This window comes from Saccharomonospora iraqiensis subsp. paurometabolica YIM 90007 (assembly GCF_000231035.2).
Taxonomy (GTDB): domain Bacteria; phylum Actinomycetota; class Actinomycetes; order Mycobacteriales; family Pseudonocardiaceae; genus Saccharomonospora; species Saccharomonospora paurometabolica.
The window spans coordinates 75,295-125,487 of record NZ_KI912196.1 but is presented as its reverse complement, the minus strand read 5'-3'; the positions used below and the strand labels follow the sequence as shown (position 1 = coordinate 125,487).

The window sequence follows — 50,193 nt, the reverse complement described above, 5'->3', positions numbered from 1 at the left end:
CCAGGCGCGGCCGGAGGCTCGCTCCCGCCGCGAGTAACAGTGCGGCGGTGCCGAAGGCGATCGAGAGCCTGCCCGCGACACCCAGTTCGGACCAGTAGCGGCCGGCGACGAGCCCGACGGCGACGAGGACGAGCACGCCGCCGACATAGCCCAGCGCCTCGGCGACCGGCGACGGTGTCCGGCCCGTCTCCTCGCCGCTCCCGGTGGGCCCCGCCCGCTCTGCTGCGAGGATGCGGTCCGCCTGCTCGCGGGTGAGCAACCCGTGCGCGACCCACCGGTCCAGCCGGGCGGTCAGGTCGTCACCACGGCGCCGGGGAGGCACACGTCGCATCATCGGATGAGGCCGGCCGCGCCGGGCCGGTCGGGCGTCGGGAACACGAGGTCCTCCTTCGGCCGACGACGTGATCCGTTCGGATCCGCGTGCGAACCGAGCGTACCGGGAACTCGTCGTGGCGTGCCCCCGCGGTCGCCGGGTACCCCGTCTCGCAGCCGGGGTGGTCCGGACGAATTCGGAACGCGTGTTCCGGTCGTGGATGGCCGTGTTCACGGCCGGACGTTCCGCGCCCTGATCCGGGCCGTCTGATCTACTTTGGGGGCGGGTACCCCGTACTGGAACCGAAAAGGAGAACACTCTTGAGCATTCATCTGGGTGACGAAGCGCCCGACTTCACCGCCGAGACCACCGAGGGTTCGATCGACTTCCACCGGTGGAAGGCCGGCAAGTGGGCGGTGCTGTTCAGCCACCCCGCCGACTACACCCCGGTGTGCACCACCGAGCTGGGCCGGACGGCGACGATCAACAGTGAGTTCGAGAAGCGCGACGTCAAGACGATCGCGGTGTCGGTGGACCCGGTGGAGGACCACCGTGGTTGGGCGCCGGACATTCGCGATGTCGGTGGCACCGATCTGAACTTCCCCATCATCGCCGACCCGGACCGCCGGGTCTCCGCGCTCTACGACATGATCCACGCGGGCGAGGGGGACACCTCGACCGTGCGCTCGGTGTTCATCATCGACCCGCAGAACAAGGTGCGGCTCACGCTGACCTACCCGAAGTCCGTCGGTCGCAACTTCGACGAGATCCTGCGGGTGATCGACGCGTTGCAGCTGACCGACGCGCACCCGGTGTCCACTCCGGCGGACTGGACGCCCGGCGACCAGGTGATCGTGTCCCCCGCGATGGCGACCGACGAGGCCAGGCAGCGGTTCGAGCAGGTCGAGGAGGCCAAGCCCTACCTGCGCTGGGCGGCATACCCGCAGAGCTGAGGCCGTCCACGCCGACCGGCTACCGGGTGCGCCCGCCGGTACGGGGCGGCACCGCGGTAGTCCGGCCGGCCGGGTTCCTGGGTTGAGGGCACCTCTTCCCCCGGCCGGTCAGGCCAGGCCGCCGTTGGTGAAGATCGCCTGGCCGTTGACCCAGCGGGCCGGGCCGGCGAGGATGCGGAGCCGACACGGCCGGAAGATTCTCGGCGCGGGTCTACTCGCCCTCGGCGTGCGCAGTAGCGGCGGAGGCCTCGCGTAGGGGAGTGGTCTCGCGTTCGATACGCTCGGTCATCACGGCACGGCGGTCGAGGGCGTCCCGGCCCACGGGCAGGTGCAGGGGGAGCTTCTCGCCGGAGGCGACCTGGTAGATGAACGCGGCTCCCTTGACGGGGTCGCCGAGTTGGGTGTGGTTGGCCTTCTCCACCCAGTCGAGGGTGAGGTGTGCCGGGGTACCGTCGTAGGCGGCGATGCGATTGCCGGGCAGCTGCACCGAGGAGGCGTCGAGGAAGTCGGTGCGGAACACGCCGGGCTCGACGACCATGCTCTGGATGCCGAAGGGCTCCAGTTCGGCGGCAAGGGCCTCACTGACGCCCGCGACGGCGAACTTGGAGGCGGAGTACAAGCTCACGCCGGGTTCACCCTCGAACCCGGAGCGGGAGCCGATGTGGACGAGCTTGCCGGTGCCTGCCGCGCGCATGATCGGCAGCACGGCGCGGGTGGTGTTGACCAGGCCGAAGACGTTGACGTCGAACAGCGAGCGTGTCTCCGCGTCGGTGATCTCCTCCAGGGCGCCGAGCAGACCCCGACCGGCGTTGTTGACGAGCACCTCGATGGTGCCGAACCGATCGACCACCTGGGTGACAGCTGAGGCGATCTGTGTCTGGTCGGTCACATCCAGCCCCACCGGCAAGGCGTTCGGGTGAGTACGCACATCCTCCGGCAACCTCTCCGGGCGACGCGCGGCCACGGCGACCCGTTCACCTCCGGCCAGGGCGGCGCGGGCGGTCTCCAGGCCGAGGCCGCGGCCGGCGCCGGTGATCATCCATACAGACATGTCCGGGTTCCTTCCGGGAAGTGTTCGTCTTCGACATGCCGCTTCGCGCGACTGGACCCATCGTGTGGCGGCCCGCGACGGCCGGGAAGGCCCCGGGTTTCCGGGGAAGATTTGGGCACCCCAGCGCCCTCGCGGATGCCCCGTCGGGCAGGGAGAATCACGGACATGTCCGACCGTCTCAAGCCGCGCCTGGCCGACTTCCTGCGTGCCGCGCGTGCACGGATCACCCCGGAACAAGCAGGTATCACCGACGAGGGACCACGGCGCGTCGAGGGACTTCGCCGTGAGGAACTGGCGATGCTCGCCGGGGTGAGCGTCGACTACTACACCCGGCTGGAACAGGGGCGCAGCACGAGCGCCTCGACGCAGGTCCTGGACGTCATCGCCGACGCCCTGCGACTCGACGACGCAGAGCGCGCGCATCTGCACACCCTCGCCCGACCCGCTCCGTCTCACCGTCGCCGGGCAGCGAAGCCGCAGCGGCTGCATCCGGCGACCCGGAGCCTGCTCGATGACCTCGACACGGTCTCCCGACCGGCTTTCGTCCTGGGGCGCCGCCTGGACATCCTGGGGCAGAACCGGCTCGCGGCGCTCCTGATCGCGGATTTCGAGGCCATGCCCGCGGCCGAGCGAAACCAGGCACGCTTCGTGTTTCTCGACCCCCATGCGCGTGAGCTCTACGTGGATTGGGACCGGGTGGCCGCGGACACCGTCGCCATGCTCCGCATGGATGCCGGAAGACATCCCGAGGACCCCGGACTCGGAAGTCTCGTCGGTGACCTGTCCATCCGGTGTCCCGAGTTCCGGCACCTGTGGGCCCGCCAGCGCGTGCACCAGCGCAGCACCGGCACCAAGGCCTACCACCACCCACTCGTCGGCGACCTCACGATCACGTACCAGGCTCTGACCCCCAGCGACGACCCCGACCAGACCGTCATGATCTACGACGCCGAACCCGGGTCGCCCTCGGCTCACGCGCTGCAGCTCCTTGCCGCGGAACCGTCCCGACCGGGCGGCGGGCGGTTCCGGTTCCGTTCCGCGGCCACCGGCCGAGCGGACCGTCGGGACGAACTCTGAGTGTCGCGGCCCTCCGCGACGCTCGTCGTCACCGACGTCCTAGGTGCGCGGGTCGCGGACAGGCTCCGAGTCGGCATGCAGCGACGCCAGCAGCTGCAGCTTCTCCGCGCTGGGTGAGCCGGGGGCTGCGTGGTAGACGACGAGCTGGTGGCCCGGGGCGTCCTTGACGTCGAACGCGTGGTAAGCGAGGACCAGGTCCCCCACCTCCCGGTGGTGGAACGCCTTGTCGTCACGGGTCTTGCCGCGCACGTCGTGCCGGCCCCACAGGTGCTGGAACGATGCGCTGGCGTCCGACGTCTCGGCGACCAGCTTGCGCACGTCGTCGGCCTCGGCCCCGTAGGGCAGTGCCATCCGCAGGGTGGCCACGCACGCTTCGGCAGCGCTGTTCCAGTCCGCGTAGAAGCGCTGTCCGGCAGGGTCGAGGAACGTCATGCGCACCAGGTTGTCGACGCGTTCGAAGTCGGTGTGGAGCGCACCGGCCAACCGGTTGAAGGCGACCACGTCCAGACAGCGGTTGATGACCATGGCCGGTGTCTGCGCCCATGTGTCCAGAAGGTCCCGCAGCGGTTGTGACGGCACCGGAGCGGGTGTCGCTACGGGGGCCGGGGTCAGGCCTGCCAACCGGAAGACGTAGTCGCGCTGGTGGCCGTCGAGGCACAGCACGCCCGAGAGCGCGTCCAGGACCGACGGCGAGGGGTTGCGTTCCCTGCCCTGTTCCAGGCGTGCGTAGTAGTCCACGCTGACGCCGGCGAGCATCGAGACCTCCTCCCGTCGCAACCCGGGCACGCGGCGTGGAGTGTGTGCGGGCAGCCCGACGTCGTCGGGCCGTACCTGTCCGCGCCGTGCCTTGAGGTAGCGGCCGAGGTCGGTGTGCATGCGTCGACGGTAAGTCGTCCTGCCCGCGGCAACCAGGCCGTGCCAGGTCCTGGTTGCCGCGGGGCGCCGTTTTTCCTCGGCGGAGCATCACGAACCCGGCGTGATGCAACGGTCTCACCGACCGTCCGCCGGGGCGGCTGCGACGCGGGCGGTGATCGCCGCGACCGAGTCGTGGACCCGATCGCGCAGGGAGTCGATGTCGACGTCGACGAGCGCACCGCCCCACTTGCGGACCCGGCCGGCCACCCAGACCGAGGTGACGTTCGAGCGGTCGGCGCCGAGCACAAGGGTGCCGACCGCATCGTGCAGCGGCATGGTGTTGATCGCCTCAGCGTCCACGACGATGAGATCGGCTTGTTTGCCGGGGGTGACCGACCCGGTGCGGTCGTCCAGCCGTAGCGTGCGAGCACCGGACAGGGTGGCGAAGTCGAGGACGTCGCGGGTGGTGATCCTGGACGGCATCTCGTCGGTGCCGTGCACGGCGTTGACCGCCCGCATCCGTTGAACGGTCAGCAACGCCCGCATCTGCGTGAACATGTCCGAGGCCAGGGCGACTTCCACGTCCACCGACAAGCCCGGCCGGATGCCGTGCGCGAGTGCCTCGTCCACCGGGGGAACGGCGTCCTCCAGCCCGATCTGCGCGTCCGAGGTCGGGGCGAGCGCCACCGTCATCCCGTGCTCGCGTATCGCGGCCCACGCATCGGCGGACAGCGCCGTGGAATGGATCGACTCCAGGTGCGGGCCGAGCAGGCCCTCCTTCTCCCAGTTGAGGAGGGCCGCTGATGCCGCCTGCCCGAACATCACATCGAGACTGACCCCGATGTCCAGATCGGCCGCGATCCGGGCGAGCTCCGGGCCGTAGGCGAGGTGCTCGGCGATGGCCGGGGTGGCCAGCGCCGCCAGGCGCAGCGTGACGAGCCGGTCGTCGTCGGGAACATAGGTCGAACGCAGCCGCGCCAGGTCCCGGGGCCACTGGCCGTCCCATTCGCCGAAGTGCGGAGCCATGGACGCGTGTACCCCGCGGATCCCCGAGTCGATCAGCGCGGTGATCGCGGCGTCCGAATGCGCGGCGCTGCGGGAGTTGTGTGCGAAGTCGAGCATCGTCGTGATCCCGCTGTCCAGCGCGGTCAGCGCGGCCAGGCGCGTACCGAGGTGGACGTCGTCCGGCGTGTAGGCGGGGGCGACGGACATCAGGGTGGACCGCAGGTAGCCCGGCAGGTCATCGACGTCGGGGATCGTGCGCCGCATCTGTGTCTGCCACGCATGACGATGGGTGTCGACCATCCCGGGAGCGACGATGCTGCCCCCTACGTCGACGACGAGGGCGCCGTCTGTCGGGAGGTCCCGTCCGACGTCGACAATGCGATCTCCTCTGACCAGGACGTCTCCGCCGGCGACGGTCCCGAGCGCCGGATCCATCGTCACGACCGTCGCACCGGTCAGCAGGACGAGACGCTCGGGGTCGGTCGCCGTACGTCGCAGCTCGTCGAGAGTCCGATCGGTGTGGTCCATCAGTCGTCCTTCCTGTGCATCGTGTAGCCGGCGTGGTGCAGGGTTTCGCCGTCGAACCGACCGAATGACCAGAAACCGAGGTCGTCCAGGTAGTCGATTCGGTCGCCGTCCACCCGGTAACGGCCCTGGAAGGCATGCGCGCGACCACCGCGGGTTTCGTCGTACCGGCCATCGACGGTCAGCTCCTGGTGCAGGAAACCCTCCGTGTCGGTCCATACCCCGACCCGCTGCGCGTCCACGACCATGGCATCGGGGTCCCACGCGGGAACGGGCTCGCTGACCACGTGGCCGGCCCAGGTGACGGGCGATCCGCCACGCAGCGCGGCGAGCACGTGATCGGGTCGGGTGAGAGCGGTCCGCACCGCCGCGGCCGGTTCCGCTTCGTCCCGGTCGACGACGACGAGGTCCGCGTCGGCGCCCGGCGCGAGCGTTCCGGCCCGCTCGTCCTGCCTGGCACCGCCGAGCTCGGCGACCAGAGCGGGCCGTCCCGGAACGAGGGTCGTCCCGGTCGCGTCGACGACGAGAGCGCCGTCGTCCTCGGCCGCGTTGACGATGCCCGGGCCCACGCCCACCACCAGACCCGAGCCCACGAGGACATCGGCTCGACGCATCGTCCCGATGAGCGGATCGAACGTGTGTACGGTCGCTCCGTTGAGGAGCAAGGGACGGTCCGCTGCGGCGCGCAGCGCGGACAGCACAGAGTCTGTGAAGCCGTGAATCGTTGCCATGCCTTCAGGCTGGCTTCCCGGGGCCTGCCGTAGAAGGTCGGGAAGCACCGGGGTGCGCCGCACCCTGGCACGCCTCAGGCTCACCCGATGTCGGTAATGGTCCGCGCAACGGCGGGCGGAGGAGCTCCTGGCGGGCATCGTCCGCCGGGTGGCTCAGGCCGGACGGCTCGCCGTTCCCGAGGAACGAGCGGCTCAGCTCGTCCACGCGGCGGGGCGCGGCGCGGTGCTCTCGCTCCTCGGTTCACTCGAGCCCGAACATGACGCCCGGTTGGCGACCCTCGCCCGGGAGGTCGTGATCACGGCCATCACCACCGGCGACGCCCCGCGGGCCGACGAGACGGACCGTGGATCGCCGGTCGCGGCCGCCGTCACCCTCGGCGGGTCTGGCGGACCTCACCGAGCTGTCCGAGGGAGAACGGGTGAGCCCGCCGGTCGCGGCAGCGGTTCGGTCGACGCAACGGTGTTCTGTTCCGAAGGGTGTGCGCCGCCGGGACCTTCGGCGGCGTTCAGCCGAGTTCGGAGAGTCGGCGGACTGTCGGCGCTGTTCCCTCGATCCAGGTGGCCGGTGATCCGGTGGTGGGCATGACCATCACCGCGTGCACCCCGAGTTCGGCGTAGTTCGCCATCTCGCGCACGAACTCGTCCTGGTTGTCCGGGCTCGGGTCGTTGGCGAGGATCGTCTTACGGATCGCGTCGTAGTCGCGGCCGAGGTCGTCACAGTGGCGGCGCAGCACGTCGAGCTTGTGCTCCACCTCGGCGGGGGAGGAGGCGAACAGGTTGCACGCGTCGCCGTACGCCGCGACCAGCCGCAGCGTCTTGCGCTCCCCGCCGCCGCCGATCAGTACCCGTGGCTTGTGCAGCGGTTGCGGTGAACACAACGTCTCGGTCAGTGAGTAGTGCTTGCCCTCGAACGGTCCGTCGTTGCCCGGATCCCACATCTGTTCGCAGATGCGGAGTGTGTCCTCCAGCCGCTCGAACCGTTCGGCGACCGGCGGGAACGGCACGCCGAGTCCGTCGTGCTCACGCTCGTACCATGCCGCGCCGATCCCCAGGGCCGCCCGGCCCTCGGAGAGGATGTCGAGCGTGCTGATGATCTTCGCCAGCACCCCCGGGTTCCGGTAGGTGACCCCCGTGACCAGCAGCCCCAGCTCGATCGTGGACGTGTGCGCGGCCAGGTAGCCCAGCGTGGTGTAGCCCTCCAGCATGGGCGACTCCGCCGGGAGCCCGGTCGGCTCGATCTGGAAGAAGTGGTCCATGAACGACAACCAGGTCGCGCCCGCGGCCTCCGCCGCGGTGCCGACCCTGGCCAGTTCCCCCGCGAGTGCACCCGTACCGCCGTCGATGTCGAAGACCGGCACGTGAATGCCCAGTTCCATGCAGCTCCCTCACCCGACCAAGAGTTCTGTCGCGACACTAGCGTTCGGAGCGCACTCCCGCACGCGGGATCACTCGCCGGACGACGACCCGACGCCGGAGGGGCCGCGGGAGCACAATCAGAGGTCGGGACCCGTGCGGTGACGACGGCTCGTCGTCCGGAGGTGTTCCAAGGGCGGGTTCACTCCGCGAGGCGCGCAGGGAAGCCGCCTGTCGCCACGGGGCCCCAGCGGCGGGGAGTGACCCGGATGAGGGACTTGCCCTGTTGCAGCATCGCAGCCCGGTACTCATCCCAGTCCGGGTGCTCACCGGAAATGTTCCTGAAGTACTCCACAAGTGGTTCGACGGAGTCCGGGGTATCAATCACTTCCGCATCGCCGTCGACCTGTACCCAGGGCCCGTTCCAGTCATCCGACAGCACCACGACGCTCACCGCGGAGTCACGGCGAGCGTTCCGCGTCTTCGCACGCTCGGGATAGGTGGACATCACCAGGCGCCCCGCGTCGTCCACTCCGCACGTCAGTGGCGACGCCTGTACGGACCCGTCAGCGCGTCGGGTGATCAACAGAGCACGGTGACGTGGACGCACGAAGGCCAACAGGCCGTCCAGGTCGACCTCCGTGTTCGTGGCGATCGTACGGCTCACCTCGGCACCAGCCTTTCGAGATTGTCGGAGTGTTGTTGGACGTGACGCCGTCTCGGGGCGTGCTTCAACACCGACACGGGAAATCTCGTGGCCAGGGTAATCACACCCTGTTCCGGCCGAGGCCACCAGCATGTCGCACCCGGTGGGAGGCTCCGCCGGCTCCTCCCTCCAGCGAGGGCTACCCCCGGGCGGGGGTAGCGCACGGCGAGGGGGCGGGTGTGTGCTTCATGAAGAGGTCGCCGGGTCGCGTCGAACGACCTGACGAGCCGCCATCGACGTCAATGCGTGGAGGTCATCGTGGACTCACCCGTGCCGCCGAGTTACGCGTCCGGGCCGTCGGCGGTGCCGCTGCTCGGCGACACCATCGGCGACAACCTCGCCCGCACGGTCGCCGCGCACGGCGGGCGGGAGGCCGTGGTCGATGTGGCGACCGGACGGCGCTGGACCTACCGGGAGTTCGCCGACGAGGTCGACGTGGTCGCGCTCGGCCTCGCCGACCTCGGCGTCACCAAGGGCGACCGGGTGGGCATCTGGGCCCCCAACTGCCCGGAGTGGACGATCGTGCAGTACGCGACGGCGCGGCTCGGCGCAGTGCTGGTCACCATCAACCCCGCCTACCGGGTGCACGAGCTGGAGTACGTGCTCCGGCAGGCCGGGATCGGCACCCTGATCGCCGCCCGGAGTCACCGGACGTCCGACTACGCGGCGATGATCGAGCGGGTGCGGCCGGACTGCCCCGACCTCACCGACGTCGTGCTGCTCGGTGAGCACGGTTGGGAGGATCTCCGGCGGCGGGGACGGGCGGCCGACCGGACCCGCCTCGCCGACATCGCGGCCACCCTGTCCGCCGACGATCCGATCAACATCCAGTACACGTCGGGCACCACGGGCTTCCCGAAGGGCGCGACGCTGTCGCACCACAACATCCTCAACAACGGCTTTTCCGTCGGTGAACTGTGCGGCTACGACGAGACCGACCGGATCTGCCTCCCCGTGCCCTTCTACCACTGTTTCGGCATGGTGATGGGCAACCTGGCGGCCACCAGCCACGGCGCCGCGACGGTCATCCCGGCGCCCGCGTTCGACCCCGCGGCCACGCTGGCCGCCGTCGAGGCCGAACGGTGCACCTCGCTGTACGGGGTGCCGACGATGTTCATCGCTGAACTCGCCCTGTCCGGCTTCGACGACTACGACCTCACCAGCCTGCGCACCGGAATCATGGCCGGCTCGCCGTGCCCGGCCGAGGTGATGCGGCAGATCATCGACCGGATGCACATGGCCGAGGTGAGCATCTGCTACGGCATGACCGAGACCTCGCCGGTGTCCGTGCAGACCCGCCGGGACGACACCCTGGACCGGCGGGTGTCCACCGTCGGCCGGGTCGGGCCGCACCTCGAGATCAAGATCGTCGACCCGGCCACCGGGCTGACCGTGCCCCGCGGCCACACGGGCGAGCTGTGCACGCGGGGCTATTCGGTCATGCTCGGCTACTGGGACCAGCCCGAGCAGACCGCCGAGGTCATCGACGCCGCGCGGTGGATGCACACCGGCGACCTCGCCGTGATGGACGACGAGGGGTACGTCGCCGTCACCGGGCGCAGCAAGGACATGGTCATCCGGGGCGGCGAGAACATCTACCCCCGCGAGATCGAGGAGTTCCTGCACACCCACCCGGACATCCTCGACGCGCAGGTCATCGGCGTGCCCGACGAGCGCTACGGCGAGGAACTCATGGCGTGGGTCCAGCTCCGCGACCCGGCGCCCACCTTGACGGCGGAGGCACTGCGCGAGTTCTGCGCCGGGCGCCTCGCCCACTACAAGATCCCCCGCTACGTGCACGTGGTGGACGAGTTCCCGATGACCGTCACCGGCAAGGTGCGCAAGGTGGCGATGCGCGAACGGGCCGTCGAGCTACTCGGCCTCGCCTCCGCCGGTGACGACGGGCGGGGCTGAGCCGTATGCTCGCCGTGTCCCAGGTCACCCGTCGGCCCGGCGTCGGAGGGAGGGGGCCGTGCCCGCACCGCACCGGCAATCGATGCGCCCCGACGACGGGGACGCGTTCCGGCACTGCGTCCGCCTCGCGCGGCGCGAGACCGGGCTTCCCCTGGTCTTCGGCGGTCGGGTGGGCGCGGACGGGCTGCGGCTGACGGAGTTCGCGGGCGCCCGCACCGACGCGATCCGGGGACTGCGGGTGCAGCGGGGGCGCGGCCTCGGGGGCGTCGTCCTCGAACGCGGCCGACCGCACGCAGTGACCGACTACGTCCCCGCCACCACCATCACCCACGACTACGACGACCCGGTGCAGGGTGAGGGGATCCGTTCCATCGTGGCGACGCCGGTGGCCGTGCACGGGGGCGTGCGCGGGGTGCTCTACGCCGCCGTCCGCGACGTCCACCCGCTCGGCGACCGCGCGACCGCCGCGCTGGGGGAGGTCTCGCGGCGCCTCGCGGGCGAGCTCGCCGTCCGCGACGAGGTCGACCGCCGGATCGCTCTCCTCGACGCCGCCCACCGTCCCCGCCGGGAGGAGGCTCCGCCTCCGGTGACGCTCGACGAGCTGCGCGACCTGCACGCCGAACTCCGGGGCATCGCCCACGACGTCGACGACGCCGCGATCCGCGAACGGCTCCGGCGCGCGTGCGAGTGCTTCACCCGCGTCGAACACGACGCCCACGCGGAGGGAGCGGGCCGGGCCGCCCCGGTGCCCCGGCTGTCCTCCCGGGAGGTCGACGTGCTCTCCTACGTGGCCCTGGGGTGCACCAGCGCCGAGGCGGCGCACCGGCTCGGCCTGAGCTCCGAGACCGTCAAGGCCTACCTGCGCAGCGCCTGCCGCAAACTCGGCGTCCACACCCGCCACGACGCTGTCGCCACCGCCCGGCGGCACGGACTGTTGATCTGAACGGGCACGGACCGGGGACCGTGTCGGGCAGCGAGCGCGAGGAACACGACGGTGTAGGGGACGCTGAGGCGCCACAGCTCCGGACCGAGCGTCAGCGAGAGGGTCGCGGGCACCCACCGAGCCTTCGGTCAGGCGGCGTAGCCGGTCCCGGTCCACGCCTGCGAGTCCGGTTCGCGCGGAGTGGGACGTGCGATGAGGACGGAATTGACGACGTCGTCGCAGGGATGCATCTCGACGAGCGGGGTGAAGCCGTTCAGGTCGTCGGGCGAGACGGGCGGGTAGAGCGCGGTACGAAGCCGATGGGCCGAGCGGGCGAGCAGGAGCGCGTGCGGATGCATACCCCCGGCGAGCCCTCGGGTGATGCCGCGCTTGGCGGTGGGGTCATCGCCGGCCAGGGCCGCGAGCAGCACGATGTCGGCTTCGGCCAGGCCGGGGAGATCGCCCGCGGCGCGGGCGTCGGCGCAGACGGTACTCATCTGCTTGGCGACACCGAGCGCTTCGTTCACGGCGAAGGCGAGGTCGCAGGCGTCGGCGTCATTGTCGACGTTGGTGACTTCCACGCCGTGGCACTGGGCCAGGACGAGGCCCGTGAGCGGGAGCGGGCCCGCGCCGAGGATGACCGCTGAGCTGGGGTGGGACGCGCCGACCGCGGTGAGCCCGGCGAGCTCGAAGCGGACGAGGCGGTGGTAGTTGTCCAGGTAGGGGAACTGTTGGAGCTCGGCCCAAGGGTCGTCGGCGGCGATGATGCGGTGGGCCCAGGCGTGTTCCAGCTCCTTTTCGCCACGGGCGCTGACCGAGCGCAGCGAGGCGATGAGCGGCTTGGCGGACGGGTCGTTGAGAACCTGCCCGGTGAGTTCGTCGTCGACCACGGTACACAGCTCCACGAGACGACCGAAGGCGTCGTCGACCTCGGGGGAAGGCCGTAAGTCCGTGGCCCGGAGCCGATCGTCGAGCTCGGCGAGACGGGCGACGAGGCCGGGTTGCGGGATCGTCTTCGATGCCCTGGAGACATCGGATTGTGTGTCGGTCACGCATGAGCAGTGTATGGAAGCTGGGCTCACGACCCGCGGTGACGGGCCCGCGACTGGTCTGCACCTCGCCGGGTCGATCGGGCGGGGCGGTCTGCACGATCGATGGCGTGCCGTGGGCGAAATCCAGGACCGCCCGGTACCAGTCGGCGGAGACGTGGGCACGTCCTCGATGTTGGCCGGGTCGTTGCCCGGTGGCTCGGCGTGAGTAAGAGCCGTACGCCGCGGAACCGGCGTTCCCGGGCCCCGGGACAGGGACTTCCGGCCCCTTCACCGGGGGCTGGGTGCGGCGGATGCTGAACGTGTCCGGGCACGAGGCTCGGTGGCTTTGTGTGACCCACAGCGGACGGAGTCGACGGTGGTACAGAAGGTTTACGGCACTCCGGCGAAGAGACGTACGGCGGCTCGGAACGCCGTACAGGCACTCGAGCAGCCCAACCGGCATGTGAAGCTCCGGGTGCAGTGCGCGGAGAGCCATCACGTGGCTACTGTCTACGACACGGACGAGGGTCTGGTCTACGTCGCACGCAGCGGGCCACACGCGCACGGTTCGAGGGATTTCGTCGACGCTGCGCACCATGATGCCGCGCACGGGATGGAGGTCGTGGATCTGCTCGACCCGAAGGCGGACGTGACGGTCGACGACGCGCTGCCCGCCAGTTGTGAATGCGGCCCGCACACGATCGCCCGGTCGGAACTGCTCCGGGCGATCGGGTCGGACGAGCATCGGCTGCTGGTCTCCTGACCGCGCGCGGGTCGGCGGAGTGAGCCGCCCGCCCGACGCCAGCGGTATCGAATCCACGGGTTTTTCCGGCGCGTGCTTCCTTGGTCAGGCGGTAGGGTTGCTCTCGGCTCGGTGGAGTGTCGCGTGCAGCGACGGGGAGTCGCCCGTCAGGGCCGCCGCCACGGAGCGGTCGATCAGCGGCAGCCGCGACAGCCGGAGCACGCCCCGCCGTATCCACAGCTGCCGCTTCGTCGCGGGCACGAACCGCCCGGCACCGGACCGGCCGACACGTTGCTTTTCCTCGGCCACCGGGCGCCACAATCGCTCGTACCGCGCGAGTGCGTCCTCGACGGAGGGCGTGCGGGCGAGTTGCTCGGCCAGCAGGTAGGCACCGGCGATCGCCAGGGACGTGCCCTGGCCTGCCACCAGCGAGACGGCGTAGCAGGCATCTCCGGCGAGCACGACCCGTCCCCGGTGCCAGCGGGGCAGCACGGTCTGCGCGACCTGGTCGTAGTAGATCTCGGACGGGGGCGGGCACCGGTCGAGCGCCTCGGGCACGACCCATCCCAGGCCACCGTAGGCCTCGCGCACCGCCGCCCGTGGGTCCTCCGGCAAGTCCGGATCCGGCGTTCGGTGCACGCCGAAGGCCACGACGCGGTCCCCGCCGAGTGCGTAGAAGCCCATCTGCCGGTCGACCGTGTCGGTGAGGCAGGCCCGGCCCCGCACCTGCGCATGGATCCGCGGGGACTCGAACGCGAACGCCGCGGTGTGGAAGCCGAGAAGGCGCAGGAACCGTTCCTCGGGCCCGAACACCAGTCGCCGCACGGTCGAGTGGATCCCGTCGGCACCGACGAGCAGGTCGGCGTCGAGTGCGGTGCCGTCGTCGAGGGTGACCCGCACACCGTCGTCGTGCTCGTCCACGGCCACCGGGGTGGTGCCGAACCGCAGGTCGACCGCCGGGGGCAGGTGCTCGCGCAGCACCCGCTCCAGGTCGGGCCGCATGAGGTTCAGCAACGGCCCGCGGGCGATCTGCCCGGGCCGCACGGTCGCGCGGCGCCGGCCGCCCTCGTCGACGAGATCCGCCTTCGCCAGGGGATGGGCGATCTCTTCGACCGCCGGAAGCAGTCCCATGGCCTCGACAGCTTCGTGGCCCGGGCCGAAGAAGTCGATCATGTAGCCCTGTTCGCGCGGGGCGGGGGCGCGTTCCAGCAGCACGACCTCGCCCCCGAGGGTGGAGACGCGATTCGCCAGGGTCAGACCGGTGAGTCCGGCCCCGCAGACGACCACTTTCATGGTGTTCTCCCTCCGTGGTGGTTAACCGACCAGCCGGCGCAGGACCGCGGCGGTCGGGTCGGTGTCCATGCCTGCGCCCATCCCGCGGTGCAGGAGCAGCCCGTCGACCGTGGCCAGTACGAGCCCGGCGGTCGTCTCCGGGTCGGGCACACCGTGCTCGCCCAGCCAGCGGCCGAACCGGTGCCGGAACTCGGCGACCATCCCGCCGACCTCGTCGCGGAGTGGTTCTCCCCGTGCGGCGGCCAGGTAGGCCTCGATGGCCAGCAGCGAGGTCGGGTCGTCCCCGGTGTAGCGCTGTGCGGCGGAGACGACCGCCTCGACCGCCTCGGCCGGGGTCCGCGCGTTGTCCAGGACGGTGTCCACCTCGCCCAGCACCTGCCGCAGAATCCCGAGTACCGCTTCGTTGAGCAACGCGGGCAGGGAGGGGAAGTGGTAATGCACCACGCTCGGGTTCACCCCGGCGCGCTCGGCGAGATTCCGCGTGCTCACCGCCGACCACCCACGCTCGGGAATGAGCTCGGCCGCCGCCGTCAGCAGCCGCTGCCGCACCTCCCACCCCCGGGACGCCGCTGGAGACATCGCGCTCCCCTTCCCGTCTGCGAGCTGTGCAAACGTACTGTGCAAGTGTCCTGTGCAACTGCCCTGATGCTACGGTCCCACGTGCGTGCCCGCAACCGGTGCCGCGACGGCGAGGCGGTCGGTGTTGGCGAGACCGAAGACGCGGGCGACCGTGCATGTGCTCGCGATACCCGACGTCGAGGACTTCGCTCCGTTGGCCGCGGAACAGCTGGGTCACGTCGCCGACGCCACCGCCGCCACCGCACACGAGGTCAGCACCGGGGTCTTCCCGCGGGGTCCGGCCGATCTGACCGAGCACGAGCCTGTGCTGGAAAGGATCCTGCAGCTGCGGGCCGACCAGAATCTCGGTAACGGTGCCCTCGACCACGTCCACCGCCTCGTCCGGCGACGCATCGAATCAGGCCACGGTCACGAAGGACTCACCACCATCGTCGACTAGCCGACAAGCGGCGGGGCGGCGCGTGTGATTCGTCGGTGGATGTCTACGGATCCGCCGACGCGAGCTCGGCGCAGCCGAACCGCGCGAGGTAATGCCACACGCGTTTGAGCCCCTGCCCGTCGTGGTGTCCGCTCCGCGATGCGTCGCCGAGGATCCGGGGGTTCAGGCGGCCGGCCCGTGCCAGGGACTCACCGAGGCGCACGAAACCGGGACCCCGGTAGTCGGGGTGGGCGCGCAGTTCGGTGGTGGTCAGCGTGAATCCGCTGTGCCATTCGACCGGGCACGCCAGCCGGTTCGCGGCGGCCTCCACCGAGGTGCCGCGATAGCAGGGGTCGAGCACCAGTGCCTCGACGTCCCGGTCCAGCTCGACCGAACCGTGCACCTGGGCCTCGACGTAGTCGTCGAGCGGATCCGGGTCGTCGTCCTCGGCCAGCGAGATCAGCGCCGAGAGCGCCGACGCGACACCGAAGTGTCGCGGTTCGAACGCGCTGTCCGGGTAACAGAACGTGGTGCGGGCCAGGGTGTGGTGGGCCAGCCGCAGATGCGCCGAGCCGAACCGCGGCGAGCCGCCGACCACGCGGCGGCGGTGGTTCAACGATCCGTACTTCGGCCGGTCGGCCGGCGGCGCCTCGTCGTAGGCTCCGGCGAAGATCCGACTCTCCCATCTCCAGCGGTCACCGCCCGGGTGCGCCCGTCAGTCCCCCGTTGCTCGTCCCGGTTTCGAACTGCGACCGGTACACGCCGTCGTGGGCCATGCTGTCCAGGATCGGGACCCCGGACACCAGGCGATCGGGGTGGAAGTGCAGTGTCACCCGCAACGACGGATCCACCGGACCGCCGGTGGCCAGCGACGCCACGTGGGCGAGAGCACGGTCCGCAGGATCAGGCATGGCAGGAAGTATCGACCACCGGGACGACGGTCCGGTCCACCTCACGCGATCTGACCCGCCCGAGGGGACACCGGAATCGGCCGGGTGAACGGGACCGGTCGGCGTGGCGCGGCGCTCTGACCCCCTGGTGAATACTTTTCGCGTTAAGCGCCGGAAACCTGATACCGTCCGGTCGCAACGCTGCGGGAGGAGTGGTCAGTGGGCACCTACGCGGTCACGGGCTCGGCGTCGGGCATGGGGCGTGAGGCCGCCGAGAAGCTCCGCGCCGCCGGGCATACCGTCCTCGGGGTCGATCTGGCCGACGCCGAGGTGACGGCTGATCTGTCCACCCCGGAGGGTCGCCGTGCCGCGGCCGGAGAGGTGCTCCATGCCGCCGGTGGACGTCTCGACGGAGCCGTTCTGGCGGCCGGGCTGGGGCCGGTCCCGGGCCGGGAATCGACGATCGCGCAGGTCAACTACCTCGGCGCGGTCGAGCTGCTGCGGGCGTGGCGGGCCGCACTGGCCGCGGCGGGTGAGGCCAAGGTCGTGGTGTTGTCCAGCAATTCGACGACCACGACACCGGCGGTGCCGCGCCGGACGGTGCGGGCACTGCTGGCCGATGACCCGGACAGGGCGGTGCGCAGCGTCCGGCTGCTCGGCAGGGCCGCCGCCCCGATGGTCTACGCCGGATCCAAGATCGCCCTGAGCCACTGGGTGCGCCGCACCGCGGTGCTGCCGGACTGGGCGGGCTCCGGTATCCGGCTGAACGCACTCGCCCCGGGCGCGATCCGGACCCCGTTGCTGGAGCGGCAGCTGGCCGACGCCTCGGCGGCGAAGGCGGTCAGATCCTTCCCGGTGCCCGTCGGCGGCTACGGCGAACCCGCCCAGCTCGCCGACTGGGTGGTGTTCATGCTCTCCGACTCCGCGAACTTCCTGGTGGGCAGCGTCGTGTTCGTGGACGGCGGGTCGGACGCCTACTTCCGCGCCGACGCCTGGCCGCGGCCGGTCCCGTTCCGCGGGCTCGTGCGGTATCTGTGGCGGATGCGTTCGTTCGGCGCGCGCTGACGGACGACCGCTGTCGGCCCGGTATCCGGCGGTCGGTGCCCGGCGGGCGGATCATCCCCGGGCGGTGAGGAACCGTTCGCGGCCTTCGGCGAGGTCGACCATCGGGTCCGGGTAGTCGAGGCCGGAGCGGACCGTGTCCGACAGGGTCCACGGACGGTGCACCTCGGGGCCGGTGATCTCGCCCAGTTCGGGCAGGTGGCGCCGCACGTAGGTGCCGTCGGGGTCGTAGCGTTCGGCCTGGCGCAGCGGGTTGAGCACCCGGTTCGGCCGGCTGTCGGTGCCGGTGCCCGCGACCCACTGCCAGTTCATCTGGTTGTTCGCGAGGTCGCCGTCCAGCAGATACCGCAGGAAATGGCGGGCCCCGGCGCGCCAGTCGAGGTAGAGGGTCTTGGTGAGGAAGCTCGCGGTGATCAGCCGGGCGCGGTTGTGCATCCAGCCCTCCTGCAGCAGCTGGCGCATGCCCGCGTCGACGATCGGGAAGCCGGTGCGGCCCTCCTGCCACGCGCGCAGTTCCGCGGGGGCGTCGCGCCACCGGTCGTCGTGCGGTCGGTAGTCCTCGTGCGCGCACGCCGGGCGGGCGGCCAGTACCTGGTGGTGGAAGTCCCGCCAGGCGAGTTGCCGGGTGAACTCCCGCGCGCCCGGGGTGCGGGAGCCGACCCGGTGCAGCACCTCGATCGCGGAGAGCGTGCCCAGGTGCAGGTGGGGTGACAGGTGCGAGGTCCGATCCCCGGGCAGGTCGTCGTGACTCTCGGCGTAGTCCTCGACCGGCCCGTCCGCCCAGGTCGTGAGGGCTTCCCGGGCCGCCTGTTCCCCGCCGTCGACGGCTTCGGCGGTGACTTCGTCCGAGCTGAACGCCTCCGGCGCCGGAAGATCGCCGGGGGAGAGGTGCCCGGGCAGCCGCACCCGCTCCGGCGGTGCCAGCACCGGACGGAGGGGCGTCTCCAGCCACCGGAGCAGGTACGGGGTGAACACGGCGAAGTGGTCCTTGCGGCCCGACGGGCTCAGGCGTGCGGGGGCGATCGCGGTGGTCGACTCGGTGTGCGCGTGCACCCGGGCGGCGGTCCCGTCGAGCGCGGCGCGCAACCGCCGGAGCCTGCGCTGGGCGTGGCCGCTGACGTCGTCGGCGACGTGCACCTCGCGGATCCCGTGCTCCTCGACGAGGCCGCGCACCCGGTCCGCCGGGTCGCCGGTGCGGATCATCAACCGCCCGCCCCGCTCCCGCAGCCCGGCGTCGAGGTCGGCCAGGCACCGGGCGAGGAACGCCGCCCGATTGCCTCCGGGGTAGCCGGTGGCGACGAGTCGACTGTCGACCACGAACAGCGGGATCACGCGCTCGGCCCCGTCCACGGCGGCCCGCAGCGCCGGATTGTCGTGCACCCGCAGGTCCCGGGTGAACAGCACGAGGGAGACACGCATTGTCGGGGCTACCCGCAAGACCGGTCGGCCATTCCGGCGCTACTCCACGTGGCGCCCGGCATGCCCTCACCGGACCATCGCGACACCGCTCGCCGTGTCCACCGGGGCATTCCACGTCCCCTGGGCCGTCGTGACCGACCCTGCTTGGTCGGTGTCGTGCGGGCGGGGCGGCGTGGCAGACTCGCTCCGTGGACGATGCCTCACCCTCCGGACCTGCGAACACGGTCGACCGCGAGAATGCCGCCGAGCTGTCCCTGACGTCGTTCTGCTGGTGGCGTGAGGATCTGCCGCCGGAGGTGTGCGAGGACTATTGGCGCGACGTGCACGGCATCATGTTCGCGCGTGCTCCGGGCCTGTGGCAGTACCGGCAACTGCGCCTGGGGGCCAATCGCCCCGATCTCTGGCCGGAGATCGGGAGCATCTCGTTCGACGTGCCGACCGCGGCGCAACCGCAGGGTATTCCGCACGGACTCTTCCTGTCCGGGGCCGATCTGACCGCGTTCGGCGACAACCCGCTCCCGAGACAGGCGATCCCGGACGACGCGCAGACCTTCCTCGGCCGGATCGGCGCGCTGCTGTCACCCCCGCACGGCGGGCGCACCCTCGTCGACCGGATCGACGATCCCGCCGTGCAGGGCGTCGTCCCGGCACCCACGTTCGCGCTGTGCTTCGCTCCCGCACCGGGGGTGACCTCGGCCGAGGACTTCCATCACGTCCTGGCCGAGCGGGTGGCGCGCCCGTGGAGCGAACACCCGGACGTCCTGCGTCTGCGCGTCGAGCCGTTGCCGCCCTACGAGAGTTCGGCGATGAGCTCGCCCGGTGTCCCGCACGCGTGGCCGGGCGACACGCCGTACCTCGGCTGGATCGAACTGGTTGTGCGGGAGGAGGGAGTACTCGGTGCTCTCCCGGAACACCTCGCCACCGACGCGCTCTCCCGCCACGTCGGGGCCCTCCACACGTACCCGGTTCGGGAGGTCTACACGATCATTTCCGCCGGACGACCGACCGACGTCGGCCTGCGCGGGTATCCCGCGGTCCGGACCATCGACGCGGTGGGCGCGGACGCCCAGCACAGCGGTGCGGTTCTCGAACACCTCTTCGGCGATGCCGTGCGCGGACTGGACCGCCTCCGGGAGTGAGCCCTGATCCGCCCCGGTGACATCGACATCCATCCCGTCGCCGACGGGACCTTCCACGCCTCGCCCGCCTACTTCGGCGAGCACGCCCGCCACTCGACGAACCGACCTGGCACCCGATCGGCGACGTCGACCCGACGCTGGCACGGCGGGTCCGCGAACGACTGTTCCGCGAACTGGAGGACGGCGTGACGTTCGGCGCGGGCGCACACTTCCCCGAGCTGCGGTTCGGCCGGGTGCTGGCCGGGCGGGGGCGGCGCTGGTTCACCTGACGGGAGTTCCGGCGACCGGAGGGGTGCGGCGGTCGGTTCCGGTGTCCCGACTTCCGGATTCTTTCCCGTGTCGGTGGCGGCTGGCACAGTGATCCACACAACGCCCGCGTGACCTGTCGCGACCGTTCGAGGCCTCGCAGTGATCACCGCCCCGCACGGAGAAAGGGACGAACCACCATGGCCGCCAAGCCCTTCGCCTCCTCGGCCGATCTGGGGGAGAAGACCGAGACGCTCGACGTCCTCGCGGACGGCGTCTACGCGCTCACCGCCGAGGGCGATCCGAACGTGGGCGCGATCGAGGGCGAGGACTTCCTGGTCGCCTTCGAGGCGCGCGCCACCCCGGTCGCCGCGCGGGACTGGCTGCGGAAGCTGCGCGAGCACACCGACAAGCCGGTGAAGTACCTCGTGCTGTCGCACTACCACGCCGTCCGCGTGCTCGGCGCGTCCGCCTTCGACGCGGACACGGTGATCACGCACGAGACCACCCGCGAGCTCATCGAGGAGCGCGGCCGCGAGGACTGGGAGAGTGAATTCGGCCGGATGCCGCGGCTGTTCCGCGAGCCCGACTCGATTCCCGGGCTCACCCGGCCCGACCTCACCTTCACCGACGGCATGCGGATCGACCTCGGCGGCGGCCGGGGCGAGCTGGTTCTGCGGTACTGCGGCCGTGGGCACACCGCGGGCGACCTCGTCGCCTGGCTGCCGCGGCAGAAGATCCTCTTCGCCGGGGACCTGGTCGAGGCGGAGGCCGCGCTGTACACCGGGGACGCCTTCCACGCGGACTGGTCGACCGGCACGCTCGACCGGGTCAAGGAGTTCGGCGCCGAGACGCTGGTCGGGGGGCGCGGCGCGGTGTCGCGCGGCAGGGAGGCCGTGGACGCCGCGGTCGAGCAGACCCGCTCGTTCCTGCTCGGGATGCGGGAGCAGACGGGCGCGGTGCACGCCCGCGGGGGGACGCTGCGGGAGGCGTTCGACGCCACCCACGCGGCGCTCGCCCCGACCTTCGGGGCGTGGCCGATCTTCGAGCACTGCCTGCCGTTCAACGTCCAACGGCTCTGGGACGAGCTGGACGGCATCGACTGGCCACGGATCTGGACCGCCGCGCGTGACCGCGAGGTCTGGGCCGAGTTGCAGGGGTGAGCGCGATGGACACTCCCTCCCCGTACGGCGGGCCGCCGGTGGCGGTGGTGGGCAACGGTCCCGTCGGCCAGACCACCGCCCTGCTGCTCGCCCGCTGGGGCATCCCGGTGGTGCTGCTCGACGCCCGACCGGAACGCGACGCGGTCGGGTCGAAGGCCATCTGCCAGCAGCGCGACGTCCTCGATATCTGGGCCGCGGTGGGGGCCGGGCGGATCGCCGAGGAGGGCCTCACCTGGGACACCGCGCGCACCTTCCACCGGGACCGCGAACTGTTCTCCTGGTCGTTCACCGACCGTGGCCACTCGCCGCTGCCGCCGTTCGTGAATCTCAGCCAGTGCCGCTCCGAACAGATCCTCGACGAGGCCCTCGCGGCCGAGCCGCGCATCGACGTCCGCTGGGGCCACGAGGTCACGGCGATCGGGCAGGACGACCGGACGGTGCTGCTCACCTGCGCCACCGCCGCCGGGGAGGTGCGGGTCGAGGCGGCGTACGCGGTCGCGGCGGCCGGGGCGCGGGGAGACCGCATCCGGGACCTGCTCGGTGTGGACTTCGCCGGGCACTCGTTCGACGACCGGTTCCTCATCTGCGACATCCGCGCCGACCTGCCCGGGTGGGAGACCGAGCGCCGGTTCCACTTCGACCCGGAGTGGAACCCGGGGCGCCAGGTGCTGATCCACCCCTGCCCGGAGCAGATCTTCCGGATCGACTGGCAGGTCCCGGCCGACTTCGACCTCGACGCCGAGGACGCCGACGGCCGGCTCGACGCGCGCATCCGGGCGATCATCGGGGACCGTGACTACGAGATCGTGTGGAGGTCGGTCTACCGGTTCCACAGCCGCTGCGTCGACCGGATGCGGGTCGGGCGGGTGCTGCTCGCCGGGGACTGTGCCCACCTGGTGGCCCCGTTCGGCGCCCGCGGGTTGAACTCGGGGGTCGCCGACGCCGAGAACGCGGCGTGGAAGCTCGCCTTCGTGCTGCACGGCTGGGTGCCGGAGGACCTGCTGGACAGCTACCACCACGAGCGCTCCGCCGCGGCGCGGGAGAACCTCGCCGTCACCAGCGAGACCATGCGCTTCCTGGTGCCGCGGACCGGGGACGAGCGACGCGCCCGCGAACGGGTGCTGGAGCAGGCGCGGGACGACGCCGAGGCGCGGGCACGGGTCGACTCCGGCAGGTTCGCCGAACCGTACTGGTACGTCGACTCCCCGTTGACCACCACCGACCCGGACCGCCCGTTCGGCGGTCGCCCGCCGCGGGGGGAGATGCCGACGGTGGTGCCCGGCGTCCTGGTCCCCGACGCGCCGGTCACGGTCGCGGAGCGGCCCGACGTCACCCGGCTACGCGAGCTGGTCCGCGACGGCCTGCTGGCGCTCACCACCACGGGCGTGGACACCGCCGAGGTCGCGAGGGTGTTGACCGAGACCACCGACGCGCCCCGGCGGGTGCTCCGGCTGGCCGACATCGACGAACACGGCACGCTCACCACCGCACTGAACGCACGGCCGGGTGAGACGTGGCTGCTGCGTCCCGACGGGCACGTCGCCGCCGTGGTGCCGTCCAATTCGGCGGACGCCCTCGCCCGGGCCGTCCGCCGGGTGCTCGGGTACATGCCGGAGGTGGTCTCCACCAGTGGTACCGGCGGGCGGGCCGCTGCCTATGAGCGGCATTTCGCGTTGGCCCAAAGTTGGGACCTCGAAGGTGCCGAGGCCGAGCACAACGCCGACAAGGGAGAGTGCCGATGAGGGGATCGCGCTCGATGGCGGTGATGCCCCTCACGACCGTCACTGCCGAATTCGGCCCCGCACCCGGTCGCAGCCTGCTCAGGCAGCACCGTGGTCGTCGGTGGTCCGGTGCCGCGGGTTGGCCACCGCCAGCCGGTCCAGCACGTCCGCCCACACCGCGGCGGCCACGTCCGGGTCCCACGGGTCCGCCTCGCCGCTCCGCAGCGCCGCGGCGAGGGCGGCGCGGTCGGGGAGGCCGAGTTCGTCGAGCCGTTCCCGGTGGCGGCGCTCCTGGTTCGCACCGAACCGCAGTTCGCGTTCCACGGTGGCCAGCGCGTTGGCGGCCACCAGGGCCTGGAAGCGCGTTCTCCCCTCTGTTTCGGCGCGCACGTCGTCCCGTAGGAAATCCCGGACCGCGGCGACGAGCTCCGCCGCCGAGGGGCTGCCGTGCAGGTCCGAGGCGGCGTCGGCGACCTGTTCCGGTGGGGACGCCGGTTCCGGGATACCCAGGGCCACGAGCAGGTCGTGTTCCTGTTCGCAGACCCGGCGACCGATCGCCGCGAGCTCCACCGACGGGCTCGCCCCGCTGAGGTGCCGTTCCGCCTGCGACCGGCAGAGCACGCCCCACCTGGCGGTGCCGTAGATCTCCCACCAGCGCAGCACGTCCGGGTCCGGTCGTTCCCCGGCGACCTCGGCGTAGCCGTCGAGGAGTTCGTCGCGCCCGCCGAATCCGCCGACCGGCAGCGGTGAGCCGAAGCGCCACGCCTTCGTGCACAGCCAGCCCAGGTCCTCGATCGGGTCGCCGACGTGGGTGAGCTCCCAGTCCAGCACGGCCCGCAGGCCGTGTTCGTCGACGATCAGGTTGCCGTTGCGGAAGTCCCCGTGCACGAGGGTTCTGCGCGAGTCGGTCGGCCGGTTCGCGTGCAGCCACCGGAACGCGATCTCCAGGGCGGGCACGGGATCGTCGAGGTCGTCGTACTCGGTGCGGAGTTGGTCCAACGGGTCGTGTTCCGGCACGCCGTCCGGGATCGGGATCCGGTGGATCCGCGCGGCGCACCTGCCGAGTTCGCGGGCCAGTCCCGCGCGGGCCCCGGCGTAGGCGTCGTCCCGCAGCAGACGCCGGGGTATCGTCTCGCCGTCCACATGGCCGGTGAGCACGTACGGTGAGCCCAGCACCGTGTCGTCGACGCCGTGGTCCACCACGCGGGGTACCGCGACCCCGGCCTGCTCGGCGGCGCGGAGGACCACCGCCTCGCGTGCCATCCCGTCGGGATCGGACCGGCCGACCGGATCCCGGCGCAGCACGAGGCGGTGCGGCGGGTGGTCGAGTTCGACGAACCAGGTCTCCCGGCTCGCCCCGCCAGTGGCCTGCTCCAGCCGCGTCACCCGGACCGGGCGCGCGGAGATCTCGCCCAACCGCGCGGCCAGCGCCTCGCTCAGCTCTCCGGTGCTCACGGGCGCTTGTCCGGGCCGGCGAAGCCGAACAGGTGGGCCGCCACCTTGCGCATCTGCACCTCTTCGGTGCCCTCGGTGATCCGGTACCGGCGGTGATGCCGGTAGATGTGCTCGAACGGGGCGTGCCGGGTGTAGCCGAACCCGCCGTGCACCTGGATCGCCCGGTCGGCCGCGTCGCAGACGAGGCGGTTGGCCCGGTAGTTGCACATCGAGACCCGGTCGCTGATCTCGTCGTGCGGCCGCCGGTCCATCTCCCAGGCGGTCCTGCGGACCAGTTCGCGCACCATCTCCGCCTCGGTGTGCAGTTCCACCAGCGGCCACTGGATCGCCTGCCGTCGGGCGAGCGGCACGCCGAACGTCACACGCTCGCGGGCGTACTCGACGCTGCGGTCGATGCAGTACCGGGCCGCGCCGACGCCGGAGGCGGCCTGGCGGATGCGGTTCTCGTGCACGAAGCACTGCGCCGCCTCCAGGCCCGCACCCTCCTGCCCGAGGATCGCCGACGAGGGGATCCGGACGTCGGTGAGCGAGACCTCGGCGTGGTCGCTGGGCATGTTGAAGGTCCACCAGTAGGAGTCCACGGAGAAGCCGGGGGTGTCGGTGGGGACCAGGAAGGCGGTGATGCCCCGCGCGTCGCCCGGTTCGCCGGAGGTGCGGGCGAAGACGACGTCGTGGGTGGCGGTGTGCATCCCGGAGTTGAACCGCTTGCCGCCGTTGAGCACCCAGTCGTCGCCGTCCCGGACGGCGGTGGTCTCCAGCCAGGTGGCGTCGCTGCCGTGCTCGGGCTCGGTGAGCCCGAAAGCGATCCGGAGGTCACCGGAGAGCACCGGCTGCAGGAACTCGTCCCGCTGCTGCTGCGTGCCGAATCGCAGCAGCATGTGCACCACGGGGAAGTTGCCGACGACCGAGGACTCGTTCTGCAGGTCGTTGTGCAGCCCGAGTCCCCGCGCGGCGAGGTGTTCGCGGATCACGGCCATCTCGAACTCGCTGCCGCCCCCACCGCCGACCTCCTCCGGCAGCCCGTAGCGCAGCCACCCGGCCCGGTCGGCGCGGCGGGTCATCTCGGCCAGCAGTTCCTCCCACTCCGGCCGTGGGGTGCCACCGGCGTCGAAGTCGGTGCGGGCGTACTCCCGTCGGTGGTCGAAGAACCGGTCGTTGTCGTCCTGCTGCTGCAACGGCACGATCTCGGCGTCGATGAAACCGTCGAGGTCGGCGAGCAGTGCGACGAGTTCTTCCGGCAGCGGGAAGTCCATGCGGCCTCCTTAACGCCCGATCAGCGACCCTATGCATCCGGCGGTCGGCGGGACAAGGGATGTTGTCACCCTTGCCGGCCGGGATCGCCGGGCAGACCGCCGCCCGGTGCGGGACAACCCGGGCCGGACCCGGTCAGGATCGGAATCCGGGCTGCTGCGGGACCGGGGTCGTCCAGTTCTTGATCAACGAAGTACGCTCGGCGTCACTGTCCGCTCTCGGAGGAGTTGATCCTGTGTCCGCGGTGGGGGAGCCGGATCCGGAACCGGTGGAGATCGACCCGACCCGGGTGAGCCAGGCCCGGGTCTACGACTACCTGCTCGGCGGGACGGAGAACTACGAGGTCGACCGGGAGCAGGCCCGGGCCCTGGAGGCCGCCGTACCGGACGTCGCGGAGATCGCGCGGGAGAACCGGGCGTTCGTCACCCGCGCGGCCCGCTACCTCGCCCGGCACGCCGGTATCGTCCAGTACCTCGACGTCGGTTCGGGGCTGCCGACCGCGGAGAACACGCACGAGGTCGTGCAGCGGGTCGACCCGGAGGCCACGGTGGTCTACGTCGACCACGACCCGGTGGTGCTGGCCCACGGCCGTGCCCTGCTGGCGGCGAACGACCGCACCCACATGGTCGGTGGGGACGCGTGGCAACCGTCCGGCATCCTGCACGACCCGCAGGTGCGGGCCGCGCTGGACTTCGCACGGCCGATCGGACTGTTGTGCACGGCGACGCTGCACATGTACTCCGGGGACGACCGGGAGCTGCCGGTGCGGGTGCTGCGGGAGTACCTCGACGCGCTGCCGTCCGGCTCGTACGTGGTGCTGTCACACCTGTACGACCCGGAGGAGCAGGGGGAGTCCGCGGCGATGCGGGCGCTGGAGCACGCGGCCCGCACCGGTGGCCTCGGCAGCGGCGGGGCGCGCACGCACGCGGAGATCGCGGCGATGCTGGACGGGCTGGAACTGCTGGAACCGGGGATCGTGGAGACCCACCGGTGGTGGCCGTCCGGCCCGCGCACGACGCCGGTCGGGGTGGCGCAGCGGCTGGTCGCCGGGGCGGTCGGGCGCAAGCCCTGACCTCGGCCCACCTGCCGCCGTGCGCGCTCGGCATCGGGCGCGTGGGTCCGGACGGGCCGGATCCCGGCCCCGATCAGGAATCGTGGCCGGGTGTCTCCTCGCCTTCGCGGTCCGCGGAGGCATGCCCGCGGACCGCATCACCGTTCCTGCTGTCCATTGTGTCCATCGGGCGGGTCGCCCGGACGACGGCGATCCGGCCGAACCGGTGGTCGAGGTGGGCGACCTCGCGGGCGTCGGTGAACCCGGCACCGGTCAGCAGGGCGACGAGGCCGTCACCCTGCTCGTGCGCCACGACCGGAGCCCGTGAGCGCCGGGGCTGCACGATCCGGAGCAGGTTCCGGAGCACGTGGCCGGGGCCGTGGCGGTGCGTGTGCGCCGGTGGGGCCGCTGTGGTTGCGCCCTGCGTCGGACCGGAGTCGAAGTCGGCCACGGTGACCGTCCCTCCCGGGCGGAGGGCGCGGAGCGCGTCGCGGGCGAACCCGGCACGGCCGTCGTCGTCGGCGTGGTGCAGGGCCAGCGACGAGATCACGTGGTCGAGTGCGGCGTCGTCGGCGGGGATCCGGTCGGCGTAGCCCTGCACGAGGGTGAGGCCGACACGGCGGCGGTGTGCTTTGTGTGCGGCGCGACGGAGGGCGTCGCCGTCGGGGTCGAGGCCGGTTACTCGGGCCTGCGGGGTGGCCGCGAGCACGGCGAACGTCAGGTTCCCCGTGCCGCAGCCCACGTCGACCACCGACTCGCCGGGCGCGACGCCGGCGAGTGCGGCCGTCCGCTCGTACACGGCCCGGACCCCGGCGAGCCGGGTGACGGTGTCGTAGAGGGGGAGCAGCCAGGCCCTGCCCATGCCGGGCAGGAACGGACGGTCCCGCTCGTCGGGGGTGCGCTGGTCGAACAGCTGGATGTCGGGCGTTGTCATCGGTGCTCCCGGTGATGAGGGATGTCGGTTCGGGATCCGGGGCGGCGGCCCCGGGTCCCCTCTCTTCCTCCAGTGTTGAACGTTCTGTGGTGGCTGAGCAGGTTGTAGCGTGGCTGTCATGGGACATTCTTCGGTCGATGCGGCTCGGTCGGTGCTGGGGCGGGTGCTTCCGGACGGGACACCGGTCTACCGTCGGCGGGAGCGTCCCGGTGTGCCTCCGGTGTCGGTGACCCGGTTCGACGCCGGTGCGTCCCCGGGCGGGCTGCCCCCGGAGCACCGGCACGCGCACGACTTCCTCGTCCTGATGCATGTCGAACAGGGCGCCGGCTCGGTCACGATCGGTGGGCGGGAGCGATCCCTGCGTGCCGGGGACGTGTACGCGGTGCCGCCCGGGGAGGTCGTCGACGCCGCGGGCGTCGGGGAGTTGGCCCGGGGCCGGGCGTGGTCGGTCGCGTTCACTCCCGACGCCGTGCCCGCCCTGGCGTCGGTCTCCCCGCTGACCTGGGAACACCACCCGCTGCTCGCCCTGTTCGCCCCGGGCGTGGGGCACGGCCGTGTCGCCGGGCCCGACCGGGCCCGCTGGTCGACGTGGCTGGCGGATCTGGACGCCGAGCTCGCCGACCCGGGGCGTCTCGGGGCCGGTGAGGCCGTGGCCTCGTCGCTCACCCGGATCCTGGTGGCGGCCGCGCGTCTGGCGCCCTCGGCGCCGGTCACGCCGGACCCGCTGGTGGAGCGGGTCTTCGCGCGGATCGAGGACACCTTTCACGAGCCGGTCTCCGCGGCGGACGTCGCCCGCGCGCTCGGCTACACCCCCGGGCATCTCACGACCGTGGTCCGACAGCGCACGGGCCGCCCCCTGCTGGAGTGGATCACCGAGCGCCGCCTGACCGAGGTCCGGCGCCTGCTCCGGGAGACCGACCTGCCGCTCGACGTGGTGGCCGCCCGCACCGGCCTGCGCGACGCAGGCTACCTCGTCCGGCGCTTCCGGCAGCGGTACGGCACCACCCCGCAGCGCTGGCGCCGCGACCGCCGGACGTGGTCCTGACCGTCGGTCGGTCCCGGCTGGTCTTCAGACCTGAGCGGTGTCCCGTTCGGCCGCGTTCATGGTGTCGTCGGTCAGGGCCCTCGCGCCGCCCAGCAGGGCGAGCAGGACCAGCAGCGCCATGGTGCCGAACACCCAGCGCAGCCCGACGACTTCGGCGATCGCACCCCCGGCCAGGGCCCCGAGCGGTTGCGTACCGAAGGCGAGCAAGCGGTAGCTGCTGTTCAGGCGGCCTAGCAACCGGTCCGGCGTGATCCGCTGGCGCAGGGAGACGGCGATGACATTCCACAGCATGATCCCGACGCCCCCGGTGAAGAACGCGGCACCGATCAGGACCGGGTTGGTGGTCACCGCCGGGATGCCGACCAGCAGCGCGCTGGTGAGCAGGGCCAGTCGGAATGTGCGGGCCCGCCCGAGTGTCCGTTCGACCCGCTCGGCGACGAGCGAGCCGATCAGGCTGCCGACCGCGGTGGTGGCGAACAGGACCCCGTAGGCGGGCTCGGAGAGCCCCATGGCGGAGGACGGGCCGACCGCGAACAGGACGAAGACGGTGAACGCCGCGTTCGTCGCGAAGTTGACCGTCCCGGTGAGTACGGCGAGCGTCCGGAGCAGCCGGTGCCGCCAGAGGAACCGCAGTCCTTCGGCGATGTCGGTCCGTAGGCTGGTGCGCCCGCCCGTCTCCGCCGTCCCGAACGAGCCGCGCACGAACAGCAGCGCCACCAGGGCGAGGCCCCACAACGCGGTGGGGGCCGCGAACGTGACGGCCACCCCGGCCGCCACCAGGAGACCGGCCAGCGGCGGGCCGACGAACTGGTTGGTCGTCAGCTCGACCCCGAACAGGCGACTGTTGGCCCGGGACAGTTGATCACGCTCCACGATCCGCGGCATGATCGACTGCGCGGAGGTGTCGTACACCGTCTCGGCGGTGCCGAGACCGAACGCGATCCCGTAGAGGAGCCAGATCGAGCCGGCGTCGAGCGCGACCGCCAGGATTCCGGCCGCGGACAGCACGATCCGCACGGTGTTGGCGCCGAGCATCATCCGGCGACGGTCGAACCGGTCGGCGAACGCACCGGCGGGCAGGGCGAACAGCAGCCACGGCAGCACCAGCGCGACGGCCAGTCCCGCGATCAGCGTGGGCGACCGGGTGTACTGGATCGCCACCAGCGGCAGCGCGACCTTGACGACCCCGTCGGCGAGGTTGGACAACCCGGACGAGGTCCACAGCCACCGGTAGGCGACCCCGAGCGGGCGGCGGACGGTATCCCCCATCGGTGCAGACTCGCACACGATCCGGGGAAAGAGAAGTCGGCCCCGTGCCGAGAGAGCCCGATATCGGCGTGATTCGCCGCCGGTGTCGGTGGTGTCCGCTATCGTCCGCGCCATGTCCGACTTCGAGCATTTCCGCGCGCTGCACCACTCCGGGGATGTCCTGTTGCTGCCGAACGCCTGGGACGTGGGGTCGGCGGTGCTGCTACGGCATCTGGGCTTCCGCGCGGTGGCCACCACCAGCAGCGGAGCCGCGGCGGCACGGGGTCTGCCGGACGGCGCCCTCGGCCGGGACGAGGTGTTGGCCCACTGTGCCGAACTCGCCGGTGCGGTGGACGTCCCGGTCTCGGCGGACCTGGAGAACGGCTTCGCCGACGACCCGGAGGGGGTGGCCGACACGGTCCGGCGGGCGCGGGACACCGGGGTGGCCGGGGTGTCGGTCGAGGACTGGAGTGGTACCGCGCTCTACGACCGGGATCTGGCGGGCGAGCGGGTGCGCGCCGCCGTGGAGGCGGCCGAGGGGCAGCTGGTGGTGACCGCGCGGGCGGAGAACCACTTCCGGGGTGTCGACGACCTCGACGACACCCTCGCGCGGCTTCGTGCTTTCCGGGAGGCCGATGCGGACGTCGTGTACGCGCCGGGGCTCACCGGCCGGGAGGAGATCAGGGCGCTGGTCGAGGCGGTGGACGTCCCGGTCAACGTGCTCGCGCGGCCGGGGGTTCCTCCGGTGGGCGAACTCGCCGAGCTCGGGGTGCGGCGGGTCTCCGTGGGCGGAGGGTTCGCCTTCACCGCCTACCAGGCGCTGGCGGAGGCGGCACGGGAACTGCGGACCGGGGGAACCTACGACTTCCTCGACCGTGCGGCCTACGGAAGTGCGCTCGCCCGGGAGTCCTTCGTGCTTCGGAGCTGAGGCACACGACGCGGGCCTCCGCGCCGGACATGCGTCCCGTGCTGCCGTGGGTCGTGGCGGACAGCCTGAGGGTGGCCGACCGCCTCCTGGCGCCGGTGGAGCCAGCCCGGGCCTCACGACATGCGCGTCAACTCTCCGCGTCGCCGGCGTCCGAGCCGCCGTACGGGTTCTGCATCAGTGCGAGCACCGCTCCCGCGGGATCCTTGACGAGTGCGAATCCGCCCGGGCCGTACCCGTTCGGCGCCCGCAGTACTTCACCGCCCCGGGCGGTGACCCGGTCCATGCTCGCGGAGAGATCGCCGACGGCGATGTAGGTGACCCATTGCGGGGGGAGGTCCGCGTTCTCGGTCTTCGCGTGGCACACACCGGCCACCGGTGTGCCGTCCGGGGTCAGCATCATGTAGTCGTCGTAGTCGCCCATGCTGAGCGGTTCGGGTTTCCAGCCGACGACGTCGGCGTAGAAGTCCCGCACGGCCGGTGCGTCCCGCACCGTGAGGTCGAAGCCGACGATGGTGCCGATGGTGCCGTCCGTCATGGTGTCGCGCCTTTCCTGTTGGACCGCGTCCGTGGTGGAGCCCGCTGGTCACGAGATTATCCTCCATTCGACAGATTATGCTGTCAATTGAGCCACGCCCGAACGAATGGTCCGGAACGGTCCTGGGGGGCCAATTCACGCATCGATCCGACAGGCGCACGGGACACCAGGGTCCGGGCTTCCCGGAAATCCGTGACGTCGATTCGAGGATTGCGGAACCACGAACACTGCGTGCCCCGGTGGGCAGAGCGACGGACTTCCGTTCGTCGCCACGGAAGGGTGATTGAGGGCCGCGCGCCCCGCTGCCACGATGGGTACCCGTTCCGGGCGGTCACCACGGCCCGAGGATCAGCACCGACAGCTCAGGGGGTACGGGTGCGTATCGGCTTCACGCTGCCGCAGTTCGGTCCGCTCGCGGAGGAGGCGCGGGAGGTGATGCACTTCGCGGCGGAGGCCGAGCGTCTCGGTGCGGACAGTCTCTGGGTCGGCGACCGGCTGCTGACGCCGGTGGAGCCCACCGTCGGTTACGCCGGTGGGGACACGATACCGGAGGTCTTCCACCGGGTGCTGGATCCGTTCGCCGTGATGTCCGCGGCGGCGGCGGTGACCGAGCGGGTCGAGATCGGGACGAATGTCCTGGTCGGACCCTGGTACGCACCCGCGATGCTGGCCCGGTCCCTGACCACGATCGACCGTGTCAGCGGCGGCCGGTTGCTCGTGGGTTTCGGTACCGGCTGGTCCCCCGAGGAGTACCGGGCCGCGGGTGTCCCGATGCACGAGCGTGGCGCCCGGCTCGACGAGTGTCTCGACGTGGTGCAGGCCTGGTGGTCGGACGATCCCGTGCAGTATTCCGGGAAGCACTGGACCGTCCCCGCGAGCCGGGTCGACCTCAAACCCGCCCGGCAGCCCCGTCCACCCGTGTATCTCGCGGGCTGGGCGCCGACGGCGATGCGGCGGGTGGCACAGCGGGCGGACGGCTGGCTCCCGGCCCATGTCCCGGAATGGGGTCCGTTCGATCCCGCCGAGGTCACCGAACCGATGACCCGGATCCGCGAGCTCGCCCGGGAGGCGGGGCGGGATCCGGCGGAGCTGGACACCGTCCTGCGGGTTTATCCCTGGGGTACGGAGTCGATGGACGGCGTGCTCGATGCTGTCGCCTCGGCCGGACCCGATACCGGTATCGACCACGTCTTCGTGGAGCTGATGAACCTGGCAGGCACGGTTGAACAGGCGCTGGAGATCGTCGACCGGGTGCTGCGGGCCGCCCGGCGCTGACGCCATCTCGTCCCGCGGACGGTCCCACGCACCTCTCCCAGCCGATCGCGAGTCACTGATCGACGTGTCGTCGTGACGCGTCCCGGAGCCGATCAGCCTCCGCGGACATCGGCCGATCCGGCCTTCTCCCCAGGACCGCTCCTCGGTCCCGCTCCGAGCTGTGGCCCGCTCGCGGTCCGCGCACGCGGGCCCGGACTCCGCGGAGTCATTGACAGGCCCGACGGGATCGACTCTCGTCCGATCGCGGTCGGAGGTTCCGGATCGACGCCCGGGAGTGTCCGAAAGGCAGCCGGTTTGCTCCCCTCGCACGGGAATGCCGCGACGACATTGTGGTTCCGCGTGAATGCCAATACCGTGACGGCAGCAGCGCTCGACGGTGAGGTCGGACGAGGTTCGGATCGGACGGTGCGTCGCGGCAGGCGAAACCGCTCCGTCGGAAGGGGATGGTTGTGGCGCGGTCTCTCCTGCGGTATTCGCGTGACCCGGTGACGGTGGTCGGCGTGGTTCTCGCCGTGGGCGGTTCCGTCGTCGGCTTCTTCCGGGCGTTTCCGCCGGAAGGCGGACCGCTGCGGGGTATGCCGTTGTCGGGTATGCCGGAGATGTTCGTCGCGGGTGTCGGGATCGTGATCGCCCTGGTCGGGATGCTGTTGCGCACCCACTCGCGGTGGGGTGGGTTCCGGGTCGTCGGCACCACGGCGTCGGCCGTGCCGGGGAAGCGGAGACGGTGGTTGGTCGCCGGGGTCGCGACCGGTGCGCTGACGATCGATGTCAGTAAGACCTCGACCCTGGGCTTCGTGATCCCCGGAATGAGTGTGGAGTACGGGCTGGCGCCGGCCGAGGCGTCGATGTTGGCGGTGGCCGGGCTGTCCGGGACCGCTCTCGGCGCGGTGTGCGTGGGGCGGCTCGCCGACCGGATCGGGCGCCGGGCGTCTTACCTGATCACCACACTGGGATTCACCGCGACGAGCATGTGCGCGACGATGCCCACCTTCCTCGGCAATGTGGTGATGTGCTTGCTGATGGGGGTCGCGGTGGGCGGCCTGGCGCCGTTGTTGATCACGACTCTGCTGGACGTGTCCCCGGGGCCTGCGCGCGGCTCGACGGTGATCGCGCTGTCGGTGGTGGCGACCGCCACCGGCTATCTGGTCGCGGCCGGGTCCGCGCTCTGGTTGGAACCGGGATTCGGCTGGCGGATCCTCTGGCTCACCGGCGCGCCGACGGGACTGCTCCTGGCACTGGCGACCGTGCTCATCCCGGAACGGCGCGTGTCGCCACAGGTCGGGGACCGGTCGGCCATGGCAGCGCCCGAGGGGTCGGGCATGCCGGCAGACACACACCGGACGGCGCGGCTCGCGTTCACCTTGCGGCTTCAGGCGATCTACGCGGCGACGGTCGGTGTGCTGACATTCGGCCTGAACACCTGGATACCCACACTCGCCCGCGCGGGTGGGCTCTCCGTGATGACCGCCAACACGCTGCTCACCGTCGTGGCGGTGGTGATGGTGCCGTGCGCGATACTGGTCGCGGTCTGCTATCGGCGGGTCGGGCCGATCAGACTGGCGGTCCTGCTGGCGACGGGCACGGCGGTCGTGCTGCTGGCACTGGCCGCGTCCGGGCTCGCGTCGGCGGTGTCGTGGTTGTCGGCCGCGGTGCTCGCGGCAGCACTGTTCGCGGTCAACACCATGGCCGCGATCTTTCTGCCGATCGCGGCCGATCTCGCCGACGCGGGTTCCCGCGAACGCGTCACCGGCGGGGTGTCGTTCTTCAACCGCCTCGGTGGCCTCACCGGCCCCCTGGTGCTGTCCTCCATTGTGGCCTCGACCACCGACGTGCTCATCGCGGTGGCTGTGCTCGCGCTGTGTTGCGGCGCGATCGCCTGGTACACCGGCAGGCGCCACCGTTCGGTCAGTACCGCAGCACCCGAGCCGGTCGAGAGGGATACTGTCCCGGGCCGTCCGTAGCGTTCCGGCGACGCGGGCAGTCTGCACGACGAGCCGCCGGCGGCCGAGGAGGGGCGCCAGATCATCCGTCCACAGATTCGGAAGGATCGACCGCCCGTTCCGCGTCGTACGCGGCGCGGGAGGTGGCGATGTCGCCACGGTGCCGCTCCGCCCAGTCGGTGAGGGACCGGAGCGTCGTGACCAGTTCGGCGGCCATGTCGGTCAGGCGGTATTCCACCTTCGGCGGCACCGTCGGGTAGACGGTGCGTCGCAGGAGCCCGTCCCGTTCCAGTCTGCGCAGGGTCAGCGTCAGCATCCGCCTGCTGACACCTTCGATGGCGCGTTCGAGTTCGGTGAACCGCACCGGGCCGTGTGCGGCGGCGACCAGGACTCCGATGCTCCACTTGCCCGCCACGTGGTCGAGCACCTCGGCCAGTGGGCAGGCCTCGGTGGCCATGACGTCGTGGGGTACATCAGTGTTCCTCCGGGACACGAAAGTGCCTCCTTCCGCGAACCGTCATAGTCACACACGATAGACCCGGTAACAAACCGTGCACCAGGAACCAAGTGGTGCACCACGGAACGGAACCGGAGTCCCCTCGATGTCCCCGTCACCACGGACGGCTCTGGCGGTGCTGTGCGCCGGGGCCCTCATGGCGATCGTCGACGAGACGGTCGTCGCGGTCTCGCTGCCCGCGATCGGTGCCGATCTCGGGTTCTCCCCTGCCGGGCTGGCCTGGGTGACCAGTGCCTACCTGATCGCCTTCGCCGGGCTGCTGTTGTTCGCCGGGCGCCTCGGTGACCTCGTCGGCAGGCGGCGGGTCTTCCTCGTCGGCATGGCGGTGTTCACCTCCGCGTCCGTGCTGTGCGGGCTCGCATGGCACCCTGCTGTGCTCGTGACCGCCCGGTTCGTGCAGGGTGCGGGAGGGGCCGCGATGACGGCGGTCATTCTCGGCATCATCGTCACGCTGTTCGACTCGCCCCGGCCACGGGCGAAGGCGCTCGGCGCGTTCGGTTTCGTCCAGGCTTCCGGCGGTACCCTCGGTATGCTCGTCGGGGGAGTGGTCACCGAGCTGGTGAGCTGGCACTGGGTGTTCTTCGTCAACGTCCCCGTCGGTCTTGTCGCCCTCGTTCTCGCGGTGCGGGTCGTACCGGACGACCGCGGAGCGGGCCTGAGTGCGGGGATGGACCTCCCGGGTGCCGCGCTGGTGACCGGTGCGCTGGTCGCCGGGATCGCCACGATCGTGCGGATCGAGGAGCACGGGTGGGCGTCGGGACACACGGCTCTGGGAGCAGCGGCGAGCGGGCTGTTGCTCACGGCGTTCGCTCTCCGGCAGTCCCGGGCGCGTACCCCGCTCCTGCCAGCACGTCTGCTGCGGTCCCGGATCCTCGCCGGAGCCAACGCGGTGTTGCTGCTGTTGGTGGCGAGCATGTTCGGGTTCATGTTCGGCACGGTCCTGCTCCTGCGGACCGTTCTCGGGTTCGGCGCCCGCGAGACCGGGTTCGCCATGGTGCCCGCCGCACTCGCGATCGCCCTGTTCTCGCTGAGCATCACGCCGCGGGCGATCACCCGGTTCGGGGAACGGGTTGTCCTCACCGCGGGGCTGGTGGCTGTCGTGGGTGGACTCGCGATACTCGCCCGGACACCCCTGTCCGCCGACTACCCCGTCCACGTCCTGCCCGCACTGCTCCTGCTCGGCACGGGTTTCGGTCTGGCGATGCCCGCGTTGATGTCCTGGGGAATGGCCGAGGCCACGCCCGCGGACTCGGGCACGGTGTCCGGTCTGTTCAACACCACGCAGCAGGTGGGTGGTGCGCTGGGGTTGTCGACGATGCTGGTGGTCGCCGCCGCACGCACCCGCGACCTCGTCGCCGACGGCACGCCGGAGCCCCCCGCGATGCTGGCCGGGTACCGATTCGGATACCTGCTCGCGGGCGGGGTGGTCGTGGCCGCGTTGCTGATCGCGTTGATCGTTCCGGGTCCCCGTCGCGTGTCCGGCGGTGCCTCCGACACCGTCCCCGCGGGGTACCGGTCTGAGCCACCAGGTCCCTGACGGGCGCCGCGGCTGGTCACGACGCTAATCGTCCGCGAGCCTCAGCCGATCCCGGACTCATCTCCACAGGTCGCGCCGGGTCATCTCGTAGCCTGCGTTCCTGAGCTTTCGTTCGCGGAGGTACCGCCCTGTGATCATCGCGAACCCCGAGAACGGCAACAGCAGTTGAAACCAGGAGACTGTACGGGTCGGGACGGTGGTCTGCGGAGGGCCCGCGATCACCGCCGCTCCGCGCGGGACCACGATGCCTACGCGGTGTCCTCGTCCGTCCCCCGGGACCGCCGTCCGCGTCGTCGTGGCCGGGATTCGCCGGTTTTGGAGCCGCCTTGCCGGGGGCCGGGGAGGCTCAGCCCGTACCGGACGCCGAGCATGCGGAGGACGAAGGTCACGGCCGCCGAGACGAGCGCGCCGACGAGCCCCTGGATGCCGAGATTCGTGGCCACGACGACGAGGACGGCGCCGACCAGGGCGGGAACGGCGTAGAAGTCGCTGGTCAGCACCGTGGGAACCCGCCGCAGGACCACGTCCCGCAGGGTTCCCCCACCCACGCCTGCGATCACGCCGAGCAGCACCGCCTGCACGCTGCCCAGGCCGGTGGCGAGTGCCGTGCTGGCCCCGGTCACGCAGAACACGCTCAGCCCGACGGCGTCGAAGACGGTGATGAGCCGGGTGAACCGTTCGAGTTCCACACTCAGCAGGAACACGAGCAGGGCCCCGCCCGTGGCCACCGCGAGGTACCGGACGTCGGTGAAGGCCGCCGGGGACACGTTGAGCAGGACGTCGCGGATGATCCCGCCCCCGAGCGCGGTCATCACGCCCAGGACCAGCACGCCGACCAGGTCCAGGCGCACGGCCCGGACGGCGGTGAGGGCGCCGTTGAGGCCGAACGCGAACGTGCCCGTCAGGTCCAGTACGAGGATGACCAGCGACTGCGACATGCTGTCAGTCTGGACCACCGATGCGGTCGTACCGCCGATCCGTGCCGGGTGTCGCGACGTTCTCGTCGCACGGCGCGGGTCAACGTACCGGGGAACGGCGTTCCAGCAGGATGGTGTCGTGCCAGACGCCGTCGAGTCGGGCGATGCGTTCCCGGACACCGACGGTGCGGTACCCGGCGGCGTGGTGCAGCGCGACGGCGGCCCGGTTCTCCGTGAACACCGACGTCTGGAGCGTCCACAGATCCGCGGCGTCGGCGGCGGTGACCTGCCGGTGCAGCAGGGACCTGCCGACGCCCCGGCCCCGGTATCCCTCGGCGACGTGGACGAGGGTCTCGGCGACGCCGGAGTAGCAGTCCCGGGCCGACACGGGGCTCGCGGCGGTCCAGCCGACGACGGTCCCGTCGATCTCGGCGACCCACCGGTGGTCGGACAGCCAGGTGGCGTCGAGGGTGACCCGCGTGGGCACGGTGGTCTCGAAGCCGGCCAGGCCGGTGGCGAGGCCCTCGCGGTAGATGCGCCGGACGGCGGGCCAGTCGTCGGGCCGCAGTGCGCGGACGGTGACGTCGGTGGGGAGGTTGTCCGGGCAGCAGGGCTGCGGCCCGAGCAGACCCATGACGGCGTCGGCGGCGTGCGGGAGCCCGGAACAGCAGGCCTCGTTGATGGTGACCAGGCTGGCCGTGCCGTCCTTGCGGGTGCGCACGAACCCGGCCTCGGCGAGCTTGCGCACGTGGTGCGACGTGGTGGACTGGCTGGTGCCGAGGATCCCGGTGAGTGCGCCGACGGTGATGCCCTGCGGGCTGGTGGCCACGGCGTGCAGGAGCTTGACCCGTACGGGTTCGGCCAGACAGGCGAACTGGTCCGCGTAGGCGGTGGCCTGGCCGCTGGGCAGCAGCGGGATCCGGGGGAGCGCGGTCGGCATGTCGCCAGTGTATCGAGTCGGGTCGATCGTCCGGTTGAACGCGTGCTCTCCGTGCCGTCCGCCGCGGCACCCGGTGGCCGCGGAGTCACGGGATCTCCGTCGCGGCCCGTGCCGCCTGTCAAGCGAAGATCACCCGAAGAGCCGCGTACTCCTTCGCGTGAACCGTGCTCCCTTTCCGCGGCGCGCATCCCTACTCTCGCGGCGGGTGATGTGGCCGAGTGAGCCTGATCGAGGAGGAGAGCCCGTGTCGATTCCGCGTCCCCAGGGCCTGCACGCCCGTTTCACGCCCGGCTGGGCGTTCCTGTCGGTGCCGCCACGGCCGGACTGCACGACCGAGGTACAGGAACACGTCGACGGTCGGTGGACACCGGCGGCGGTGCGAGGTGCCGAACACCTCGTCCCTGTGTACGCCGCGTCCACGATCAGGACGGAATGGCGTGCTCGCTACGTCACTTCGGACGCGGCCGGGCCCTGGACCACCGGTCACGTCCGGTCTCCGGATACGTTCGAAGTCGATCAGGAGGCCGCACCGCACCCGACTCCACACCCGACACCGTCTCCTGCCCCGCCGACGACGGTGCGGACCATCAGCACCGCCGCACGCGCCTTCGGCAGACCGTGGGGCTTGGCACTGGACACGCAGGGGAACTTCTACGTCGCCGACGCGGACGGGTGTCAGGTGCGGCGTGTCACGGCCGACGGCGCCTCGTTCGCCGCTGTCGCGGGTACCGGGCAGAACGGGGACAGCGGTGACGGCGGCCCCGCGGTCGACGCGGAACTCCGGCACCCGACGACGGTCGCTCTGGACCGGCACGGCAACGTCTATCTCACGGACCCGGAGAGCCGCCGGGTGCGGAAGGTCTCGGCCACCGATCACACGATCTCAACCGTCGCCGGGACGGGGCGGGAAGGAGACAGCGGTGACGGAGGCCCCGCGACCGACGCCGAACTCCGTTTCCCGAACTGTGTGGCGGTCGACGGCCACGGCAATGTCTTCCTCACCGACCCGAGGAGTCATCGCGTGCGGAAGGTCTCGGCCACCGATCACACGATCACGACGGTCGCCGGGACGGGGCGGGAGGGAGACGGCGGTGACGGCGGACCGGCCACCGACGCGGAGGTCCGGTATCCGAACAGCCTCGCGGTCGACGGGGCCGGGAACCTCTACTTCGGCGACACCGGAAACCACCGGGTGCGCAGGGTGTCGGCTGCCGACCACACGATCTCGACCGTCGCGGGCACCGGGGCCGAGGGTGGTGACGGCGACGGTGGTCCCGCGATCCGGGCGACCCTGAGCTTCCCGGTCGGTCTCGCGGTCGACGGGGCCGGGAACCTCTACATCGCCGATCCCGACACCTGCCGGGTACGGAAGGTCTCCGCGACCGACCACACCATCGACACCATCGTCGGAAACGGTCACGCGGGTGACGGGGACGAGCGTGGGCCCGCCACCGGGCTCCCGCTCGATCCGGGAGGTGTCGTCACGGACGGCCGCGAGAACCTGTTCGTCGCCGACTTCGGCCAGTACCGGATCCGCAGGGTGGCACCCCTCTGACCGGACGGACGTCCCGCCGGGTCGGGAGGGTCCGGCGGACCGGTGACGTGCCGGGCGTGCCCGGCCCGCCGGATGCGCACCGACCGGGGCATGGGCAGGGCTGTCGGCCCGTCAATGTATCGATCGCGGTCGATACTTGCCTTCATCGATGGGAGTCGATACAGTCTCCATGCTGTATCGAAGGTTATCGATGAAAGAGGTGTCGGGATGGCGGAGGTCCCTGTGGTGATCGTCGGGGCGGGTCCGGTGGGGCTGGCCGCGGCGGCGGAGGTGGCCGAGCGCGGTCTGCCCGTGCTGGTGGTGGAGCGCGGCACGCACGCGGGCGCGGCGGTGTCGGGCTGGGGTCACGTGCGGCTGTTCTCCCGATGGGGCGAACTCGTCGCCCCCGCCGCTCGCCGACTGTTGGAGAGACAGGGTCGGCAACTGCCGGATGCGGCGACCTACCCGACGGGCGCGGAGTGGGTGGAGCGGTACCTGCGGCCGCTGGCCGACGCGCTCGGGGAGAAGGTGCGCTTCGGCACCGAGGTCGTCGGCGTGGCGCGACAGGGCCGGGATCGGGTGGTCGACGCCGGACGGGACTCGGAGCCCCTGACCGTCCACGTCCGCACGTCCGACGGCGGTGCGGAGCTCCTCACCGCCCGCGCGGTGATCGACGCGTCGGGAACGTGGGGCACACCCAATCCGCTCGGCGCGGACGGCCTGCCCGCGCCGGGTGAGGCGTCGGCCGCCGACCGGATCTCCTACCGGGTGCCCGACCTGCGCGACAAGCCGGTGGCCGAGCGGTACGCGGGGCGGCACGTCGTCGTCGCCGGGAGCGGGCACTCGGCGTTGACGGCACTGGTCGACCTCGCCGGGATCGCCACCCGGCACCCGTCGACGAGAATCACGTGGTTGCTGCGCCGGGAGACCGTCGGGTCGGCGTTCGGCGGGGGTGCGTCGGACCAGCTCCCGGCGCGGGGCGCGCTGGGCGAGCGCGCGCGGGCCGCGGTCGAGAGCGGACACCTCGAGGTGGTGCGCGGGTTCCGGACCGGGGCCGTGGAGCGCGACGGCGCGGGCAGGCTGCGACTGCGTTCGGCGACCGGACAGGTCGTGGAGGCGGTCGACGAGGTCGTGGCGGTGACCGGGTTCCGCCCGGACCTGTCGTGGCTTTCGGAACTGCGGCTGGCGCTGGACGCGACGTTGCAGGCACCGGTCGCGCTGGCCCCGCTGATCGATCCGAACGTGCATTCGTGCGGCACCGTCTACCCGCACGGCGCCACCGAGCTGGCCCACCCGGAGCCGGGCGTGTTCCTCGCCGGGATGAAGAGCTACGGGCGGGCACCGACGTTCCTGGCACTGACCGGGTACGAGCAGGTCCGCTCGATCGCGGCGGAACTGGCCGGAGACCGTGACTCCGCGCAGCGGGTCGAACTCGTTCTCCCCGAGACGGGGGTGTGCAGCGGGTCGGGGCTGTCCGACGCCGACAGCGACACCGAGGACGCCGGTGGTTGCTGCGGTGCCCCGGCCGGACCGGAGGCCGTGTCGTTGTCCGCCCCCACCGCCCACTGACGGCGTGGACGCCCCGCAGGCACCGGCGGAGCGGCGCGCGCGGACGCGCGAGGGGACGCGGCGTGTGCTGGTCGTGTTGTGCGCGACGGAGATCACCAGTTGGGGCGTGCTGTACTACGCCTTCCCGGTGCTCGCCGGGCGGATCACCGCCGACACCGGGTGGTCGGCGACGTCGTTGACGGCGGCGTTGTCGGCGGGACAGCTGGTCGCCGCGCTCGTCGGGATCCCGGTGGGGCGACAGCTGGACCGACACGGTCCCCGCGGGGTGATGACCGGGGGCTCGGTCGTGGCCGTGGCGGCGATCGTCGCGGTGGCCCTCGCACCGAATCTGGGGTGTTTCGTCGCCGCGTGGTTGATGGTGGGGGTCGCGATGGGCGCGGTGCTCTATCCTCCGGCGTTCGCGGCGCTGACCCGCTGGCACGGTCCGGACCGGGTGCGGGCACTGACCGTGCTCACCCTGGTCGCGGGACTGGCCAGCACCGTGTTCGCGCCGCTCACGGCCGGCGTGTCGGCGCACCTGGATTGGCGCGGCACCTACCTGGTGCTGGCCGCGGTGCTGGCGGTGATCACTGTCCCGGCCCACTGGTTCGGGCTGCGGCTCCGGTGGCCGGAGGCGCCGCGGCCCGAACCGGGGCCGGGCCACAACGGCGACCCGGCTCGGGTGGTGCGCAGCCGGGCGTTCGTGTTGTTGGTGGTGTCGCTGAGTGTGGCGGCGTTCGCGACGTTCGCCGTGGTGATCAACCTGGTGCCGCTGCTGGCGGAACGCGGCATCGGCACCGGCACCGCCGCCGTCGCACTCGGACTCGGCGGCGCGGGCCAGGTCGCCGGTCGCCTCGGCTACGCCGCCCTGGACCGACACACCACGGTGCGGACACGCACCGCGATGATCCTGCTGGCCATGGCCGCCACGACCGCCCTGTTGGGGATGCTCACCACGGTCCCGACCCTGATCGCGGCCTCGGTCCTGGCCGGGACGGCGCGCGGCGTGTTCACGTTGGTGCAGGCCACCGCGATCACCGACAGGTGGGGCACGGCCCACTACGGGCGGCTGACCGGGGTGTTGTCCGCGCCGCTGACCGTCACGATGGCGCTGGCTCCGTTCGCCGGGGCGGCACTGGCGGGACTGCTCGGTGGGTACTCCGCCGCCTTCCTGTTCCTGGGTGGACTCACCGCGGTGGCGGCGTTGTTGTCCCTCGCCTCGACCCCGGCGCACGCGGACCGTTCGATCAACGCCTGAGTGGAATCGAAGGAGTCAAACGGCGACCCTCCACTTTGTCAACGCGAATCCTGAAAGGACAGTAAATGCACGATGTCGTCATCGTCGGCGCCGGCCAGTCCGGACTCGCCGCGGCCCGGGCCGCGGCGGAGCGCGGCCTGGTGCCGGTGATCCTGGAAGCGGGTTCGGAACCGACCGGGTCGTGGCCGCGCTACTACGACAGTCTCACTCTCTTCTCTCCCGCCGGGTACAGTGGCCGACCCGGCGCGCCCTTCCCCGGGGACGCGGAGCGCTACCCCACCCGGGACGAGGTCGCCGCCCATCTGCGCGCCTCCGCCGCCGATCTGGACGTGGAGATCCGTACCGGTACCCGGGTCACCGGAGTCACCACCGACGGCGGTGGGGGCTTTCTCGTGCGGACCGACGCGGGTGACACGGTGCCCACCGCCGGGGTGGTGGCCGCCAGCGGCTCGTTCGGCAACCCGCACCGTCCGGTCCTGCCCGGTCAACACGGCTTCACCGGGGAGGTGCTGCACGTGTCCGACTACCGTGAACCGGAGCCGTTCACCGGGCAGCGTGTCATCGTGGTCGGCGGCGGCAACTCCGCGATGCAGGTGGGCTCCGAGCTGGCCGGGGTCGCCGACGTCACGCTCGCCACCCGCAGGCCCCTCGCCTTCATGGAACAGCGACCGGGTGGCCGGGACCTGCACCACTGGCTACGGACGACCGGGTTCGACGACCTGCCACCGGAGTGGTTGGCCCGACTCGTGTCCACCACACTCGTGCTGGACACCGGCGAGTACCGCCGCGCCGTCGACACCGGGCGGTTGGATCGCCGTCCGATGTTCACCGCTTTCGACGACGAATCGGTCGTCTGGGCCGACGGGAGCCGGGAGGCGGTGGACACGGTCCTGTTCGCCACGGGGTACCGCCCGGATCTGGGCTACCTCGAACCGCTCGGAGCCGTCGTCGACGGGGTTCCCCGGCACACCGGCGGCCTCTCCGGCACACACCCCGGGCTGGTGTACGTGGGGCTGGAGTTCCAACGCTCGTTCGCCTCGAACACCCTGCGCGGGGTGCACCGCGACGCGGAGTACGTCACCGCCGCATTGGCCGCGCACGTCCGCGGGGCGGGCCGCCTGGTCGCGTGACACCGTGGGAGCCGCCGGGGGTGGACGGGGCGCATTCACTCGCTGTGCGGAACGCTGTCACCCACGAGGACAGCCTTCGGAAGCGGGTCGAGTGCCCCAGTGGCGAGATCGCGGAACGTAACTTCCCGGTCCGTTCGGGCGACCCTCATCGGTTCGACGCCGACGGCGACGGCATCGGCTGCGAAGACTGAGAGGCTGTTCCCGAACTGATCTTGGTGGTGGGGTGGGTGCGGAGATGAGGAGGGACTCCTGGTAGATCGGGTGGTGTCTAGTCAACCGTTCTACCGAGGAGTCCCGGGTGCCATCGTGCCCGAGTGCGCCGATCATGCGCGCGCGGGGTGGGCAGTGCTGCTTGCTGGCCACCACGCATCAGCCTTCGTCCCGGTCACGGCGTTATCCGTCGGACACCACCGACGCTCAATGGGCGCTGATCGAACCGTTGTTGCCCGCCCCGGGCTGGCTGGCGGGCAGGGGCGGTAGGCGAACCAAGCACTGCCGCCGTGAGCTCGTCGATGCGATCCTGTACGTGGTCGACAACGGGATCAAGTGGCGGGCCCTGCCAGCGGATTTCCCACCATGGTCGACTGTGTATAAGCACTTCGCCGCCTGGGAACGGCAGGGAGCGACTCAAGACGTGCTCGACGCTCTGCGTGACCGCGTGCGGCTGACCGAAGGTCGTCACGCCGCACCGAGCGCGGGGATCATCGACTCGGCCTCGATCAAAGCCGCCGAGACGGTCGGCGCGGGAACCCGGGGGTTCGACGCCGGCAAGAAGATCAACGGCCGCAAACGGCATATCGCCGTCGACACCGTCGGCCTGCTGATCTGCGTGCTGGTCACCGGCGCCGACACCCAGGACCGCACCGCCGCCCGGGACCTCCTCGCCCGCCTGAAACACCACTGCCCCAGCGTGCGGCACCTGTGGGCCGACTCCGGCTACACCGGCACCCTCATCGACCGGGCCCGCTCGACGTTCGGGATCACCCTCGACATCGTCGCCAAACTCGCAGGCCAAGTCGGGTTCGTGGTACTACACCGGCGGTGGGTCGTGGAACGCAGCCTGGCCTGGATCAACCAACACCGCCGCTGCGTACGCGACTACGAACGACTCCCCGAACACCACGAAGCCATCGTCCGCTGGGCCATGATCCACACAACCAGCAAACGCCTCACCTGAGATCAGGAACAGCCTCTGAGGGACCTGTGCCGACGACGGTTTCACTCCGTGTGCTGGATGCTGTCGCGAGCGCGGATGTATCCGGGGACCATGGCCTCGTGTTCGATCCGGTCGAATCCGGTGTACTCAACCACGGCGGCACCGTCGGGTGTGCGGACGATGAAGCCCCGGGTGCGGCGCTGTTCCTCGAGTACGTCCGAGTAGGCCAGAACCGTTGCTTCGACCGTCTCCAGGTCACCGGCATGTTTCTCGCGGTAGTGCCGCTCGGAGATTTCGCCGGAGACGTCTTCTCGGAGGAAGGTCCCCAAGGTCTCTTCGAGGTCCTCCGGTTGCTCCTCACTGACCCACACCCGTAGGTGACCGATCGGCCCGGCAGGTCCGGCGTTGATCTCACAGGCGACCGCGAAGTCGCCGTTGTACGTCATCGAGGCGAAATCACCGTCCGGGTCACCCGGGTCGAGGGCCGCGGGCTGCCATCCGGCGGGCACGTCGAACGTCACGGGAAGTGGGCAGGGACTGTCGTCAGGACCGACCGATCCACCGGCCTCGGCTGGGGAAACGGAATCGTGCCACACGTCGCTGTCCGTTGATCCGGTGGTTGGGCGTGACTGCGATGCACTGGTGGTGGCGTTATGTCCCTTGTCGGGCGTTCCGGCGTCCTCCGCGGGTGCGCCGCACGCGGCCAGCGCGAATGTGACAAGAGGGGTGGCGAGGACAGCGACTGCGGGTCGTGGCACCTGGGTTCCTTCCGCTGAGGATCACGTACCCGACAGTGTGCCATGTGGAGAGAAAACGGTTTCCTCGGAGGATTTGTGACCACCCTCACTCTGCAGTCTGTAACACGAGGGGCGCTACGCCGCCAGATACCAAGATCCGGACATTGACATTCGCCCGAATGGGGTATTCATCCGCCGGTCGGTGTCCCGGTGATAGTGAAACCGGTTCAACCGATTGAGCTGTTCGCAGGAGCGAAGTTACAACACAGCATCGGCGCGATCAAAAAGTCGATCTCGTTGATCGAGTGGGTTCAACGGAAGCAGGATGACTGTTAGCGTTTCGGGGGTTTGCCCATAGATCGACCCGAGAGGTCGACAGAAGTCCCACTGGGGGTGGACGAATGCGGCCTCGGCGCGCCCTGGGTGTGTGTTCCGTATTGGTTGCCATGGTGTTGGCGCCATTGCCGGCATTCCCGGCCGGCGCGGTCGGTGACGAGCATTCTTCCGGGGAACCGGACGAGCATGTCGCAGAATCTCTCGCGGCAGCACGAGACCGGAACGAACAGGTCCCGGTACCTTCACGGACGACCGAGACGACGACTGTCACTGCGAATCCCGACGGAACCCTGACATCCACCAAGGCGCTCTTCCCGCAGCGAGTGCGCCGCGACGGCGGATGGGTTCCGGTGGACCTCACACTGGTGCGGAGCGACGACGGGACCGTGGGGCCCCGCGCCGCGACCGTTGACGTGCGGTTCTCCGGAGGTGCCGGAGAGTCCACACCAGAGCTCGCGGTCGTCGGTAAGGACGACCGGGAGGTCGGAATCGGGTGGTCGGGTGCGCTGCCCGAGCCGACCCTCGACGGGCGGACCGCCACCTACCACGATGTTCTCCCCGGTGTGAACCTCATGCTCACGGTCAAGCATTTCGGTTTTCGGCAGATGCTCGAAATCACGGATGCGGAGGCCGCCCGGAACCCACGCCTCGAAGAGTTGGCATTTCGGAGTCATACGAGAAACGTCGACCTTCGAGTCGGCGAGTCCTCGGATATCGAAGCCAGGGACGAATCCGGGACCGTGATTTTCCGGGGAAACGCGAACAGAATGTGGGACTCGCGTGGTAACCGGATCCACTCGACCTCGGACACCGCGGAAACCAGATCGAGTGCACCCGCGCGTGCCGACATGGATGTCGAGATCGGGGAGGGCGAGGTGGTCGTGCGACCGGACCGCGAGTTCCTCACCTCCCCGGACCGGGTGTACCCGGTGTATATCGATCCGGAGTACGAGTGGGCAGGGCAGAAGCAGAACCACGTCGTGGTACAGAGCGCATGGCCGGACGCGCAGAATTATAACCGCACGGACGGGGATCTCGCTGATCTGAAGGCGGGCGTTCAGGGAGGATACACCTCGAGGTCGTTCTTTGACTTCGAAGTCGGGGACATGCACGGAAAAGTGATCCACGCGGCGACGGTGCGCACGAGGGTCATTCATTCATGGACATGTGGCGGACCGGCGACTCAGCTGTGGTTGACCGGCGGAATATGGCCATCGACGACCTGGAACACCCAGCCGTCGTGGAGCAGCAACCTCGACGACATCACGCGGTCGAACCACGCACAGTATTGCCCGTCGGACGGGCATGCCGAGGCGGATGTGCTCAGTGCGATGCGGGAGGCGGCGAAGGGAGAGTGGGATCGACCCACGATCACGTTCGGTCTCCGGGCGGAGAGCGCGGCGAACGAGGCCTGGCGCCGGTTCGCGTTGGACCCGGTCCTGGACGTCACCTACAACTCCGTCCCCAACGTCCCGGGCGAACTCGGCATGGAGGGCGGTGAGCTCCCTTGCACCACGGGTGAGGACCGTGCGTTCGTGCCGACCTCCACACCCCGGCTGCGGGGCAAGGTCAGCGATCCGGACGGTGGCATGCTCGAAGGAAGGTTCGCCCTCTACACCGGTGAGGTCGGAACAGGCACCCGGATCTGGGAGGAGACGGTCGCGAATGTGCCGTCCGGCTCGTTCGCCGAGGTCACCGTGCCGAACGGGCTGGTGACCGAAGAGGGCGTCTACCACTGGTCGATGTACGCCAGCGACGGTGGCAACGGATCGGCGTGGGTGGGCGACTGTGAGTTCGGGGTGGACCACACCGCACCCGGCGAACCCTCCGTGGCCTCGACCGATTACCCCGGCGGGGGTGAGACCCCCGGCGGTGGTGTCGGCCGTACCGGAACCTTCACCTTCGGCGCGGCGGGGACCGAGGACGTGGAGCACTACCTGTGGTCCGTCTCAGAGGAGGAGAACGACGATCCGCAGACCCGTGTCGATGCGGACCGGCTGGGTGGGACGGCGACGGTCCGGTGGACGCCCACCCTCGACGGGCCCCAGACCGTGTTCGTCCGGTCGGTCGACCGTGCGGGCAACCGGTCGGAGATCGTCCGGTACAAGATTCTGGTCCGGGCGCGGGAGCCGCTGAGTGGGGCGGCCGCACACTGGGAACTGGACGGCGATCTGAACGACAGCACTCCGAACGATCTCGGACTGTCCGCGACGGCGGACACCGAGGTTGCCGCTTCCGGGTACAAGGAAGGGGCCGTCCGGTTCGACAACGCCTCCCAGCGGCTCTACCACCCGGGCCCCGTACTCGACACGTCATCGAGCTTCTCGGTGTCGGCGTGGGCGAAACTTGACGAGGTCGGTGGCTGGCCCGCGATCGCCTCGCAGGACGGCGAACACACGAGCGGCTTCCAGCTCCAAGCGTCACCGGACGGCAACTGGTCGATGGCGATGTTTTCCAAGGACGGTGACGGGAACGGCGACCAGGTCCGGGCGATCTCGTCCCAGCCGGTCCAGACGGGCGTGTGGACACACGTCATGGGAGTTTACGACGACGGAGCCGAACGGCTGCGCCTCTATGTCAACGGTTCCCTCGCCGCGGAAAAGGTCTACGACAGTCCGTGGAGTGCGTCGGGCGACTTCCAGATCGGAGCGGCGTTGTGGAACGACTACCGCGTGGACCACTTCCCGGGAGTCGTTGACGACGTCCGCGTGTATCAACGGGTGATTATCGACAGTGAGGCGGAGGCTCTCGCGAACGAGGCGGTCCTCCGTGCGCACTACCCGTTCGACGAGGGGGCCGGGGATGTCGCCACGGACTCGGTCACCGGGGACACGGCCGAGCTCGTCGGCAAGGCGACCTGGGAAAACGGGGAGTACTCGGCGGTCGGGATCGGCACCGAGGGCTGGGGCCGCGTGGATGCTCCGCGTCCGGAGGTCCGGACCGACCGCTCGTACACCGTGTCCGCGTGGGTACGGCTCGACGACCTCGACAGTGACCATCCCCGCACGGCCGTCAGCTTCGCCCACTCGGACTTCTCCCCCTTCATGCTGCAGTACCGGTACGGCTCCGAGCGGTGGGCGTTCCTGCTGTCCCTGGGGCCGGACGCGGAGAACGGCTGGCCGGTGCGGAGCGCGCAGAAGCCCGTCGAGGGGGAGTGGACGCACCTCACCGCGGTGTACGACCACGCCCGTGCGGAGGCCAGGCTCTACGTCAACGGACAGTTCTCCGCCGTCCGTACCGACGTCGCGGGTTGGAACGGACCCGGAGGGCTGACGATCGGTGAGGGGACGTGGGTCGGTCAGGGAGTGGATCCCTGGAACGGCGCGGTCCGCGACGTCCGCCTCTACTCGGGCGCCGTGAGCGACCAACAGATCGGCCAGCTCCCGATCTGATCCGGACCCCGACACACCGGGCGGGAGACCTCGCACGGTTCACCACCACCTGCACGACGACCGTCGGCGCCCACCGGCGCGGCGAGAGACCCGGGAGTTCTCCTTGTCCGTGCGACCCGTCCTTCGTGCGCTCACCCTGTTCGTGACCGCCACCGTGTTCTCCACGACGGTCGTGGCGGTCGCCGAGCCGGACGACCCCCGGCACGTCGACCTGCCCGAACTGCGGCGGGAACGGTCGGTCTCCGGTGAACCGACCGACAGGCCACCACTGCCGGAGAATCCGGTGGAGACCGCGGTGGCGAAGCGGACGCCCGAACCCCGGTGGCCGGAGCCCGGGACCGCGGAGGTGCAGCTGACTCCGCCCGGCGAGGCCGGGGCTGCGGACGCGGACCCGGGGGGCCACCGGCAGGCCGGTGACCTG

At 71.0% G+C, this 50,193-nt stretch carries 43 protein-coding genes and 1 pseudogene; 23 read left to right on the top strand and 21 right to left on the bottom strand.

Annotated features, from left to right (window positions below):
* The coding region (locus SACPADRAFT_RS31990; RefSeq protein WP_007023164.1) for a DUF2157 domain-containing protein at positions 1–334 on the bottom strand (334 nt) is incomplete at its 3' end.
* Positions 335–633: 299 nt separating this feature from the next.
* On the opposite strand from SACPADRAFT_RS31990, the gene SACPADRAFT_RS0202460 reads away from it, so the two are divergent.
* Positions 634–1,266: a peroxiredoxin gene (locus SACPADRAFT_RS0202460; protein WP_007023165.1), complete on the top strand. Its 633-nt coding sequence runs from the start codon at positions 634–636 to the stop codon at positions 1,264–1,266.
* A 211-nt stretch (positions 1,267–1,477) separates the two neighbouring features.
* On the opposite strand, the gene SACPADRAFT_RS0202455 is transcribed toward SACPADRAFT_RS0202460, so the two are convergent.
* On the bottom strand, positions 1,478–2,317 hold the full coding sequence (locus SACPADRAFT_RS0202455; protein WP_007023166.1) for an SDR family oxidoreductase: 840 nt from the start codon (positions 2,315–2,317) through the stop codon (positions 1,478–1,480).
* Between the two features lie 165 nt (positions 2,318–2,482).
* Here SACPADRAFT_RS0202455 and SACPADRAFT_RS0202450 point away from each other — a divergent pair, with 165 nt between their 5' ends.
* Positions 2,483–3,394, top strand: coding sequence for a helix-turn-helix transcriptional regulator (locus SACPADRAFT_RS0202450; protein WP_007023167.1), 912 nt, complete (start codon positions 2,483–2,485; stop codon positions 3,392–3,394).
* A gap of 39 nt (positions 3,395–3,433) precedes the next feature.
* On the opposite strand, the gene SACPADRAFT_RS0202445 is transcribed toward SACPADRAFT_RS0202450, so the two are convergent.
* The 5 genes from SACPADRAFT_RS0202445 to SACPADRAFT_RS0202425 form a co-directional block, all read right to left on the bottom strand.
* Positions 3,434–4,270, bottom strand: a complete 837-nt coding sequence (locus SACPADRAFT_RS0202445) for a helix-turn-helix domain-containing protein (RefSeq protein WP_007023168.1) — start codon at positions 4,268–4,270, stop codon at positions 3,434–3,436.
* A 114-nt stretch (positions 4,271–4,384) separates the two neighbouring features.
* Positions 4,385–5,782, bottom strand: coding sequence for an amidohydrolase family protein (locus tag SACPADRAFT_RS25010; RefSeq protein ID WP_007023169.1), 1,398 nt, complete (start codon positions 5,780–5,782; stop codon positions 4,385–4,387).
* Entirely contained in the window at positions 5,782–6,594 is an 813-nt protein-coding gene (locus SACPADRAFT_RS0202435; RefSeq protein ID WP_233357107.1) for an Atu4866 domain-containing protein, read from the bottom strand. The genes SACPADRAFT_RS25010 and SACPADRAFT_RS0202435 overlap by 1 nt, the downstream gene beginning before the upstream one ends.
* Positions 6,595–7,016: 422 nt before the next feature.
* Entirely contained in the window at positions 7,017–7,886 is an 870-nt protein-coding gene (locus tag SACPADRAFT_RS0202430; protein WP_007023171.1) for an LLM class F420-dependent oxidoreductase, read from the bottom strand.
* Positions 7,887–8,065: 179 nt separating this feature from the next.
* Entirely contained in the window at positions 8,066–8,530 is a 465-nt protein-coding gene (locus tag SACPADRAFT_RS0202425) for a PPOX class F420-dependent oxidoreductase (protein WP_007023172.1), read from the bottom strand.
* A 297-nt stretch (positions 8,531–8,827) separates the two neighbouring features.
* Here SACPADRAFT_RS0202425 and SACPADRAFT_RS0202420 point away from each other — a divergent pair, with 297 nt between their 5' ends.
* Together SACPADRAFT_RS0202420 and SACPADRAFT_RS0202415 are read left to right on the top strand one after the other, a co-directional pair.
* Entirely contained in the window at positions 8,828–10,483 is a 1,656-nt protein-coding gene (locus SACPADRAFT_RS0202420) for an AMP-binding protein (RefSeq protein ID WP_007023173.1), read from the top strand.
* 58 nt (positions 10,484–10,541) lie between these two features.
* Positions 10,542–11,426, top strand: coding sequence for a helix-turn-helix transcriptional regulator (locus SACPADRAFT_RS0202415; RefSeq protein ID WP_007023174.1), 885 nt, complete (start codon positions 10,542–10,544; stop codon positions 11,424–11,426).
* A gap of 128 nt (positions 11,427–11,554) precedes the next feature.
* Here SACPADRAFT_RS0202415 and SACPADRAFT_RS25005 read toward each other — a convergent pair whose 3' ends face one another.
* Positions 11,555–12,457, bottom strand: a complete 903-nt coding sequence (locus SACPADRAFT_RS25005) for a nicotianamine synthase family protein (RefSeq protein ID WP_007023176.1) — start codon at positions 12,455–12,457, stop codon at positions 11,555–11,557.
* A 478-nt stretch (positions 12,458–12,935) separates the two neighbouring features.
* On the opposite strand from SACPADRAFT_RS25005, the gene SACPADRAFT_RS31120 reads away from it, so the two are divergent.
* On the top strand, positions 12,936–13,199 hold the full coding sequence (locus tag SACPADRAFT_RS31120) for a hypothetical protein (RefSeq protein WP_233357106.1): 264 nt from the start codon (positions 12,936–12,938) through the stop codon (positions 13,197–13,199).
* An 84-nt stretch (positions 13,200–13,283) separates the two neighbouring features.
* On the opposite strand, the gene SACPADRAFT_RS0202400 is transcribed toward SACPADRAFT_RS31120, so the two are convergent.
* Positions 13,284–14,471 (bottom strand): FAD-dependent monooxygenase, encoded by a 1,188-nt coding sequence (locus SACPADRAFT_RS0202400; protein ID WP_007023178.1) that lies wholly within the window; start codon positions 14,469–14,471, stop codon positions 13,284–13,286.
* Positions 14,472–14,492: 21 nt separating this feature from the next.
* A complete protein-coding gene (locus SACPADRAFT_RS0202395; protein WP_007023179.1) occupies positions 14,493–15,050 on the bottom strand; it encodes a TetR/AcrR family transcriptional regulator in 558 nt (185 codons plus the stop codon).
* Between the two features lie 121 nt (positions 15,051–15,171).
* Here SACPADRAFT_RS0202395 and SACPADRAFT_RS0202390 point away from each other — a divergent pair, with 121 nt between their 5' ends.
* Positions 15,172–15,489, top strand: coding sequence for an imine reductase family protein (locus SACPADRAFT_RS0202390; protein ID WP_007023180.1), 318 nt, complete (start codon positions 15,172–15,174; stop codon positions 15,487–15,489).
* Positions 15,490–15,532: 43 nt separating this feature from the next.
* Here the strand turns inward: SACPADRAFT_RS0202390 and SACPADRAFT_RS25000 are convergent.
* Positions 15,533–16,379, bottom strand: a pseudogene (locus tag SACPADRAFT_RS25000) (DUF3626 domain-containing protein).
* Positions 16,380–16,577: 198 nt separating this feature from the next.
* On the opposite strand from SACPADRAFT_RS25000, the gene SACPADRAFT_RS0202380 reads away from it, so the two are divergent.
* The gene (locus tag SACPADRAFT_RS0202380) at positions 16,578–17,423 is read left to right on the top strand and encodes an SDR family oxidoreductase (protein ID WP_007023183.1); all 846 of its coding nucleotides are present in this window, start codon (positions 16,578–16,580) and stop codon (positions 17,421–17,423) included.
* A 51-nt stretch (positions 17,424–17,474) separates the two neighbouring features.
* On the opposite strand, the gene SACPADRAFT_RS0202375 is transcribed toward SACPADRAFT_RS0202380, so the two are convergent.
* Complete coding sequence (locus tag SACPADRAFT_RS0202375; protein WP_007023184.1) at positions 17,475–18,839, bottom strand: cryptochrome/photolyase family protein; 1,365 nt, start codon at positions 18,837–18,839, stop codon at positions 17,475–17,477.
* 188 nt (positions 18,840–19,027) lie between these two features.
* Between SACPADRAFT_RS0202375 and SACPADRAFT_RS0202370 the strand changes: the two genes are divergently transcribed.
* From SACPADRAFT_RS0202370 to SACPADRAFT_RS0202355, 3 genes are all read left to right on the top strand, one after another.
* Positions 19,028–19,978 carry a hypothetical protein gene (locus SACPADRAFT_RS0202370; RefSeq protein ID WP_007023185.1) on the top strand — a complete coding sequence of 317 codons (951 nt, stop codon included), beginning with the start codon at positions 19,028–19,030 and terminating at the stop codon, positions 19,976–19,978.
* Between the two features lie 446 nt (positions 19,979–20,424).
* A complete protein-coding gene (locus SACPADRAFT_RS0202360; protein ID WP_007023186.1) occupies positions 20,425–21,387 on the top strand; it encodes an MBL fold metallo-hydrolase in 963 nt (320 codons plus the stop codon).
* 5 nt (positions 21,388–21,392) lie between these two features.
* Positions 21,393–23,129: an FAD-dependent monooxygenase gene (locus SACPADRAFT_RS0202355; RefSeq protein WP_007023187.1), complete on the top strand. Its 1,737-nt coding sequence runs from the start codon at positions 21,393–21,395 to the stop codon at positions 23,127–23,129.
* Between the two features lie 78 nt (positions 23,130–23,207).
* Here SACPADRAFT_RS0202355 and SACPADRAFT_RS0202350 read toward each other — a convergent pair whose 3' ends face one another.
* Positions 23,208–24,563, bottom strand: a complete 1,356-nt coding sequence (locus SACPADRAFT_RS0202350) for a phosphotransferase family protein (RefSeq protein WP_007023188.1) — start codon at positions 24,561–24,563, stop codon at positions 23,208–23,210.
* The gene (locus SACPADRAFT_RS0202345; RefSeq protein WP_007023189.1) at positions 24,560–25,816 is read right to left on the bottom strand and encodes an acyl-CoA dehydrogenase family protein; all 1,257 of its coding nucleotides are present in this window, start codon (positions 25,814–25,816) and stop codon (positions 24,560–24,562) included. The genes SACPADRAFT_RS0202350 and SACPADRAFT_RS0202345 overlap by 4 nt, the downstream gene beginning before the upstream one ends.
* Positions 25,817–26,049: 233 nt before the next feature.
* On the opposite strand from SACPADRAFT_RS0202345, the gene SACPADRAFT_RS0202340 reads away from it, so the two are divergent.
* Positions 26,050–26,886, top strand: a complete 837-nt coding sequence (locus SACPADRAFT_RS0202340; protein ID WP_007023190.1) for an SAM-dependent methyltransferase — start codon at positions 26,050–26,052, stop codon at positions 26,884–26,886.
* Positions 26,887–26,959: 73 nt separating this feature from the next.
* Here the strand turns inward: SACPADRAFT_RS0202340 and SACPADRAFT_RS29795 are convergent, their stop codons facing one another.
* Positions 26,960–27,799, bottom strand: a complete 840-nt coding sequence (locus SACPADRAFT_RS29795; RefSeq protein ID WP_007023191.1) for a class I SAM-dependent methyltransferase — start codon at positions 27,797–27,799, stop codon at positions 26,960–26,962.
* A 118-nt stretch (positions 27,800–27,917) separates the two neighbouring features.
* Here SACPADRAFT_RS29795 and SACPADRAFT_RS30200 point away from each other — a divergent pair, with 118 nt between their 5' ends.
* Positions 27,918–28,844 (top strand): helix-turn-helix domain-containing protein, encoded by a 927-nt coding sequence (locus tag SACPADRAFT_RS30200; protein ID WP_040923819.1) that lies wholly within the window; start codon positions 27,918–27,920, stop codon positions 28,842–28,844.
* Between the two features lie 24 nt (positions 28,845–28,868).
* Here SACPADRAFT_RS30200 and SACPADRAFT_RS0202325 read toward each other — a convergent pair whose 3' ends face one another.
* Positions 28,869–30,113, bottom strand: coding sequence for an MFS transporter (locus SACPADRAFT_RS0202325; protein ID WP_007023193.1), 1,245 nt, complete (start codon positions 30,111–30,113; stop codon positions 28,869–28,871).
* Between the two features lie 112 nt (positions 30,114–30,225).
* Between SACPADRAFT_RS0202325 and SACPADRAFT_RS0202320 the strand changes: the two genes are divergently transcribed.
* Positions 30,226–31,020: an isocitrate lyase/PEP mutase family protein gene (locus tag SACPADRAFT_RS0202320; protein ID WP_028662152.1), complete on the top strand. Its 795-nt coding sequence runs from the start codon at positions 30,226–30,228 to the stop codon at positions 31,018–31,020.
* A gap of 127 nt (positions 31,021–31,147) precedes the next feature.
* On the opposite strand, the gene SACPADRAFT_RS0202315 is transcribed toward SACPADRAFT_RS0202320, so the two are convergent.
* Positions 31,148–31,555 carry a VOC family protein gene (locus SACPADRAFT_RS0202315; RefSeq protein WP_007023195.1) on the bottom strand — a complete coding sequence of 136 codons (408 nt, stop codon included), beginning with the start codon at positions 31,553–31,555 and terminating at the stop codon, positions 31,148–31,150.
* Positions 31,556–31,930: 375 nt separating this feature from the next.
* Here SACPADRAFT_RS0202315 and SACPADRAFT_RS0202310 point away from each other — a divergent pair, with 375 nt between their 5' ends.
* Together SACPADRAFT_RS0202310 and SACPADRAFT_RS0202305 are read left to right on the top strand one after the other, a co-directional pair.
* Entirely contained in the window at positions 31,931–32,830 is a 900-nt protein-coding gene (locus tag SACPADRAFT_RS0202310) for a TIGR03619 family F420-dependent LLM class oxidoreductase (protein WP_007023196.1), read from the top strand.
* A 443-nt stretch (positions 32,831–33,273) separates the two neighbouring features.
* Positions 33,274–34,791 carry an MFS transporter gene (locus tag SACPADRAFT_RS0202305; protein ID WP_007023197.1) on the top strand — a complete coding sequence of 506 codons (1,518 nt, stop codon included), beginning with the start codon at positions 33,274–33,276 and terminating at the stop codon, positions 34,789–34,791.
* A 61-nt stretch (positions 34,792–34,852) separates the two neighbouring features.
* On the opposite strand, the gene SACPADRAFT_RS0202300 is transcribed toward SACPADRAFT_RS0202305, so the two are convergent.
* Complete coding sequence (locus SACPADRAFT_RS0202300; protein ID WP_007023198.1) at positions 34,853–35,263, bottom strand: winged helix-turn-helix transcriptional regulator; 411 nt, start codon at positions 35,261–35,263, stop codon at positions 34,853–34,855.
* A 109-nt stretch (positions 35,264–35,372) separates the two neighbouring features.
* Between SACPADRAFT_RS0202300 and SACPADRAFT_RS0202295 the strand changes: the two genes are divergently transcribed.
* Positions 35,373–36,824 carry an MFS transporter gene (locus tag SACPADRAFT_RS0202295; RefSeq protein WP_007023199.1) on the top strand — a complete coding sequence of 484 codons (1,452 nt, stop codon included), beginning with the start codon at positions 35,373–35,375 and terminating at the stop codon, positions 36,822–36,824.
* Between the two features lie 248 nt (positions 36,825–37,072).
* On the opposite strand, the gene SACPADRAFT_RS0202285 is transcribed toward SACPADRAFT_RS0202295, so the two are convergent.
* Both SACPADRAFT_RS0202285 and SACPADRAFT_RS0202280 read right to left on the bottom strand, forming a co-directional pair.
* On the bottom strand, positions 37,073–37,762 hold the full coding sequence (locus SACPADRAFT_RS0202285) for a trimeric intracellular cation channel family protein (RefSeq protein WP_007023201.1): 690 nt from the start codon (positions 37,760–37,762) through the stop codon (positions 37,073–37,075).
* A 79-nt stretch (positions 37,763–37,841) separates the two neighbouring features.
* Entirely contained in the window at positions 37,842–38,681 is an 840-nt protein-coding gene (locus SACPADRAFT_RS0202280; RefSeq protein ID WP_007023202.1) for a helix-turn-helix domain-containing GNAT family N-acetyltransferase, read from the bottom strand.
* Here SACPADRAFT_RS0202280 and SACPADRAFT_RS31985 point away from each other — a divergent pair.
* The 5 genes from SACPADRAFT_RS31985 to SACPADRAFT_RS0202250 all read left to right on the top strand — a co-directional run bounded on the left by SACPADRAFT_RS31985 (position 38,680) and on the right by SACPADRAFT_RS0202250 (position 45,328).
* Positions 38,680–40,236 (top strand): NHL repeat-containing protein, encoded by a 1,557-nt coding sequence (locus SACPADRAFT_RS31985; RefSeq protein ID WP_157577018.1) that lies wholly within the window; start codon positions 38,680–38,682, stop codon positions 40,234–40,236. The two genes, SACPADRAFT_RS0202280 and SACPADRAFT_RS31985, sit on opposite strands and share 2 nt — an antisense overlap.
* A gap of 207 nt (positions 40,237–40,443) precedes the next feature.
* Positions 40,444–41,784, top strand: coding sequence for an NAD(P)-binding domain-containing protein (locus tag SACPADRAFT_RS0202270; RefSeq protein ID WP_007023204.1), 1,341 nt, complete (start codon positions 40,444–40,446; stop codon positions 41,782–41,784).
* A 64-nt stretch (positions 41,785–41,848) separates the two neighbouring features.
* Entirely contained in the window at positions 41,849–43,021 is a 1,173-nt protein-coding gene (locus SACPADRAFT_RS0202265) for an MFS transporter (protein WP_028662151.1), read from the top strand.
* 65 nt (positions 43,022–43,086) lie between these two features.
* Positions 43,087–44,151, top strand: a complete 1,065-nt coding sequence (locus SACPADRAFT_RS0202260) for a flavin-containing monooxygenase (RefSeq protein ID WP_007023206.1) — start codon at positions 43,087–43,089, stop codon at positions 44,149–44,151.
* Between the two features lie 298 nt (positions 44,152–44,449).
* The gene (locus SACPADRAFT_RS0202250; protein ID WP_007024776.1) at positions 44,450–45,328 is read left to right on the top strand and encodes an IS5 family transposase; all 879 of its coding nucleotides are present in this window, start codon (positions 44,450–44,452) and stop codon (positions 45,326–45,328) included.
* A gap of 41 nt (positions 45,329–45,369) precedes the next feature.
* Here SACPADRAFT_RS0202250 and SACPADRAFT_RS0202245 read toward each other — a convergent pair whose 3' ends face one another.
* Positions 45,370–46,065 (bottom strand): lipoprotein, encoded by a 696-nt coding sequence (locus tag SACPADRAFT_RS0202245; protein WP_267880007.1) that lies wholly within the window; start codon positions 46,063–46,065, stop codon positions 45,370–45,372.
* A gap of 665 nt (positions 46,066–46,730) precedes the next feature.
* Here SACPADRAFT_RS0202245 and SACPADRAFT_RS0202240 point away from each other — a divergent pair.
* Together SACPADRAFT_RS0202240 and SACPADRAFT_RS31980 are read left to right on the top strand one after the other, a co-directional pair.
* Complete coding sequence (locus SACPADRAFT_RS0202240) at positions 46,731–49,772, top strand: LamG-like jellyroll fold domain-containing protein (RefSeq protein ID WP_007026485.1); 3,042 nt, start codon at positions 46,731–46,733, stop codon at positions 49,770–49,772.
* 103 nt (positions 49,773–49,875) lie between these two features.
* On the top strand, positions 49,876–50,193 hold a 318-nt coding region (locus tag SACPADRAFT_RS31980), incomplete at its 3' end, for a hypothetical protein (RefSeq protein WP_007026484.1).

Bases quoted from the DNA above. Each gene is read 5' to 3' on its own strand.
- SACPADRAFT_RS0202455 (WP_007023166.1), bottom strand. From the start codon at position 2,317: ATGTCTGTATGGATGATCACCGGCGCCGGCCGCGGCCTCGGCCTGGAG.
- SACPADRAFT_RS0202450 (WP_007023167.1), top strand. From the start codon at position 2,483: ATGTCCGACCGTCTCAAGCCGCGCCTGGCCGACTTCCTGCGTGCCGCG.
- SACPADRAFT_RS0202445 (WP_007023168.1), bottom strand. From the start codon at position 4,270: ATGCACACCGACCTCGGCCGCTACCTCAAGGCACGGCGCGGACAGGTA.
- SACPADRAFT_RS25010 (WP_007023169.1), bottom strand. From the start codon at position 5,782: ATGGACCACACCGATCGGACTCTCGACGAGCTGCGACGTACGGCGACC.
- SACPADRAFT_RS0202430 (WP_007023171.1), bottom strand. From the start codon at position 7,886: ATGGAACTGGGCATTCACGTGCCGGTCTTCGACATCGACGGCGGTACG.
- SACPADRAFT_RS0202400 (WP_007023178.1), bottom strand. From the start codon at position 14,471: ATGAAAGTGGTCGTCTGCGGGGCCGGACTCACCGGTCTGACCCTGGCG.
- SACPADRAFT_RS0202395 (WP_007023179.1), bottom strand. From the start codon at position 15,050: ATGTCTCCAGCGGCGTCCCGGGGGTGGGAGGTGCGGCAGCGGCTGCTG.
- SACPADRAFT_RS0202375 (WP_007023184.1), bottom strand. From the start codon at position 18,839: ATGCGTGTCTCCCTCGTGCTGTTCACCCGGGACCTGCGGGTGCACGAC.
- SACPADRAFT_RS0202360 (WP_007023186.1), top strand. From the start codon at position 20,425: ATGGCCGCCAAGCCCTTCGCCTCCTCGGCCGATCTGGGGGAGAAGACC.
- SACPADRAFT_RS0202355 (WP_007023187.1), top strand. From the start codon at position 21,393: ATGGACACTCCCTCCCCGTACGGCGGGCCGCCGGTGGCGGTGGTGGGC.
- SACPADRAFT_RS0202345 (WP_007023189.1), bottom strand. From the start codon at position 25,816: ATGGACTTCCCGCTGCCGGAAGAACTCGTCGCACTGCTCGCCGACCTC.
- SACPADRAFT_RS29795 (WP_007023191.1), bottom strand. From the start codon at position 27,799: ATGACAACGCCCGACATCCAGCTGTTCGACCAGCGCACCCCCGACGAG.
- SACPADRAFT_RS30200 (WP_040923819.1), top strand. From the start codon at position 27,918: ATGGGACATTCTTCGGTCGATGCGGCTCGGTCGGTGCTGGGGCGGGTG.
- SACPADRAFT_RS0202325 (WP_007023193.1), bottom strand. From the start codon at position 30,113: ATGGGGGATACCGTCCGCCGCCCGCTCGGGGTCGCCTACCGGTGGCTG.
- SACPADRAFT_RS0202320 (WP_028662152.1), top strand. From the start codon at position 30,226: ATGTCCGACTTCGAGCATTTCCGCGCGCTGCACCACTCCGGGGATGTC.
- SACPADRAFT_RS0202315 (WP_007023195.1), bottom strand. From the start codon at position 31,555: ATGACGGACGGCACCATCGGCACCATCGTCGGCTTCGACCTCACGGTG.
- SACPADRAFT_RS0202305 (WP_007023197.1), top strand. From the start codon at position 33,274: ATGGTTGTGGCGCGGTCTCTCCTGCGGTATTCGCGTGACCCGGTGACG.
- SACPADRAFT_RS0202295 (WP_007023199.1), top strand. From the start codon at position 35,373: ATGTCCCCGTCACCACGGACGGCTCTGGCGGTGCTGTGCGCCGGGGCC.
- SACPADRAFT_RS0202285 (WP_007023201.1), bottom strand. From the start codon at position 37,762: ATGTCGCAGTCGCTGGTCATCCTCGTACTGGACCTGACGGGCACGTTC.
- SACPADRAFT_RS31985 (WP_157577018.1), top strand. From the start codon at position 38,680: ATGTCGCCAGTGTATCGAGTCGGGTCGATCGTCCGGTTGAACGCGTGC.
- SACPADRAFT_RS0202280 (WP_007023202.1), bottom strand. From the start codon at position 38,681: ATGCCGACCGCGCTCCCCCGGATCCCGCTGCTGCCCAGCGGCCAGGCC.
- SACPADRAFT_RS0202270 (WP_007023204.1), top strand. From the start codon at position 40,444: ATGGCGGAGGTCCCTGTGGTGATCGTCGGGGCGGGTCCGGTGGGGCTG.
- SACPADRAFT_RS0202260 (WP_007023206.1), top strand. From the start codon at position 43,087: ATGCACGATGTCGTCATCGTCGGCGCCGGCCAGTCCGGACTCGCCGCG.